A 56,827-nucleotide genomic window follows, 5' to 3' on the forward strand; every position below is an offset into this window, starting at 1 on the left:
CGTTGTCGAAATCCGTCGTCTCCAGCACCAGCGTGCCGCTGGTGCCGTCGGCAACCACGGTGCCCTCATTGATGACCGTGCCGCCACCCGTGATGATCGCGGTGGTGATGCTGTCCGCCGTCTCGACGAGCGCGCCGGAGCCGAGCGTCAGAACGCTGTCGACCTGCAGCGTGTCGAGATCGGCGGCATTGCCGATGGTGATGGTGGCGTTGTCGATGGTCTCGCTATCGGCCACTTCCAGGCCCGCATCGGCGCCGGTGAGCGCGATGGTGCCAGCGGCACCGTTCGCATCCGTCACCACGAAACCGCTCTGCACCACGATGGTGTCGCCGTCGCCGACCGTGAGCGTGCCAACGATCGTGTCGTCCTGGAACACGCTGTCCGCACTCAGGCCCAACGTGCCGCCACTGAGCACCAGCGTCGCGTTCTCGATCGTCCCGTCATTGTCGAGTTCCGAGAAGGCGCCGGTCGCCGTGATGGCGATGGTTCCGCCCTCGGCATTCAGCAGACCATCGATCTCGACCGTACCGCCAGCGCTCTGCACCTGCGTCAGGGCCGAGGCATAGGTGTCGAGATCGAGTTCGGAGCCGGAGCCGATCTGGATGGACCCGGTATTGGTGAAGGCGTTGAGATCCTGGATGGCGATGGTGCCGCCGTCGGTGATGGCGAGGCGCCCGTTGTTGGCGAAGGTGCCGGTCGGCTGAATGTCGAGATCGGCACCGCCGGCAACCGTGATGCTGCCGTCGTTGATGAAGCTCGTGCTCTCGAGGGAGAGGGTGCCGCTGGCCGCGTCGGCCAGGATGGAGCCATCGTTGATGATGGTTCCCTCGCCGCCCAGGCTGTCGGATGCGAAGGTGCCAGCCGTCTCAACCAGCACGCCTTCGCCGAGGGTGAGCGTACCGCCGGCCTCGAGTGCATCGAGCCCAGCCGCGCTGCCGATGACGATGGTCGCGTTGTCGAAGGTCTCGTCGTCGTTGAAGAGCAGCGTGCTGTCCGCGCCGTCGATGCTGATCGTGCCCGGCGTGCCGTCCGCATTCTCGACGGTGAGGCCCGACTGCACGACCGCCTCGGTGCCGCTGACATCGAGGGCGCCCACGATGGTATCCGCCTGCAAGAGGCCATAGCCGAAGTCGATCGAGCCGCCGTCGACCACGATGGTCGCACCCGCGATCGTGCCGTCATCGACGATCGTGCCAGCGCTCAGCGCGATGGTGCCGGCAGACAGCACTCCGTCGACCTCGACCGTTCCCGCTGCATCGTTGAGCACGAGACCGGAGACGACGGCCGTGTCGGATCCCTCGATCAACACGTCTACCGCACTGCCGCCAGAGACGACGGCCGTATCAAGGGCGCCCGGAACCTGTTGCGACGTCCAGTTGGCGGAATCGGTCCAAGTTCCGGAGCTGCCGCTCCATTCGATATCCGGCATTTCAGCGCTCTTCCCAATTTGATCACGAACACAAGACAACGCCTCGGCTAGACTGCCGAGGCGCGAAGAAGACCATGTTGTCGTTAAATCGCCTGAGGCGACCCCTCGGCCCGGATGCTAGCCGAGTCACCCGCCGCGCTTCGTTAACGTTCGAAGAAACCGGCAGTCTGCAGAACCGGTACGGGTGTGATCACTTGCCCGCGCAACTCCAATACGCAGCCATAATCGTCAAGCGGTTTCTCAGTAAAAAACGTAACAAAGCGTGTCATCGGGTGTCAGCACTTTCGGCGTCACCAATCCCTCGCAGCGCCGCTTCTCAGCAAGAAGCACAACAGCCACTCCCCTTGTGGATATCATGATTTTTTCTTGCCTCTACTTGGGATTTCTTGCTGCGTATTTCTTCGATGTAGACGCCTCATCCACCGTGTCATCAAACATTAACCGTTTTGGCAAAGATGGAGAGACATTAAGTCTGCGACAAGCCGGGTGCGAGGAAACTGGCGGGCCGTCCTGCCCTGCCTTCATGCAATCTGGAGAGCATACTATGCAGCCCAAGATGCTGTCGTGCGCCGCACGATCGCTCAGACTGTCCATGGTCGCCGCGACGGCGATCTCTTTGATCGGTAACCCCATTGCGTCTTTTGCCGCGAGCAGCGGCGTCGACAAGCTCGTGAACGACCCGACGGCCACCACGCCGATCCGGCATATCATCGTCATCGTCGGTGAAAACCGTACCTTCGACCACGTCTTCGCGACGTACAAGCCGAAGAGCGGCCAGAGCGTGTACAACCTGCTCTCGGAAGGCATCATTCGCGCCGACGGCACGCCGGGCCCCAACTTCGTCAAGGCCGGTCAGTTTTCCGCTCAACAGACCGGTGACTACAGCATCAGCCCCGGCGGCAAGGTGCTCTACAGCAACCTTCCGCCCTCGATGACCGGTGGCGCGCCGACGAAGGCGGCCGACAACAACCCGCCGCCGTTTGCGACGGTCGCCGCCGTCGCTGCCACGGAAGCGCTGATCAACGACGGCCTGCCGCAGGCGAACTACCGCCTGCTGACCACGGGTGCCACGGGTCTTTCGACGGATGCGATCGACACCCGCATCGCCAATGCCGCGGCTCCGGCCAACGGCCCCTATCAGCTGACCGGCCCGAAGCTTGGCTATGACAGCTATACCTCGAGCCCGGTGCATCGCTTCTACCAGATGTGGCAGCAGGAAGACTGCGCCGTCAGCCACATCACGGCGGCGAATCCCTCGGGCTGCTTGGCCGATCTCTTCCCCTGGACGGAAGTGACCATCGGCGCCGGCAACAACGGCAAGGCGCAGCCGGCCAACTTCACTGATCAGTCTACCGGTGAAGGCTCGACCTCCATGGGCTTCTTCAACATGGCCCAGGGCGACGCCTCGACCTTCAAGTCCCTCGCCGACCAGTACACGATCAGCGACAACTTCCACCAGTCGATCATGGGCGGCACGGGCGCCAACCACATCGCTCTCGGCACGGGCCTCGCACTCTACTACTCGGATGGACAGGGCAACGTCGCGACGCCGCCCGCCAACGAGATCGAGAACCCGAACTCCCAGGCCGGCACCAACAACTGGTGGGTGCAGGACGGCTATTCCGGCGGCTCCTACACGGAGTGCTCGGATGCGAGCCAGCCCGGCGTCGGTGCGGTCCGCTCCTATCTCGCTGCCCTGCCCACCCCCGTCGCGCCGAAATGCGCGCCTGGCGCCTACTATCTCGTGAACAACTACAACCCCGGCTACTACGGTGACGGCACCGTCAACACCTCCACCTTCACCGTGCCGCCCTCCACCGTGCCGACGATTGCCGACGTGCTCAACAAGCACAACATCTCCTGGTCGTACTACGGTGCGGGCTGGAACAACTATGTGAAGGCGCCCAACAGCGACGCCGGCAGCATCTACTGCAACATCTGCAACCCCTTCCAGTACGAAACCTCCATCATGACGAGCGCTGCGCAGCGCGCGGCTCATCTGAAGGACGTGACGGACCTCACCACCGACATCACCAACGGCACGCTGCCCGCGGTTTCCATCGTCAAGCCGGACGGTCTGCTCGACGGCCATCCCGCCTCTTCCAAGCTCGATCTCTTCGAAGCCTTCTCCAAGAACATCATCAGCGAAGTGCAGGCCAATCCGGCGCTCTGGGCTGACACCGCCATCCTCATCACCTTCGACGAAGGCGGCGGCTACTGGGACTCCGGCTATGTCCAGCCGCTCGACTTCTTCGGTGACGGCACCCGCATCCCGGCGATCATGGTCTCCCCCTACTCCGCCGGTGGCCATGTCTCCCACGTCTATGCCGACCACGTCTCCTTCCTGAAGTTCGTCGAGAAGAACTGGGGTCTGGAAACGGTCAGCAGCACCTCGCGTGACAACCTGCCCAACCCGGTGGCCACCTCCAGCAATCCCTATGCGCCGACCAACGGTCCGGCCATCGGCGATCTGATGGACATGTTCACCTTCCCGAACAAAGGCTCCTAACCACCAAGGCCGGGTGCCGCTTGCGGCACCCGGCTGCCTTGCAAAGCCTGATCCATGAATCAACCACCCACCGGCCTCGAGGCCCCGCGCCTGTCCCTCGTGCCGGCCTTCACCGACAGCCGGCGCATCGCCCGCATCCTTCGCGGCGTCTGCGCCCTCCACGGGTTCAGCCTTCTCGCCCTGTTCGGCGTGCTGATCTGGATGCGCCCGCACCGGGGCGCAATCGCCGTTTTGGCGCCCTTCACCGGCATCGGCCTTGCGGGCGCGCTGCTCGCGGCGCTCCTCGTCACGCTCACCGGCCTGACGGCCTGCCTGCTCATCCTGCTGGGTCGCGCACGCACGCTGGATGCAAATGCCGTGACGCGGCCCTCCCCCGTCTCCACCCTTGCCGGCTGGCCTCAGGGCCTCGTTCTGTTGATCGGCACGGCGGCGAGCCTTTTCGTGCTGCATCGGCTCGCTGCCGCACCGCTGCTTGGCGCCGTGCCGCCCAACTGGCCCGTGCTCGCAGGTGTGCTCGTCGGGTTCTCCTTCCTCTTCCTGGTGTGCGAACGGCTGGTCGCCACCATCGCCGGCCCGGCCCTGCCCGAGCGCGACGCGCTGACCGCCCTGCTGCGGCTGCCGGCCGCGGTGCTGCTCGCCTATGCGGTCTGGTTCGCGGCCCGCGGCATGGGTGTGCCGCTCGGCCTCTGGGTCCCGCGCCTCATCGCGGGCTTCGTCGGCCTCATCGCGATCGAACTCGCGCTCCGCACCCTCGCCATCTGGTTCCTGCCGCCACGTGCGCCGCTCGACGCCCGCGCGATGATCGGCAGCCTCACGGCGAGCCTTCTGCAGCCGGACAGCCTGCGGCCGAGCCAGATGGCCCGCCGGTTGAAGACGCAATTCGGCATCGACATCAGCCGCAGTTGGGCCTTGGGCTATGCCCGCGCCGCGGCCGCCCCGGTGCTGCTCGGCCTGCTGCTCTTCGCCTGGTGCCTCTCCGGCGTCGTGCGCATCGGCCTCAACGCCCGCGGCTCCTACGAACGCTTCGGGGCGCCCGTCGCAATGCTCGGCCCCGGCCTGCATCTGCTGCTGCCCTGGCCCTTCGGCCGTGTCCGCATGGTCGAATACGGCGTGGTGCATGCGGTGGCGCTGGATGACGCGGCCGCCGGCACGCCGGCGCCGGCGGACACCTCCACCGCCGATGGCCCGGCGCCGCAAAGCGCCAACCGGTTGTGGGACCAGCGCTTCCTCAACGACGCCTCCTACATCATCGCGAGCGACAGCGGCGGGCGGCAGAGCTTCGAGACGGCGAGCATCAAGATCAACGTGCTCTATCGCGTCGGCCTCACGGATGCCGATGCCCGGCACGCGCTCTACAGCCTGACCGATCCCGCCGTTCTGATCCGCGCCGTCGCGGGACAGGAGCTGGCCCATTTCTTCGTCAACCGCACGCTGGCCCAGGTGCTGGGCGAGCGGAACGAGGAGATTGCAACGGGCCTGCGGCTCGCGCTGCAGCGCGATCTGGATGCGCAGCACAGCGGCCTGGAAGTGCTGGCGCTGATCGTCGAATCCCTGCATCCCCCAGGCGGCGCCGCCGCCGCCTATCGCGGCGTGCAGACGGCACAGATCACCGCGTCCATGCAGTATTCGATGGAAGAAGGCCGCGCCCATACCACCGTGAGCTTCGCGCAATCGAACGCCAAGCGTCTGGAAGACGAAGCCCAGGCCGCAGCGGCCGAGCGTATCGCTTCCGCGCGGGTCGAACAGGCGCGCTCGGCCGCCGATGTGCTCGCCTATCGTGATGGCGGCCGCGCCTTCCTGCTCGAACGCTACTTCCACAACCTGCGCACCGCCTTCGCCCAAGGCAGCCTGGACATCGTCGACAGCCGCCTCGGCGCCAGTCAGAACGCGATCGTCGACCTCCGGCCTGCCGCCGCCCCCGAGAAGCCGAGAGCCCAGCCATGAACAGCCTGCCTTCCGCCGATCCGGCCGGTCATCCCAAGCCCTCCCGCACTCGGCTCGCGCTGCGACTGGCGCTCGCCGGCGTCATTCTGGCCGGCGCGGTCGTTGTCTCCTCGGAGGTCATGGTCACCGACGGTCAGGCGATCGTCATCACCCGCTTCGGCGATCCGGTGCGCGTGCTGACCGAGCCGGGCCTCGCCTGGAAGGTTCCGGCTCCGGTCGAAAGCACGATCAAGGTCGATCTGCGGCTGCACACCACCTCCAGCGGCGTGCAGGACGTTGGCACGCGTGACGGCTTGCGCGTGCTGGTGCAGGCCTTCCTCGCCTGGCGGGTGCCGGACGAACCCGTGCATATCCAGCAGTTCCTGCGCGCCACGGGCAACAATCCGGATGAGGCGGCGCGGCAGCTGCGCAGCTTCATCGGCTCCGCCCTGCAGATCACCGCGAGCGATTTCGATCTCGATGATCTCGTCAACACCGACCGCAACCACGTGCGGCTCGCCGCCTTCGAGCAGCAGTTGCAGACAACCATCGCGCAGCAGGTGCTGACGATCTATGGCATCCAGCTGGAACAGGTGGGGTTGGAGCGGTTGAGCCTGCCCGCCGAAACCCTGGCCGCGACCGTCGCACGCATGCGCTCAGAACGCGAGACGGTGGCCGCCGAACGCACGGCGGAAGGCCTGCGCGTCGCGGCGCAAATCCGCTCGGACGCGCAGCGGGATGCGCGCATCACCATCGCCAATGCACAGGCCGATGCCGCGCAGATCGAAGCGGCCTCGCGCCAGAAGGCCGCCGCCATCTATGGTGCGACCTATGCGCGCGACCCCGAGCTGTATCTGATGCTGCGCTCGCTCGATACGCTCAACGCCATCATCGGCCCGCGCACCCGCCTCATCCTGCGCACCGATGCGGCACCGTTCAACGTGCTGGTGCAAGGGCCACCGCAGGCCGGCAGCCTGCCTGCTCTCCCGACACTTCCAGCCCTTCCGACCCCCGCCCAGCCTGCGCCGAGCGCAAGCGCCGCACCCGCCGTCACCCCGCCGCCCGCCGTCGACACGGCCCCCCTCGGCCTCTTCGGCCGGTCCGGGAGCCTGAGCGAGCGATGACCCGTCCCCCGCGCGATCCCGCCCTGGAGGGGCCGGCGGCGAGCACGGTACGCCTCGGCTTTCTCATGCTCTACGCCCTGGTGCTGCTGCTGGGCGCCGCCTGGGCCAGCGGCAACATCCATCAGGTGCCACCCGACAGCCGCGCCGTCGTCTTCCGCTTCGGCCGCGTCAACCGCGTGCAAGAGGCGGGACTGCTGCTCGCCTGGCCCTCCCCTATCGAGCAGGTGCGCATGCTGCCGGCCGCCGACCGGCAGATCGCCTACAAGGTGCGCCCGCAGGAGACGGGGTTTCAGTCGGACGAGACAGACGTGCAGTTCGCCCCCAATGACGACATCATCCACATGCAGGGCGACCGTGACCTGTTCAACGCCGCCTATCTCATGACCGGCGACGGCAATGTCGTCTCGCTGGACGCAACGCTGTTCTACACCATCACCAACCCGGCCTCGTATCTTCTGGTGGAAGATCACGTGCTGCCCGCGCTGCAGCGCATCTTTCTGGCGAGCGCCGTCTCCCTCACCGCATCCCGCCGGCTGGACGACTTTCTGGTTGCCCAGTTGGATGAGGATGCAACGGGTAGCGGCAATGGCGCGGTGGCGGCACTCGCCGCCCGCCGCCAGGCGCTGCGCACCGATTTCGTCACCGCCATGAACCTGCGTCTCAACGCGCTGCGCGCAGCGGGCGAGGATCTCGGCATCTCCGTCAACCGCGTGGACCTCGTGGCACTGCTACCGCCCGTGGCCAAAGCCGCCTTCGACGGCGTGCTGACCGCGGCGCAGATTGCCGATCAGAACGCCGCCGCCGCCCATACGGATGCCGAGCACATCATGCAGGAGGCGAACCAGCAGCGGGATGCGATCGTCTCCGCCGCCTCTGCCGCGGCTGACGAGCGCATCAAGACCGCGATGAGCGAGGCAGCGCCCGTGGGCGCGCTGGAGGCGCAGGAAACGCCCGCCGACCGCGACACGCTGATGGCCCACGCCTACCAGGATGAGATCGGCCTCATCCTGCAGCATGCCGGTGAAGTGACGGCCATAGACCCGCACAGCGCCGCCCAAGTTCTTCTGCCGGGACCGATGCCATGAGTGTCTCCACCCTTCCCCCTGGCGCCTTCGCGGCGGAAAGCGATGCCGATACGGCGAAGCGCCCGCCGCTGCTCAGCTTCGCCGAGCGCTCCTCGCTCGCCATCCGCCTCACGCTCTCGATGATCGCGGGCGGGCTGCTCTGCATCGCGCTGATCTGGCGCGTGGTCTTTCCCGCCGATCAGAGCGTCTCCGAGCTGGTCGCGGGCCTTGCCGCCCTCCTCGTCACGGTTCCGGTCTTCACCGCCGCCTGGGACAGCCTGCGCCACCCCAGCCTGCATGGGATGAGCGATCAGCTCGTAGCGCTCGCGCTCCTCGCCTGCTGGGCGACCGGCGATCTCATCACTGCCGCCATCCTGCCCATCGTCATGATCATCGGTCACGTGCTGGAAGAGCGCAGCCTGCTCGGCTCGCGGGAGGCGATCGGCGCCCTCGGCCGCTTGGTGCAGAGCAATGCCCGCCGGCTTGCCGCCGACGGCAGCGTGGAGGAGGTGCCGACGAAGCGGCTCGTCGTCGGCGACCGCATCCTGCTGCATGCGGGAGACCGCGTGCCGGTGGACGGGGTGATCCGCGAGGGCGCCGCCAGCATCGACACCGCCTCGCTCACCGGTGAGTCGGTGCCGGTGGAAGCCCATGCAGGTGAGGCCATCATGGCCGGCTCCATCAATCTCGACGGCAATCTGGTGGTCGAAGTCACCCGCGTCGGCGGGGAGACAACGCTCGGCAAGATCGTCGCGCTGATGCATGAGGCCGAACAGGCCAAGCCCCCTGTCACGCGGCTTCTGGAAGCCTATTCCGGCCATTACATGGCGCTGATCCTACTGGTGGCCGCCGGCGTATGGTTCGCGACCGGCAGCACCGCGGCGATGCTCGCCGTGCTCGTCGCCTCCTGCCCCTGCGCGCTGGTGCTGGCGGCCCCGGCCACCGCCATCGCCGCCATCGCCGTCGCCGCGCGCCACGGCATCCTCATCAAGGGCTCGGCCTTCCTCGAACAACTCGCCGAAGTCTCCTCGGTGATTTTTGACAAGACGGGGACGGTGACCACCGGCACGCTGCATCTCGTCGGCATCCGCGCCATGCCCGGCGTCGTCGAAGGGGAAATGCTCGCCATCGCGGCCAGCCTCGGTGCCGCCAGCAGCCATCCCGTGAGCCGGGCGCTCGCGGGTGTGGTGTCGCAGGACCTGCACCTACCGCTGATCGATGCGCGCGAGGAGCGCGGGCTCGGCATGCATGCCTATCTCGGCCAGGACCGCATCGCCATGGGCCGGCCGGCGCTTATCGCCTCCTTCGGCATCGTCGCCCACGACATGCCCGAGCATGACGGGCCGATGGTGGCGCTGAGCCGCGGAGAGCGTTTCCTTGGCTGGCTGCTACTGGCCGATGAGCCGCGCGCGGAATCCGCAGAGGCGCTCGCCGGGCTGCGCGCACTCGGCTTGCAGCGCCAGATCCTGCTGACCGGCGACCGCGCTCAGGTCGCCGAACGCGTCGGCCGGCAGCTCGGCATCGAGGAGATCTGCGCCGAGGCCTTGCCCGAACAGAAGATGCACCGCGTGCTGCAGGAAGTGCGGGATGGCTTCAAGCCGATGGTGATCGGCGATGGCATCAATGACAGCCTGGCGCTGAAGGCCGGTGCCGTCGGGGTCGCCATGGGCGCGCAGGGCACGGATGTGGCTCTCGCTTCGGCCGATATCGTGCTGATGACGAGCGATCTGCGCCGGCTCGGCACCTGCATCCGCCTCAGCCGCCGGTGCCGCCGCACCATCCACCTCAACGTCGCCTTCGGTCTCGGCTGGACGGTAATCCTGATCGTGCTCGCGGCCTTTGGCCTGCTGGGGGCGGAGGGCGCCATCATCGCCGCCGTCGTGCATAATTTCAGCACCCTCGTCGGCATGGCGAATTCGGGCCGGCTGCTGCTCTTTGATGAAATCACCCCCGCCTATGCGCAAGGCCCCGCGCGGGACATGGCCGCATGAACGCGATGCGCGCAGCCCGCGGTACCTTCGGTCGCCATCGGGAAAGCCTGCTGCTGGGCGGGCTCATCCTCTCGCTCTCCGCCGCCGTCGCCGTGGCGGCGATAACGCCGGCGCCGGCCGTGTCCTCTCTCGCCGCGAGCCGCCGGAGCGTGGCGGAGACGCCCCTTGCGGCGGAGGGCGCGGCCGGCGGTGATGCGGCCACGGCCGATCTTTGGATGCAGACCACGCTCAGCCGCCCGCTCTTTGCGCTGGATCGGCGGCCGGCCGAGACGACCGCGCGCGCCGATGCCTCTCTGCCGCGCCTGTCCGGCACCATCCGCTTCGCCCATACGGCGCTCGCGATCTTCGAAGTGCCGGCGAGCGGCGACAACGGCCACCACTCCGGCCCACCGACTGCACTCGGCGCGGGCGCCCAGGTCGGTGGCTGGACCATCGAAGATGTCTCGGACGAGAGCGTGCGGCTCATCAAGGGAGACGAGACGCGCACACTAGACCTTGCTTTCTCCCAGGCGCCGCCACCGCCGCCCCCTGCCGCGCCGAAGGGGGTCGCGGCGCTACGCCTACTGCATGGCAAGAAGAGCAACGTCTTCTGGCAACCCTGATTACTCTTTTCCGAAGCCGCCATCGTGTTTGTCATCAAACCGCGATGGTAAGCGGCCGCACGCGCTCTAGAGTAGATCGATGAGCTAGAGATGCCTGTCATGCTGCGTGTGTTCTTCGAGTGGTGGACGAGACAATGGCTGGCTCTTCTCCCCGCCTTTCTGAAGCATGATCCGAGCGCCCGTGATCTGACGCTCTCCATTCCAAGCCTGTCGCATTTCGTCGATGGTCCCATCACCGTCTCTGCGTCCGGGCAGGCACCACAAACGTTCCTCTTCGACAGTGAGGGCTTGGCACAGGTGCGCGCGCTGAAGGAGGGACGCCGCCTCTGCCTGCATCTGCCGGCAGGCATCCTTCTCGAACGACGCGTGCAACTGCCGGCCGCGGCGGAGGACGATCTCGCCCATGTGCTGGCCTATGAGATGGACCGGCTGACGCCTTTCCCGGCCACTGAGGTGCTGTGGGACTGGACGCTGATCCATCACGACCGGCAGAAGGGAAAACTCGACATCCGCCTCACTTTGGCCCGTCGAGACGGTCTCGGTTCGCTGCTGGCGGCGCTGGAGGCGGCAGGGCTCGCCCCCGACCGCCTGCAATGCGCCGCCGCTCGGCCCGATGCCCCCGCGCGGACGCTCTGGCTGCATCGGCGCGCCGGCCGCGCCGCGCCGCGCCCTCCGCTGCGCCTTGCAGCCTATGGGCTGTGCGGCTTCCTCCTGCTCGTGCTCTGCGGCATGCCCTTTCTGCGCCAACAGCTGAGGCTGGCCGAAACGGCACGCCAGATTGCGCAGTTGCAGCCGCAAGTGCAGCTCGCCGCAGCTCTCCGCCATCGCATCGTGGCCGATGCCGAAAGCACGCGCGTGCTCGCCGCGGAACGGCGCATGACCGGCAATCCGCTGGCGGTGCTGGCCGCGGTGACGCAGGCGCTGCCCGACGACACCTGGCTGACGCAGCTTTCGCTGCGGCAGCGCGCCCTGCACATGGAGGGAGCTTCCCACGCCGCCGTGCAGCTGATCGGCCGACTCTCCCTCGTCAGTCTCATCGGCAATCCGGCCTTTGCCGCGCCGGTGACGACAGACAGCGACCATCACGTCGATCTCTTCGCGATCAGCGCAGAGGTGCAGCCGTGAGCGGCGCGCTGCTCCGCCGCTTACCCGAAGGCCGCGCCGGCCAGGCTCTGTGCCTCGCCATCACCGCCCTTGGTCTTGCCATCGCCTGGTTCGGCCTGATCGCGCCCGTCCTGCAGCTCTATGCCGAAGGGCAAGCGCAGCAGGCCGCGCAAAGCGCGATGCTGGCCCATATGCAATCCGTCGCCGCCGAATTGCCCAGGCTGCGCAAACTCGCCGAACGCGTCCAAGGGAACCGCAGCAGCGATACGGCAACCACCCTCCTCTCCGGCGACACAGATGCCATCGCCGCCGCCAACCTCCAGAAGGTCATACAGGATCTGGCCGCCAATGCCGGGCTTGTGCCGACAAGCATCGAGGTTCTGAGCGCGACCCAGCGTGGCGCCTTCCGCCGCATCGGCCTGCAGATCGAAACCACGGCGAGCTGGCCAACCCTGATGGCGCTGCTGCGCGCGATGAACGACAGCGCGCTCGGGCTGATCGTGGATGACCTGACGCTGCATGCGATCGCGACCAGCGACACCGGCCGGGATACGACGCATCCGATGCTCGATGCGAGCTTCATGGTGTTCGCCCTGCGGCCGGACTCACCCCACACCCCCTCGGGCCTCACGCGCGCAGCCCTCACCACCGACCAGACGGATTGACTACGGGGCCGGCCGGATGATGCGGATGCACCGCCCGAGCCACGCCGGTCGCGAACGCGGTTTCGCCCTCCTGCTCGTGCTCTGGGCGCTCATCGCGCTCTCCCTAATCCTCACCCGCTTGCTCTCCGCGGGACAGCAGGAAGCCCAGCTCGCCACCAATCTGCACCAGGCCGCCATCGCCGAGACAATCGCCGACAGCGCCGTGCAGGCGACGATCTTCTCGCTTCTGACGAAACCGGAGGCAAGCCCAGAGGGCAAGGCGCAGCTCTTGACCTTGCCGGGCGGCGTCGCCCTCGTCCAGCTGCGCGAGGGTGCGGGGATGATCAACCCCAATGTCGCGCCGGCGCCGCTTCTCACCGCTCTTCTGCAAAGCTGCGGCGTGGGGCGCGACGAGACCACGCAGCTGACGCAGGCGATCATGGATTGGCGGTCGCCGGCCAATGACAAGCACCCGTTGATCGACGCCTATCGGGCTGCCGGCCTTCCCTATGCGCCGCAGGGTCAGGCCTTCCAGAGCCCGGATGAAATCCGCCTCGTCCTCGGCATGAGCCGCGGTATCGCGGACTGCATGGTTCCAGCCCTTTCCGTCTATGCCGATCAGGAAATGCCCGTCCTTTCCGTGGCACCGCCGATCGTGCGCGCCGCGCTGCTCCGCATGATGCGGGATGCGGGCCAGGCCGTGTCGACGGCGCCGCCCGACCTGCATGGGGACCGTGTGGTCGAGATCACGGCGGAGGGACGCAGCCGAGGCGGCCGTTTCATCCGCATCGCCGTCGTTCGGCTAGGCAGCAACGATCCCGCAACACCCTACCGGATTTTGACGTGGCAGGAGGGCGGATGAACCGCATGGCGCGTTGCCCCGTCATGGTTCTGTCACTTGCCGATCCGGGGCGCTTGCCCGCACCACATCCTGCGCGCGTCGCGCGCAGGCATCAGGGGAGAGGCAGAGCAGACGGATGGCGGTAGCGGCGATCCAGGAGCCCGGCATCGAGAGTGACCTCGCGGCGCAGTTGGAGCGGCTCGTTCTTCTGCTCATGGAAGACGGCCATTGCGACGCCCGTACGGTGGACCGTGCCCGGCGTGTCGCCGAGGAGAATGGCGACCGTCTGGACAGTGTGATGAGCCAACTCGGCATCATCAGCGAACGGAACCTCGCCCTGGGATACGCCCGCCTGCTCGGCCTTCCGATCGCGGAGCCCGCGCGCTTCCCGGCCGAGCCCTTGTGGCCCGAGCGCCTGTCCCTCGCCTTTCTCCGCTCCGTGCGCGCCATTCCCGTGGCGGACGACGCAGGCTTCGCCGTCGTCGTGGTCGCAGATCCGCTCGACGGCTTCGTCACCGAGGCCCTGGCCTCCGCCCTCGGCCGGCCGCTGCGGCTCGAGATCGGCATTCCCATCGACATCGAAGCGGCCTTCAACCGGCTGTATGCCACGGGAGAGGAAGAGGCGGCGGCCGAGGCGGATACCAGCGGCGCGCTGGAAGACGACGCCGAGAAGCTGCGCGACCTCGCGAGCGATGCGCCGGTCATTCGTCTCGTCAACCAGATCATGTGGCGGGCCGTCGAGACGCAGGCGAGCGACATTCACGTGGAGCCGCAGGAGGACCGCCTGCGCATCCGCTATCGCTATGACGGCGTGTTGCACGAGGTGGAAAGCCCGCCGCCGCAGCTGCGGGCGGCCATCACCTCCCGCATCAAGATCATGGCGCATCTCGACATCGCCGAGCGGCGGCTGCCGCAGGACGGGCGCATTCGTCTGGCGGTGCGCGGCCAGGAGGTGGATTTCCGTGTCTCCACCATTCCGGCGTTGCACGGGGAAAGCATCGTGCTGCGCGTGCTGGACCGTGGCGCCGTTACTTTCGATTTCGCGACCCTCGGCCTGCCGCCCGCGATTGCAGCCTCTTTCCGGACGGCGCTCGACCTGCCGAATGGCATCGTCCTCGTCACCGGGCCCACCGGCAGCGGCAAGACGACGACGCTCTACACGGGGCTGCTCGGCATCAATGCCGTCAGCCGCAAGATCGTCGCCGTCGAAGACCCGATCGAGTTCCAGCTACGCGGCATCAATCAGATTCAGGTGCGGCCGCAAATCGGGCTGACCTTCGCGACCCTCTTGCGCTCCATTCTGCGGCAGGACCCCGACGTCATCATGGTGGGCGAAATCCGTGACCTGGAGACGGCGCAGATCGCCGTGCAAGCAGCCTTGACCGGTCATCTCGTGCTTTCCACCCTGCATACGAACTCGGCCGCGGCCTCCATCACCCGTCTGCGGGACATGGGTCTGGAGGATTATCTTATGACGGCCGTGTTGCGCGGCGTCCTCGCGCAGCGCTTGGTCCGGCGCCTCTGCCCGCATTGCCGGCGGACGAGCGCGGCGCCGCCCGAACTCGTCGCCCGCTTCAACCTGTCGGCACTGACCGCGGGTCCAGTGTCGCTGTGGCATGCCGTCGGCTGTGACCAATGCCGCGGCACCGGCTATCGCGGCCGCTTCGCCATCGCCGAATTTCTGGTCCCGAATGACGCGATCGAACGTCTCATCTTCAGCCGCGCCGACCACAGCGAGATCGAGCGGGCGGCGGCGACCGCCGGCATGGTGACCATGTTCCAGTCGGGTCTCGCCGCGGCGCTCGAAGGCATGACGACGCTCGAGGAAGTCATGCGCAGCATCCGGGCTGAGGGCTGAGGCCGGCCGTGCCGCGCTTCTACTACCGGGCCATCGCGACGGGCGGCAAGATCGTCGAAGGCGTGATGGATGCTGCCGACGAACCGTCTCTGGTGGCGCAGTTGCGCCGGCAAGGCAGCATCGTCATGCGCGCCTCGCCCGAGCGCTTGCAGAAGAGCACGGGCCTCGGACTCAATCTCGGCACGCTGACGCGGCGCGGGCTGAGCCGGCAGGAGATCACGCATTTCACCAGCGAACTCGCGGCGATGCTCGGCGCGGGACAGGATTTGGACCGCGCCCTGCTCCTCGCGGTCGAAATTGCCCCGAACCCGCGCGTCGCCGATATCCTGCGCAGGCTGCGCGACACCGTGCGCGATGGCAGCAGCTTCGCCGATGCGCTGGCGCAGATGCCGGGTAGCTTCTCGCGGCTCTATATCGGTCTCGTCCGCGCCGGCGAGGCTGGAGGCACTTTGGCCGAGACCCTGGCGCGCCTCGCCGAGCTTCTGGAACGGGAACGGGCGCTCGCCGCCACCGTCACCTCGGCCATGATCTACCCAGCCATCCTGCTGCTGGCGGCGGGCGGCTCCATCATCCTCCTGCTCACCCATGTCCTGCCACAATTCGTGCCGATGTTCGAACAATCGGGCGCCGCCCTGCCGTGGTCCACGCGCATGATGATCGGTCTCGGTGACCTCATCGGCCAATGGGGCCTGGCGGCCCTGATGGTGCTCGCAGCGCTCGTGCTGCTTCTGCGCCGCAGTCTGCAGCGCTCGGCCCCACGCCTGATCTTCGATCGCGCGCGGCTGCATCTGCCCATCCTCGGCGCGCTCGCCCGCGAAATCATGGCCGCACGCCTCACGCGCACGCTGGGGACGCTGCTCATCAACGGCACGCCCTTGATCACGGCACTCGAAATCACGCGCGAGGTGCTGGGCAACACCGCGGGCATCGCAGCATTGAATACGGCGACCGAAGGCGTGCGCCAGGGCCGCGGTTTCGCACACCCCTTGGCACAATCAGGGCTTTTTCCGAAGCAGACCATCCATCTCCTGCAGCTTGGCGAGGAGACGGCGCAGCTCGGCGCCATGTGCCTGCGCGCTGCCGGTCTGCATGAGGATCGCACGCGACTGGCGGTGCAGCGCCTCGTCTCCCTGATGACACCCCTCATCACCATCGGCATGGGGGGGGTCGTGGCCCTCATCGTCGGCGCGGTGATGCAGGCCATGCTGGGGCTCAACGGCCTTGCCCAATAGAGGCGCAGGCTCGGCCGGTTTTACGCTCATCGAGATGGTGGTCGTCATCGCCATCCTCGGCCTGACCGCGGTACTCGTTCTCTCCCATGGCCCGCCGCACAGCCTCGGCGCCGCGCAAACCGCCGCGGAGACGGACCTCGTGCAGCAGCTGCGGCTGGCCCGCAGCCGCGCCATCGCGGCAGGCGCCACCTCTACGCTTCTGATCGACGCCTCGCGGCGTCTTCTGCTGCTGGATGGTGTGGCGCAGACGCCTCTGCCGCCCACGATCCCGCTCAGCCTCGATGACGGAGACGGACACCCGGCCCGGCTCATCGCCTTTCGTTTTGCGCCGGATGGCAGTGCGCAGGGACAGGGCGGCATCCTGCTCGGCCAGAAGCCCGCGCAGCGCCGCATCGGCGTCAACTGGCTGACCGGCGCGGTGGAGATCGCGCATGTACGGTAAGCCGGTGCGCAGAAGCGAGGCCGGCTTCACCTTGCTCGAAGTTCTGGTGGCCTTCGTTATCGCGAGCCTCTTTCTCGCGGTCCTGGTCGAGGCCGGGCTGACCGGGATTGGCTCCGCCCAGCTTTCGGACCGGTATCAGGAGGCGCTGGCCCGTGCCCAATCCTATCTGGCTGCGCTCAGCGCACAGCCGCAGCCGCAAGACCGCCAGGGCGAGGCACCGGACGGGTTCCATTGGCGCCTGCACGTCGTTGAACGCGCGGCAGCCCCAATCGCGAGCAGCGATCTCGCCCATCCGCGGGGCCAGGCGGTGCTCTATCAGGTCATCGTCACGGTGTCCTGGGGGCAGATGCCGCGTCGACAGGTAACCCTGGCCGCACTGCAGGTCGGGGTGCAACCGCCAGGGCGCGGGCCATGACACCGCATCGCGAGCGCGGCTTTACGCTGGTCGAGATGCTGGTGGCGCTCGTCGTGCTCGGCTTCGTCATCGCCGGTCTCGCCCAGGGCCTGCGCTTCGGCATGTCCGCCTGGGCGCTGCAGAGCAAGACGATCGCGGCGGATGCGGCGCTGGATACGACGGACCGCGTATTGCGCAGTCTCCTGGCGCGGATGGAGCCGGGCTACGATCCGCATCAACCCGCCATTCGGGGCCTGGCCTATGCCATCGCCTTCACCGCAGACCTGCCGCGGAATGCACCGATCGGCCCATCGCATCTCGCGGATATCGCGATCGGCGTGCAGCCGGGGATGGGGCTAGTGCTGCGCTGGGTGCCCGAGTTTCATGCGCAATGGATCACCCCGCCCCGCCCGCAGGTCACGTCTCTGCTGCCCGGCGTCACGGCCATCCGCTTCGCCTATTACGGGGGCCAAGGCACGGACCCGCCGGCCTGGCACGATGCCTGGACCGGGAATGTCCCGCCCTTGCTCATCCGCATGCACCTGTCGCTCACCCAAGGCGCACCCTGGCCGGACATCATCGTGGCCCCCATGCGCCTGCCGGACAGCGGCTAGACCGATCAAACTGAGGAAGACACCCCATGCCCTGCTCTCGCCGATCCATCCTGCATCTCGGCCTGTGTGGCGCCCTGGCCAGCGGCCCGGCCCAGGCCATGGATTTCGGTGCGACCGATTGGCCCGAGCCGGGGGACCGGCTGGTCCGCGCGGGCCATCCCGGCGCCCCTCTGCGCGAGACGGACATTCTCGCCGGCGCCCGGCCGATCTTGGCCTGGCCTTTCGATGCGGCCAAGCGCGCGCCCCGCACCGCCTTGTTCAGTCAAATTCTGCTATTACGCTTCGATGCTCCCGCGGCGTCGCCGGTGCTCGCCTATTCCGCCGTCTGTAAACATGCCGGCTGCATCGTCTCGGATTGGGTCGCCGCGAGCCACCTTCTGCTCTGCCCCTGCCACGGCTCGGAATACGATCCGGCGCATCAGGGGGCCGTCGTCACCGGGCCGGCCGCCGACCCGCTGCCGACCATCCCGCTCACCCTCGTGCAGGGAGAGTTGGTCATCGCCGGGACCTTCTCCAGCCGCCCCGGCGGCGTGACGGCCCGCACGGATTAGGGCGCATGTCCCGCGCCGAAGACCCGCTCGCAATAGGCCCGCAGACCGTCCGGCCGATCGGCAGGACCGCGATAGGCGATATGCCCATCCGGACGGACGAGGATCAGCGCCGCCTCGTCGAGGCCATAAGCGGCATGCGCCTCATGGTCCAGATCGGAGAGCGCGGGCACTCCGTCCTCATCGGGCACGGCAGCGGCCAGCACCAGCCGCGGCCGCACGAAGGTCCAGTTCTGCACAGCCGCACAGGCGCGGTGCAGCCACGGCAGGGTAGCGCGGTCGCGGCCGTCGAAGGCGAGGAGCGCCCAGCCCGAGCTGCGCCCATCCGGGTTGTAGAGATAGTCAAACAACCGGGCCGATGCGCCGCCCGGCACGATAACCTTGGCGTCCGGCGCGCGTTCGCCGGCTTTCGGCGCATGGCGACGAACGACGTCGCCCAATCCACCCAGATGATCTTCGTTGAGCGAGCTTTTCGGATAGCAGACGGACAGCTGCTGAAGATCAGCGCTTCCCTGGATCAGCGTTCCAATATTGGGAAGGAAGCGCGCGGCCATGTCCATCGCCGCATCCTTGAGCGGTCCACGATAGACGCTGTTCTGAAAGCCGCGTACCTGCTGCCCGTCCAGGCGCCGATGCTCGCCGCCACGCTCCTCGTCATAGGAGTTGAGCAGCGCGGGCGGCGCCTGACCGTTGACCACCATGGCGAGCCGCCAGGCCGCACCAATCGCATCATGCAGCCCTGCATTCATACCCTGCCCCCCTGCCGGCAGCGTCAGATGCCCGGCATCGCCGACCAGCAGGACTCGGCCCTTGGCGTAACGGGGCGAGACGCCGTGCTGGAAGCGGCTATGCGTCAGCCAGATCGGGTCGCTGAGCGTCAGGGTCTCATCCTCGGTCACCACACGGGCAATCGCCTGCATCTCCTCGAGCGTCGGGTCGCGATCGGGGATGCCAGTGTCGTCCGCGAGGAAGAAGAGCCGGTGATAGCCGCCCCATACCGGAAGCACCCCGCAAAAGCCGCGCGGATAATAGAAGAACCAGAGGTGATCGTGATCGGTCGATCGGCGCCAGCTGAGCTTTGCGTCCACCTGGCGGTTCATGCAATTCGGCAACTTCTCAGGCGTGAAGTCGAGCCCCAGCGCCTTGCGGACGAACCCTGAGGCGCCATCGGCCCCAACGAGATAACGGCAGCGGACCTGTTCGGCCTCTCCCACGATCTCATCCGGATCCTCCTCGCTCACCGCCGCGATCGTTGCAGTGACACCTTCGTCATCCTGCGTGAAATCGACAACCTTGCGCCCCCGTTCAATACGGCCTCCCTTCGCTTCCACCTGTTCGGAGAGCACGCGTTCGATCACGTCCTGCCCGCTATACAGCACAGCGCCATAGGGGCTGGGCACGTCGGCGATCGCCACGGGATCGACCGGCCGGCCGTTGAGCATGGTGTTGACTTGGGTGATCGCGTAGCTCTGCTGGGCGATCGCATCGCGAATGCCGATGCTGGCAAGCAGTTCCTGCGGCCGCGCCCATAGATTATTCGCCCGTGAATACGGCTTCGGCGCCCGCCGCGGTTCGAACAGCCGGAAGGCGACGCCGTGATGGGCGAGCGCGCAGGCGGTGGTGAGGCCGATCGGCCCGCCGCCGACGACGATGACGTCCGTGTCGAAACGGCTGTTGAATACAGTGCCGTTCATGGCTGGCTCTCCGGGTTCGAGGCGAGATACGCATCAAGGGCGCGGGTCAACTCGCGCAGTACGGTCGCCGCGGCGATGAGACGCGCGGCACCGATGTTGTTCAGAATGACTTGGTCCAGCGGCTCAACCGCCGCTTCCGCCTGGGCCAGCGCCGCACGCCCGGCTTCGGTCAGCACCACGAGTTTGGCGCGCTGATGGTGCGGATTGGGTGCGAGACGCACGAGGCCACGTTCGACCAAAAGATCGACGACGCGCTGCACCGCTTGCCGGCTCAACCCCATGTTCCGTGCAATATGCGCCACCGGTAGCGGGTGCGGCGCATAGCCCAGCGCCCCGAGCACCTGCCACCAAGCGGTCGTCAGCCCGGCGGGCCGCACCAGCACATTGCCCGTCTCCGCCAAGCGGCCATTGGTCTCGAAGATGGCTAGCACCAGGCTTCGGACGAGATGTTCATCCTGCATATACGACATCCTATTGTCTGAATGACAACGTGTTGTCGTCCTAAGGCGAATCAAGGCAACCCTCGGGATGGTGCGGTGGGATCCGCTTCACAAAGCCGAGTTCGACGGACGGCGCGCCGTCATTCAGGCGGCAGCCGTCCACGCGCAGTCTCTGGTCGGCTGCGAGCGCGGGGCCGGCTCAGCCTGAAGCAGCGCAGCCCCTGCTGAGGTCAATCAGGCGCGCGGCGCGCCCCGTCAGACGCGGGATCATTCCCACTCGATTGTAAACGGACAACAAATCCCATTGTAAAGATTGATATTTCAGTCAATCATCAGCCCCATACCATCTTTAATACCATGCTGGGGCTGATCGAGGACGCAGTGATGCCAGATAATAGGAGCAGCCTCTCTCGTGTGGGGGCGCGTCACTTAAGTCAACTGTTAGTCGTCTTCGGGCTTCACGACTTTCCCATAGCCCTCTGGCAGAGCCATCGGCGTCGGATCGGCTTGAGCCTTCCTCTCCGCGTTCTCGATCCTGTTTCGTCGGGTGATCGCTTTCAAGGTCATGTCGCTGTTTACATCGAGCAGGCTGAGAACGCCCCGCACGAAGGGGATCGTGCGAAAAATTGCCAAGCTTCCCGAAAAATAGAGAATCGCCGGAAGGAGCCAGCCAAGGTCGAACGGCTTGAAGTTCGCCGGCATTGGCAGAACGAGACTCCAGTTCAAGGCTTTGCCAGCGATAAGCGCCACAACCGCCACAAAATCCAAGCTGAGCAACGCCACCCAAAATAGCATCTGGGCCTTTAACGCCTTGTGATAACGTGTCGCGTCCTCAAGCTCCAAGCCATCAGGCTTCAGGATGCCAGCGGTAAAAATCATGGCGGGCAGAATCACCGCTGACTGAATGCTGAAAAAAGCGATCAACTCCGTGGTGATGTCTTTCATCGCGTTGTGGGGCAGGAAATATGCCCCCGCAGCCGCCAGCAAGGCCGCCGAGAAGAAATCCCACTTTTGCAAAAATCTACGCATCTGGCCGCCGCCCTTATGCTTCGATTTTGCCGTTCGCCACGAAGTAGTCGTAGGCGTCTCTCAGCTTGGCTCGAACGTCCGTAGGGTCGAGCAGGCTCCCGGCGGATAGGACACGCACGGGGTAGCTGAGCCGAATGTCTTTCCCCGTCAGCTTGCCATGCTTGCCGACGGCCATAATTTCCCCGTCGGGCAAATTTCGGAGCGCCTGTTGCATTGGGGCGCGGGTAACGCGGCGTTTCTTTGTCTTGTAGCCAATATGTACGGACACGTCCAAATCCGCGTCGTCCGGGATGCTCTCCAGAAGGTTCTGCACATCGGCCTCGTTGTTCATGACCGCTTGCAGCACCTTGATGGCGCGCTCGCCCCACGAACGGCGCGCGCCAACATCGATGTGCTGATCCACTTCACGCTCGGTTACGGGCGCGTCCGGCAGCCTTGCCGGAGCAGCTTCGACGGCCCCGGTACCTCCTACAATAATCTCCCGAATATCATCGAGGTCGCCGCCAACCTCGTCGCTATCGAATTTGGCCGTGAGCAGAACATGGCCGTTCTGCGCCATTTGGGCCGTGCGCTCCTTGAGCAACCAGGTCAGATATTGCTCCAACTGCTTGGTCGTGAGAGAACGGCTTTGGATCGTCAGGACGTGATTGCCGATGACCATCCAATACATCATTGAATGGATGTATTCCCGCCCTGCGGGAGGGGGTTGCTGCTCAACTGGCAGCATCGCGGCATCTGGTTCATTATGAAGCAAAGCCTGCATGTAGCCTCGAGAATAGACCGTCAGGTCCCCGAAAAAACTGATGCCGTCATCGTGGTACAGGTTCATCAGCAGGGTGTCGGAATTGTCAGGTGGGACAAGCCATGCCCGCCTGTTCCAGTGCTGCGACAAAGCGCCGCCGCCAAATTGATGGGCCAACGCTCCCCGAACCCGCGCTTCCAACGTGGCCCCATTTAGCGCGCCTACCGGGTCATCCATCCGACGGTAGTGAACCGTAAGGGATTTTCTCTCCGTCATCACCCCCAAGCCTTCCCCGATAACCGCAATTGCGAACTCGCACGGGTATCTCCGCCAGCGTCACTGGGCTCGCAGGAAACACTCTCCCCCATCAACAGAGCAAACGGACACGGCATAGCGTTCATAGACTCTACAGCTCCCCCTTGAACGCCTTGTCGAGAATCGCGGGAAGCATGGCGTCGAGTTCGGTAGCGGTTTCGGTTTGGCGCGCCTCCACCTCGTCGAGCTTGGATTGAAATGCGTCGAGTTCGCCGACAATTTTGGCCTGAACGTCTATTGGCGGACAAGGCAGTGATAATCTTCTGACTTGATCGAGATTCAGCCCTGGCTTGCCTTGGCCATACTTACTGCCGAGGAGTTGTTTCTGACCGTTGGGGCCTCTCAGCCCCCACAGCGCAAACCTTGGGAGAAAGCTTGCCGGCGGAATACGGCATACCGCGACATGCTGGCTTACCAGTCCAGGCGAATAAGTGTCGTCATACACGGCAACGCGCCCAACTGTTGCCCCGGTAATGACGATCAGCAGGTCGCCATTTGAAACAATGGCAGATTGCCCCTGACTTCCGGGCGGGCGTTCAACGTAAACGATGCCCTCATTGCTGATCTGAAAATCCCTGCTGATGTCCTGTGCGCGATAGAAGCGCAACCCGCTCGGAGCGTAGTTCTTGCCCCAGTTACGCGGGCCGCTGGAAACGTGTGCGTCACACGATCCAAATGTCCGATCAGGATAAATGGCCTCAAGCTCTGCGAAGCGTTGACCGATGAAGGATTCGATGAAGCCTTCACGCTGCTTGGTAGCTTGAGCACGGTACGCCCGCGCCTTCGCCACCTTCGCGGCCAGTTCCTCGATGTGCGCGACAATGCGGCGTTGCTCGTCGAGTGGCGGGAGGGGGATTTCATAACTGAGCACGTCGTTAGGCCGGATCGCAGCGTAGTTCGTTGACCCCTGTGCCTCGACCTGTTGACGAAAAGCGCGCGTCTTGACGAACCACCCAAGGTATCTGTTGTCGAGGCGAACAGGGTTATGTTCGTAAAGGAAATAGTGGCTGCTGACGATTGATCCGTCGAGTTCGTCTGGAACGATGCCAAAGCCGCCGACCTTCGCATCAATCTCCGCGACAAGAAATTCGCCTGCACGGGCGACTTGCTGCTTTTTGGTTCTGATCTCTGCGCCGGGCACGGCATCGCGCAACACAATACCCTGTGCGTGAAGCTGGACACGCGGGCGGCGGTAGGTTTCGAGGTCATCAATGATGATGAACTCTTTTCGATGGTCGATCACCTCACCAAGCGCGACGGTTGGCCATACTGCACTCATGCGTTAGCCCCCAACGCCGCCTTGATCTCCCGCATCAACTCTGCGATCCGCAGTTCCTTCTTGAGAATGTCGTCGGCAAGCTGATCCGGTGGCAGGTGCTCGAAATCCACCTTGGCGCGGGGGTTCTTCCGGTCGAGGTTGCAGCCCGCGTCCAGTAGCTCCTTGGCCGGCACCTTCCATGCCTGATCGGTCTCCTTGCGCTTTGCCCACCATGTGATGCAGCCCTTGAACTCCTCGAACTGCATGGGCTGGGTCTTGGTATAATTCTTGCGGCCCTCGGGCAGGGGCTGCTCGTAATACCAGACCTCTTTCGTCGGGCCGGAACGGTCGAAAAACAGAATGTTGGTCGGGATGCTGGTGTAGGGCGCGAACACGCCATTGGGCAGCCGCACAATGGTATGAAGGTTGAACTCCTTGAGAAGCTCTTCCTTGATGCGCGCGCAAACACCATCGCCAAACAGCGTTCCATTCGGCACGACGACGGCCGCGCGCGCCGGGCGCCCGACGGGGGTCGGCTGGCGTTTGAGCTTGCGCATGATGAGTTGCAGGAACAATAGCGCCGTTTCCGCGGTCTGACGGTCTTCGGGGAAGTTACCCTGGATGCCTTTCTCTTCCTCGCCTCCAAAGGGCGGGTTGGTGATGATCACGTCGACGCGCTCTTTCTCGCCGATCTCGGAGAGCTTGAAACGCAGGGCGTTGTCAGGGTCGATCTGCGGCGCGTCCAGCCCGTGCAACAACAGATTCATCTGGCACAGCAGGTAAGGCAAGGATTTGGGTTCGCAGCCGGCGATCGTGTTGCCTTGCAGACGCTTGCGGTCTGCGACGGTCTTCACCTGCTGTTCAAGGTGGTTATAGGCCTCGACCAAAAACCCGCCAGTGCCGCTGGCTGGGTCGAGGACGGTCTCACCAAGACGCGGATCGGTGACGTCCACCATGAAGCGGACGACGGCGCGCGGCGTGTAGAACTCGCCGGAATCGCCCGCCGCGTCGCGCATTTCGCGGAGCATGGATTCGTAAAGAGCTCCGAGCGTGTGAAGCTCATCCGAGGACGTGAAATGAATCCCGCCCAGCTTGTTGACGATGTCGCGGAGCAGATAACCGCTCTTCATGCGGTTATCGACGCCCTTAAACACGGTGGCGATCACATCGCGGCGGTTGTCTCCGTTTGAACTCGAGAGCGAACGCAGATAGGCGAACAGGCCGGGGCCTTTCCTCCCATCGGCGCGCACGGCTTCATCAGAATTGATGAAGGACAGCAGTTCATCGCCTGTGATCCCCTGCGGGTCGGCGGCCCAGTCTCGCCAGCGATACGGGGCCTCGATGGCGGGTTTGAACTTCTTGCCCGAGAGCTTAGCTTCCTCCTCACGCTGCTGCTCAAGATCATCGAGGAATTTGAGGAACATCATCCAGGTGAGCAACGGCAAACGGTCGAGGTCGCCGTTCAGCCCCTTGTCCTTGCGCATAATGTCTCGGGCGGATTTGAGAAGGCTCCCGAGCATCTGTGAGGTCGTCATCGGCACACCGGCAGTGCCGTTCTTCGTCTTAAGTCGTGGCATAGAGTAGTCCTTGTAGATCATTCACGGCCCGGCGAAGCTCGTCGGGGCCGCCGAATAGCTTGATGATTTCGGCGGGCTGGCCGTGGGTCGAGATAGGCGGAACCCTGAGCACATCCGGCAGGACAAACTGTGCGTCACCGTGTTCCGCATATTTTTCCAGAAGCTCGTCCAGCACCTGACGCGCCTCGGGAGAAAACTTCTCGAAATAGTCCATGCGCCCGGCCTTGAGTCGCTGCGCCCGCTCGCGTCGGGTGCGGAGCGGCGCATTGAAGGCCAGATGGCAAAGCAGGTCGAAGGGGTCGGCATCGCTCTGGCCGGTCTGATCGGCCAGCACGTCGAAGTCGATCCCGCGTTCGGCCAGCGCGGCGATGATCTCGCTGCGCTGGTCAGCATCCGCCCACCGCTTCCGCAGTTCAGCCGAGGTCAGCGCAAGCGAACGAACGCTTTCGGCGGCATAGTCGGTGTATTTGACGACGCGAAGCTGCTTGCCGTTCGGATCAAGCTCGTGGACCAGATGGGCCACGACTTCGACCTGGCCTCCATCGAAGTAGAATTTGCGGGGCTCGTCGGTCGGCGGTTCGATGACGCCGGGTTCGCCTTCCTCCGGCGGGATAGGCTCCGGTTCCTGGCCTTCGGGGACGATCTCCGTCGTCGCGGTGGTTTCCCCGTCGTCGTTCACGTCTTCTTCCGTAATCCGGGTCGGATCACCGTCGAAGTCCGGGTCGGCGAACATGCGGGTGGCCGAGCCGGTATAGTCGAGGATGTTGAACCACAGCTTGCCGTAGTCGTCGCGCAGGCGTGTGCCCCGCCCGATGATCTGCTTGAACTCGCTCATGGAGCCGACGACCCGCGCCAGAACGACATTCTTGCAGGTCGGCGCATCGACGCCGGTCGTCAGAAGCTGCGACGATGTGAGGATAACCGGCGTTTTGGTTTCGAGGTCTTGGAACTTCGACAGGTGGCCGCGCCCGATGGCGCCCTCGTCGGCAGTGACGCGGGCCACATAGTCGGGATACTGCGCCACAAGATCGGCATTGAGGTTGACCAGTGCCTGCCGCATTTCTGAGGCGTGTTCCTGATCGACGCAGAATACGATGGTCTTGGCGAAACGGTCAGTCTTTTTGAGGAAGTCGGTCAGGTGGCGCGCGATGGCCTCCGTGCGGGCGCGCAAGGCGATAATCCGCTCGAAGTCCTTGGTCTGATACTCGTCATCGGGGATCGCCCGGCCAAAGCGGTCAACCTCATCCCTACTCGGCCGCCATCCGGCGGCATCCCATTGGGTGACGATACGATGCACCCGATACGGCGCGAGGAAGCCGTCGTCGATGCCTTGGCGCAGGCTATATTCGTAAATCGGGTTGCCGAAATAGAGGTAGGTGTCGCGGTTGTCCTCGCGCAGCGGCGTGGCCGTCATGCCAAGCTGGTAGGCGGGCTTGAAGTGCTCAAGGATGACACGCCATGAACTGTCGTCCCGCGCGCTTCCCCGGTGACATTCATCGACGATGATGAGGTCGAAGAAATCCGGCGGATAGTCCCGGAAAAGCCCCGCGCGTCGCTCGTCCTCGGCGAGCGCCTGATAGATGGCGAAATACATTTCGCGGCTTTTGACGATCTCGCCAGATTCGATCTTATGGCGTGCATCTCCAAAAGGGGTGAAAGTTTTGTCCTTCGGATCGTCGATGAGGATGTTTCGATCTGCAAGGAATAGGATGCGCGGTTTGCGATACTCCCCTGTCCGGTTCCAACGGCTCGACCAAAGCTTCCAGCAGATCTGGAAGGCCACAATGGTCTTGCCCGTTCCCGTCGCCATAGTCAGAAGCAGGCGCTTCTTTTCGGCCAGAATGGATTCGATCGTCCGGTTGATCGCGACCTGCTGGTAATATCGGGGGGATTTGCCGCCGATGATGTTGTAGGGGGCGATCAGGTGATTCACGCTCTCGGGCGTGTCGATCCCGCTGCCCGCCTGATAGCGGAGCCAAAGATCATCCGGTGTAGGGAAGTCGGCGACGCGCGTTTCCGTCCCCTTGAAATAGTCGATCTCGATGATCTCGGCGCCGTTGGTGGCGTAGGCGTATTTGAGGTCGAGGATTTCCGCATAGTCACGGGCCTGCTGCACGGCGTGGGCCGCAGACTTGTAGCTGGCCTTGGCCTCGACCACGGCAAGCGGAAAATCTCGGGTGTAGCGGAGCAGGTAGTCCACCCGCTTGGGCGGTTTGCGAACGAAGCCCTTACCCACAGGGATCACGCGGCCATCCGTGATGGTGCGCTGCTCCGCGATCGAATGAGGGTCATTATCCCACCCGGCGGACTGCAGCTTGGGCACGACGAATTTCCGGCAGGTGTCGGCTTCGTTCGTCATGCGCCTCGACTGCCGCCTCCCTGTTGTTCCTCGACCTTCCGCTTGATCCAGTTTGCGATCTCTTGCCGCTGAAAGCGCCACGATCCCCCGACCTTGAAGCCCGGGATTTTGCCTGCCGAGGCAAGCTTGTAGGCAGTCTTCTCATTGATCTTGAGAAGGTCCGCCATCTCTCGCATCGTCAGGATTTCGTCGGTCATACGCCCGCCGCCATCATCGTGAGCGAATGTTATAGAAGATCAGAGAAAATCGGGGAAGATGTCCAGTGCTGCTCATCCCGCTGGCACTCGGTCGCAGCAAACCGGAAGGCGTTGCGCCCTGGCGAGGCAACGGTAGACCATGGCTCATGGGCGCTCTTTTTTGCAGTCCGGGAACCGGTTTACCGATTGCACCAAACCCAAAGTTTAGCTTAGCAAATTCAAATGATTTCAAACTCGACAACGGTTTGATAATCCCATAAAATGCTAAGCATGAGTATGCATTCTGGCAGGAAATTAAACCAACTGCAACAGGAACTCCCCGAGGGACTTCTGGCCGATGCTGCCTGGATGGAGGCTCATGGCTATTCGTCGGCGCTGCGCAGCCAATATGTTCGGGGTGGGTGGCTCGAGAGCCCCGCCCGGCGCGTCTACCGCCGGTCGCGTATGCCGCTCACCTGGCAGCAGGTCGCCGTTTCCCTCCAGACGGTGCTGGACCTCCCACTGACCGTTGGCGGACGCACCGCGCTCGAACAACAGGGTTACGCCCACTATCTTTCGACGGCGACGCGTGAGGTCCATCTTTACGGGCCCCAGCACCCGCCAACCTGGCTGGCGAACCTGCCGCTCGACGTGATCTTTCATTGGCACAACAGCCTGCGGCTGTTTCCTGGTGATGCCGACGCGCCGCCCGAGCCAATCCCGGTCGTGGTCAGCGCCGGCGGCCTGACCTTGCCCATCCGCTATTCCAGCAAGGAGCGCGCCGTTCTCGAATTGCTCGACGAGCTGCCCGAGCATGAGAGCTTCCATCAGGCCGATGCCTTGATGGAAGGGATGAGCGATTTAAGCCCACGCCGCTTGCAAACCCTGCTGGAGGCTTGCGCTAACGTGAAGGTGAAGCGGCTCTTTCTTTTCTTCGCCGACCGCCACCGCCATGCGTGGCGATCCCGGCTCGATATATCCCGCGTTGACTTGGGTTCGGGTAAGCGCGCACTGGTCAAAGGCGGCAAACTCGACCGGCGCTACAACATCACCGTGCCGTCCGACCTGGGAGGCCCGTGAATTTCATGGCCTTCCTGGACACATACCAGCAGCAGGTCGCCCTGCTTATCCGCGTCCTTCCTTTCGTCGCGGAGGAGCGGGCTTTCGCGCTCAAAGGCGGCACCGCGATCAACCTGTTCGTGCGCGATATGCCGCGCCTCTCCGTGGACATCGACCTGACCTATCTGCCGGTCGAAAATCGGGCCACATCGCTCGCGGCAATCAACGTCGCCATGCTGCGGATCAAGGAACGGATCGAGCGGGGCCTCCCCGCCGCGAGAGTCAATGCTTCGCGTTCCGCCGATGAAAATATCGTCACCAAGCTGATCGTTCGGGCGAGCGGCGTGCAGATCAAGATCGAGGTGACGCCCGTGCTCCGGGGTACGGTCTATGATCCCGCTGTGATGACCGTGGTTCCCGCTGTCGAAGACACCTTCGGCTTCGCCGAAACGCAGATCGTATCCTTCCCCGACCTCTATGCGGGCAAGATCGTGGCGGCCCTCGACCGCCAGCACCCGCGTGACTTATTCGACGTGCGCGCGCTGTTGGAAAACGAGGGTATCAGCGACGCGTTGCGTCGCGCCTTCCTGGTTTACGTCATCAGCCACAACCGCCCGATGGCCGAAGTTCTCGCCCCAACCCGTAAGCCTCTGCGCGAGGAATTCGTGCGAGGCTTCGCCGGCATGACGGAAGAGACCGTTGCCCTTGAAGACCTTGAAGCCGCGCGGGAGGCGATCATCGCCACGATGGTCACCTCCATGCCGGAGGATCATCGGCGCTTCCTTATCGGCTTCAAGCGCGGCGAACCAGATTGGGGGTTTCTCGGGATACCGGAAGCCCGGCATTTGCCTGCCGTCATGTGGAAACAGCACAACCTAGCCAAGCTGCCCAATGCGAAACGGGGCGAGCTGATCGATGCGTTGGAGCGTGTTCTTTTTCCCTGACCAAAACCACCGAAAGGGACGGTCATCAACGACTTCGGTCCGTTGTCGGCTCGGTCGCTGGTGGGATATCCTGAATGCCTTTGCTGTCTGGAAGAAAATCACAAACAGCCCGTCTCGTGTGCCTTCCACAAGGAGAGTGCCTAGCGCCGCTGCGGCCGCCGCTGGATCGGCGCGAAACATCGTCGCTACAGTGTTCTCTTGACATCGCCTATCGAACTCAATCGTCCCCTCTGGCGACGCGATCAGATACTATTAGCTTATTAGCTTATTAGCTTATTAGCTTATTAGCTTGTTGTTGCTCTCCCGCCGCTGACGTTCGTACCGTCCGGCAACGCATTTGTCCCAACAAACGGCCGCGAGTAAGACTGAACCGAAACCACCTCCAGTCGTAAGCAAACCATAGAGCAACGCGCCCATCGCTATCTCCTTACTTCAATTTTCTTCACCTTGTCCGCAACCGTGTCTCGGAGCTCACGCATCGAGCAAAGGAGAGCCCGAACGTCCTCGGTGGATCCACCTTCACCTGGTTGCTCCGCAAGCCAAAGCTTCAACACCCCGCCCAATTGGGCAAGATCACCGCACGCCTTCAGCAGATCACCGACGCGCTCCGCATCGAGAACAGATCTCGGCTCGTAGCTGAGGCCTAAAGTCCGCAGATAAGCCGACATTGACAGTCCCGCGGCCGAAGCGAGCCGCTCGATGCCTTCCCTCTCCTCCGGCGTCACCCAGACTGCACAGGGACGCTTGCCTCTCGGCTTGGTATCCCTCCGCGTGCTCCCGATCCCCTTTGCCATGACAATCTCCTCCTTAAACGCGACAGCAGCAGACTGTGTCACCGAGCATGGCGTCGAGCCCCTACAGGGGGCGAGTAAGCCAAACTCGCGCGCGTAGGTATACGGCGCACATCTTGCCAGCAAAAGCGATGTCCGGACACGTCCCGATCCGTCCAGAATCGTCCGCTTACTGAAAGCGGTCGCGTTCGGCCTTGTTGGGACGTGTTAGGACATGTCTGGCCCTGTTGAGCCCTATCTGGACGTCATGACCAGGGTACGCCACCGCTACCGCTGCACCATGCTGGACACCGGCAACTTGTCCACCAACAACCTCTCATCGGACGAAAATGGCCAGCCAGAGGGCTTGCCTCAGATCGCTATGTTAGACACCGCAAGGAAGGCAGCCGAGGCTGGTTACAAGCCTGTAGCCACCGCCAGAGCTTCAGTCTCACGGGAATGGCTAAATCGAAGGTTGCAGCGAACGACACAGCCATCGCGATGAGCGGCACCGCCCCCCATGCGATCATACCGATGGTGCGATCCAGGTAATCTAAGGCGCCAAACGTCTTTTGGTGTTCTTCAGATATCTAGCCTTGGCCGGCCGGTAAAACTCAGACCTGTTATCCACAGAGCAACCATTTTTAAGAGATTTAAAAGTTTTAAAAGATTTAGACCGAAAAACTGCCGAATTTCCATTTCAAATCAATATTTTATGAAATGGGTCGGTGGGTGATAGACGGTGTTTGGTGTGTGATAGACGGTGATCGGTGGGTGATAGACGGTAAGTGGTGGGTGATAGACGGCGTATCCACAGGACAGGACGAACGCCTAGCGCCTGGCTGTAGCTGGACATCAAAAATGGTTTGCGGCGGCCTTCAGCGCCGCCTTTGGCCTAGCGCTATTCGGCTACCGCATTCCGATGCTGCATGAGCAGCAATGGGCCGTTTTGCCCCGCCTCCTCCCGTAACTGATATTCTGGCAGATCATCCGCTGCGATGATCCGGCGGAGGATGCGGCAGAACTCTTTGAAGGCGGCGTTGCTGCCGCTGCGTTCAAAGATTGTCCGGAATGCCCATACGGCCCTGCTTTGACCGGCAGCTCGGCGTGCAAGGCGGTAGACGAAGCGACCAACGCCAGGCTCGATCAGGAAATAGTCGGGGTGGATCGCCAATACATCGGGCCGTTTGCCCTCGGTGACCTCCCGATAAATCCAGGATGGAGCCTCTATCTCAACAACAGCTACTCTGCCCGTATCTGTGCGTGATACCACACGATAGTGGCCAATAAGTCCTTCAGACTCCACTTCGCGCCGAAAGCGCTGTCCCAAACACGAGATGTTCCGTACGCTTTTGATGATCGTTCCTTGGAGACGCGCCAAAGCCGCCTCGACCTGCTCAAATTGGCGAGTGCCATCTCCCTTTCGGGAGAATTTGAGGATTTCACTGATATGCGGCCGGAATACCCGGCTGGGCTTCTCACCCTTCCCTTCGCGGTAGCGGTTCATCGCATCGGTCAGATGAGAAACTAGCATCAGGACAATGTCGTAATCCCACACCGATGCCATACCGTCTGCACCAGCTTTGACCTCGACATAGCCATCCGCCAGTTCGTAACGAATAATGCCGCCCGGCTGTTTCTTATCTTTTGAGAGACGAAACACAGCCACGTCCATGATGCTGCGACTGTCACGAGTTCCAACATCGTAAAGCTTCGGGACAAAGAAATCGGCTTGTGCATCCGTTCGGGGAGGCCGTCGCACCGAATTGTAAGCTTGCTGCACCCGCGGGCAATCATTCGCGCCGACACTATCGGCAAGGCGGTCCAAGGCTGCGCCTAGGTATTTCCGGTCGGCCTCGTCCCGCACCTCCAGCAGATCCTACCTGAATATATCGATGCGCTGACCTCCCACTCAAAGCGAGCCAGGCCGCGTAGCCTGGAGGCCCGATGATTTACGCGCCTCGATCCATCCTTCGATTTCCGCCAGATCCCAAGCAACCTTCCGGCTACTCAGCGCGATGCGGCGAGGAAATTCTCCTCGGCGCTCCATATTGAAAATGGTCCGCTCGGCCAGCGGGATCATCGCATGGAGCTGCCTTCGGCCGATCAGGGTTTTACTTGCTTTCTCCATTCCGGCTCTCCGTCGAAGTCATTCAGATGCGTGACGATACCGGTCTGTGCCAGCCAAAAGCCGAAAAATAGTTAGAACAAAGTTGTCATTCGGGCTACGCTATCTGCCATGGCATCACCACAGAAATCCTGGCCTGCATTTGACCCTCACCTTGAGCGGTTTGTTCTAGTGTCGGAGACTTCGTCGCATCGAATCCGAGCCAAGCTACGCGACGCCCAAGCCTGGTGCTTCTGCGACCTTTGCTGGCGCCCAACCGAATATTCGACGACCTTAGACAGGCTTGCGGTTGTAAAAAGGCTGTCCGACGGGAACGCAAAAATTGTTCCCATTACCGGCGCAATTCGTGAAGCCGCTCGTAATCGAACGGATGCTCTGGTGATGAGATACGAGCAGGCTCTCAACGGCGAGCTTGGCCCATATCAGGCTGCACGCATGTGGCGCAACTACTGCGACGTCGTAGAGATGCGCGGCGACCGGTCAGTAGAAGGATTTCACGAGCACGTTGAAAGGCGAATGCTTTTGTCGGAATGGGCGCGGTATGGCGAAGTCGTCAGACTTACGAAGCTGCCCAGCCAGGCAGTTGGGTCTGCGAAGGCCAGCAAACTTTATTGCGAAGTACATAACCCTAGGCGGAGCAAAGAGGCACGCCAGGCATATCAGCGCGATAGAAGGTTCACTACAGAATATGAAAAATTGATCGAGCAAACATGGCAACAAGTATTTCGGCGTTCCTCGCATCCAGACTGGGACATTGAAACCCTCGCCTATGTTCGACGAGAAGCATTCCGTAAGCTGAAAGCTCTCAAAATGTCGCCCACCAGCATGATCGAAAGTTTGTTGACCGAAGGAAAAATGAGCCAAGCCAAGATAGCGCGACAGCTCGGGATATCTCGCCAAGCCGTTTCAGCTGCCATTAGGCGGCGTGGAAAGAAACAGACGGAGCGCCCATCGCGATCGTCTCCTTGATCATCAGCACACACGCCCTGCGATACATTGCCGGTGGCACGAGCCAAGCTGGACACAGCTGTGGGACACCACGCGTCGGAGATACGTGATAATTCTCCTCTGCGTCACGGATTTCCCCGCAAAAGTGCAGAGCTGATCAGATGCAATGGCTGAATGGGGCCGGGAGCCGACCGTCGGGTTTCAGATGGACGCCACGGACGAGCGAACAATACTGTCGGAGGTGGAATCTCAGCTATCGACCCACCCCAGCCAGTCGGAAGCTGATCGCCAGATCCCGAAAGCCGAAATTCAGCCGGCTGGCGGAAGCGACCGCTCTCCGCCCCGTTTCAGACAGTTGAGATTGCCGATATAATATAGGACTGTAGACCTCCGTTCATATAGGTAGGTTTCATAGTCGTATGAGCACAAACTCCATTCACACTTTAAATGCCCGCGATCACGTGATGCTTGAGGTCATGCGAGACTATTTCAAGCTTTCCCCCGAGCGCATGTTTTACGAAATTCAAAGCTTAAGATACGCCGTTGAAGAGGCATTGACGCTTAAGGAAATCAGCTACGATGCGCTCAAAAGTGCACTCGTACCCGATCGCCAGCGCAGGGAGATAGCGTTCGTTTTTGATAGCTTGGCTATCCAATCCAGTTGGTATAGCAAAGATATTTTCCAGCGCGTGATTCCTCTCTTCGACAGAAATAGCAATCATAGCATCCTTGTCGGAGATTACCTGGATCGGCCCGGCGAGATGGATCAGCTCTTCGACGCCTTTGAAGAGGCTGTTGAATTGAGACGTAATGTCGAATTTAAACATCCGACGCAGTTTTTCATCGTCTATATCAATAATCTTACTGACGCGATGGTTGAGCGTTTTGATAGAAGTCTGCAGAACTATGAGGCCTATGTTGGCCTAGCTGAGATGACCTATATTTCTCGCTTCAAGATTTATCTATCGACAATGCTCGTGAATAGTTTTGTCAAACACGGGAAGATCATTCTTCAAGGCCACGAGCCAGACCGTGACAACACCGAAGATATCAACATGATCGGTTATCCGTTTGAAGAAAATGGTTTCAAGTGCCGTAGCCTTTCAGACGATCTCATGGGCGTGCTGCTCTCCTACAAGATTGAGCGGCCAGTATTCTCCGGTTTCGAATCTGACACGCACTTCGCCTTGAATGCCGTTAGCATGGCCCCTCTACCGCTCGATGACTTCGAAATTCAGGTTGACGATGCGAAGCTCGAGTATCTCAAGACTATGAAGGCAGGCTCAATGTCTCGCGCAGGCCTTACCGCCGTCGGCAGCGATGACCTGGCTGCGATCATCCGTGCTAAGGTCAATGATAGCTATATCTACAACCTTTCGTTCAATAGTGAGCACAATGTGGTCAAATTTAACGTGATTGTGGAAATTCAAGCGGCCCAAGGGAGAGGGCCAACTCGCGTCCTTGCCGCTCTTGAATATCGACCCGCCGAGAGGGTGCTACGGCTGATTACGCTGTATTAGATTGGACCTGCCAAAGATTACCTCTATCGCGTATTGTGGGCGCTAGTTAACGACGCCGCTTTCTACCTATTCCTAGCGGTGATTGGCAATTCAGAGGACTAATTCGCCGGCGGTCCGTTTTCGCCCGTTGCTTTCCAAAGCGGTCAGGCCGTTATCGACCTCAAACCGGCCGTAGGCGCAACTCCTGCTAAGCGCGCTGCTGATCCAAAACCAGACCGTCGCCCCCCAAACCGGTCGGCCCGTCGCGCGACCACGAGTATCGACTTTGGAGAACGTCCTAAGGAAGGTCGGCCAACCGGGGTGGGCGCAAAGCGGATTTTCAGACTGCTTAAGTCAGTGAAGTTCCTCCATCCCACAAATAGTTCCTATTACGTTTTGAGTTTTTGCCCATTTTTATGCGTCCATTCGTCAACCATATCCGCCCAATCTTGCAACATAGCCGCCCGTTGCTCCCGATATTCGGCCTTGTTGTAGACCGCTCGCACACCCTGCTGCTCATGAGCAAGACACTTCTCGATCCAATCGGTGTTGTAGCCAGCCTCGTGCAGCAATGTGCTAGCCGTGCGGCGTAGGTCGTGCGGACCGAATTTAGCGAGAGGCTTTCCCTCCTTCTGAGCTAACCGGTACGTCAGCGTCAGCACCTGGTTGAGCGTCGCGCTGCTCATCGGTGAATCGGTATCGTACCGGGATGGCAGCACATAATCCGAGCCCCCCGCGAACGTCTTTAGGGCGATGAAGATGTCCAAGGCCTGCCGCGAGAGGAACACCAGGTGTGGGTTGCGCCGCTTCATCCGCTGCTTCGGGATGGTCCATAGCGCCTGGCTGAAATTGACCTCACTCCAGGTTGCATTTGTCAGTTCGCTCTTGCGGACCATCGTCAGGAGAAGCAGTTTCGCCGCGGCGCGAATAGACGGCGTGGTGCCGATGCGTTCCATGTATTGGTACATCAGCCCGATTTCGTCGGGTGTCAGAGCCCTATCGCGTGGCTCGAACTTGGCGATCGTCGTCGGTCGCACCAGCTCGGCCGGGTTCTCCACCTTCTGGCCCCGCTCAATGGCCCATCGATAGACCTGAAACATCACTTCACGGGCATGGACCGCCGTTGCGGGCGCGCCGCGCTCGACAATGGCATCCGTCAGTGCCCGCAGGTCTTCATGGGTGATCTCCACGAGCTTCTGATTGCTGAACCTCGGCTTTAATTCGCGCTCATACACCGAGCGCCGCATATCGCGGGTGGATTCCGCCATCTGATAGCCACGCAGCCACCGCTCAGCCCAGGCGCCGAAGGTCTCCGCGTCCTTGATTCGTGCCTTGTCTCGCGCTTTCTCCTTGGCGGGTGATTTGCCTGCGGCAATCAGCTTCTTGGCCTCGCCTAATCGCTCCCGCGCCTCTGACAGCGTGATACCGCCCACCCCATAACGCCCGAAGGTCAACGTCTCCTGTCGGCCGTGGATGGCGTAATTGTAGCGGAAGGAAATTGAGCCCGCGGGCGTGACGGCCACGTACAGCCCATCACGATCGTTAACCTTAAAAAGCTTCTCGCCGGGCTTGAGGTTCCGCAGCTTGGTGTCGGTCAGCATGGTGTCGCAGAACTCCCGCCTGGAATACCATGCGCGGCGCGGACCATAAAGAAGCGATAATTCGCTTTTTAATCAGCACTTTAGCTGGCCTTCATACCATGAACCTAAATCAAAGGGCGCATGGTATGGAGTCCTACTCATGGCATTCAAGTCACTCAATGCCATTCACTATGCCACAAAAAATCCGTGCTTGGCGATACCGGAAGGTGCCGGACGATGCCACCTCAAACAGCAAAAATCCCGCTTTTTTGCGGGATTTTCCGTGCTTTAGTGCTCGTCAGTGCTGGTTGATGCCAGACGCGGGATCATTCCCACTCGATCGTGCCGGGCGGCTTGCTGGTGATGTCGTAAGTCACGCGGTTGATGCCGCGCACCTCGTTGACGATGCGGCTGGCGACGCGAGTGAGGAAGGAGACCTCGAAGGGATAGACATCCGCCGTCATGCCATCGGTGCTCGTCACCGCGCGCAGCGCGCAGGCGAGGTCATAGGTGCGGCCGTCGCCCATCACGCCGACGCTGCGTACCGGCAGCAGTACGGCGAAAGCCTGCCAGATCGCGTCGTAGAGATTGTTGAGCCGCAGTTCTTCGAGGAAAATCGCATCCGCGCGGCGCAGCAGATCGAGCTTCTCGCGGCTGATGGCACCCGGAATGCGGATGGCGAGGCCCGGCCCCGGGAAGGGATGGCGGCCCACCATGCTGTGCGGCAGGCCCAGTTCGAGGCCCAGCAGCCGCACCTCGTCCTTGAAGAGTTCGCGCAAAGGCTCCACCAGCTTCATGCGCATCCGCGCCGGCAGGCCGCCGACATTGTGGTGCGACTTGATGGTGACGGACGGCCCGCCCGTGAAGCTCACGCTCTCGATCACGTCTGGATAGAGCGTGCCTTGCGCCAGAAAGTCGGCGCCGCCCAGCTTCGCGGCCTCTTCCTCGAAGACGTCGATGAAGAGTCCCCCGATGATCTTGCGCTTGCGCTCCGGGTCGTCCACGCCTTCGAGCGCGCCCAGGAACATCTCGGAAGCGTCGCGGTGAATGAGGTTGATGTTGAAACGGCCGCGGAACAGTTCCACGACCTGCTCGGCCTCCTTCTCGCGCAGCAAGCCGTGGTCCACGAAGATGCAGGTGAGCTGGTCACCGATCGCCTCATGAATCAGAGCCGCGGCCACCGCGGAATCCACACCGCCGGAGAGGCCGCAGATGACGCGCCCCGTGCCGACCTGGCGGCGGATGGTCTCGATCTGCGTCTGGCGGAAGCTCGCCATCGTCCAGTCCCCCGCGCAACCGGCCACCGCATGGGTGAAGTTGCGGATGATGGCGGCGCCATGCGGGGTATGCGCGACTTCGGCATGGAACTGGATGCCATAATAGCGCCGCTCGTCATCGGCGATGGCAGCGAAGGGCGCACCGTCACTGGTGCCGACCACGCGGAAGCCGGGCGGAATGCGCGTCACCCGGTCGCCATGGCTCATCCACACCTGCTCGCGGGCGCCCACCTGCCAGTCACCCTCGCCGATGCCGTCGAAGAGCGCGCAAGGCTCGGTCACCGTCACATAGGCGCGGCCGAATTCCCGGTGATCATGGCCTTCCACCTGCCCGCCCAGCTGCGCACACATCGCCTGCTGGCCGTAGCAGATGCCCAAGACCGGCACGCCCATCTCGAAGACGATGTCCGGCACGCGGGGCGAGACCTCTTCCGTCACCGAGGCCGGCCCACCCGAGAGGATGATGCCGCGTGGCGCGTAATCGGCGATCTTCTGCGGATCGGTGTTGAAGGGCCAGATTTCGGAATAGACGCCGCTCTCGCGCACGCGGCGGGCGATCAGCTGCGTGAACTGGCTGCCGAAATCGAGGATGAGGATACGGTCTGCGGTGATCTGTGCCATGTCGCGATATGAACGCGTAAGCGGCGCGGAGCAAGCGATTCGCGCGCAAGGCTCCTAGCTTGCGGGCGCGATCAGCCGGTCGATCGGGTTCCACAGGAAGGCGGTCTGCTCCAGCACCTCGCCACCCACGCGCACGCGGCCTTCGGCCGCCCGCACGCCGCCCAGATGCTCGTAGAACCACCGGCTGGGGTTCTGGCTCAGCACCCAGACGACGAGGCTGCGGCAGCCTGCCGCCGCCAGATCGCGCGCTGCCGCGGTGATCAGCGCGCGGCCCACGCCCTGCTCGCGGTAATCATCCAGCACGTAGAGGGTCTCGATCTCGCCATCGGCCAGCGGCGCACTGGCCACGATGCCGGCGGTGACGAAGCCGATGATGGGCGGCGCCCCCGCTTCCCCCGCCGGCGGCTCGGCCACCTGCACCACATGGCCGCTGCGGATGAGGCGGGCGTAATAGCCTTCCTGACGCGGCGCGGAGAGGCCGGTGAGCGTGCGATCCGGTACCAGCCCGGCATAGGCGCTGCGCCAGGCGGCGACGTGGACGGCCGCGATGCCGGCTCCGTCCGCAGCACGGGCGGGCCGGACGAGACTCATCGGCGTTCAAAGACCGCGGCGAAAAAGCCGTCGGTGCCGTGCACTGCCGGGGTCAGCCGCACCTGGCCAGCTCGGGCCAGCGCCAGCGCCTCCGCCCCCTCGGGCTCCGTCAGCGCAAAATCCGGATTCGTCTCCAGGAAGCGGCGCACCTGCTCCTCGTTTTCCGCCGGCAGGATGGAACAGGTGGCATAGACCAGCCGCCCGCCTTTCTTCAGAAAGCGTGCGGCATCCTGCAGGATCGTCGCTTGCTTTTCCACTAAATCGGCGAGGTCGCCTTCCGTGAGCCGCCCCCGCGCATCGGGGTTGCGGCGCCAGGTGCCGGTGCCGGTGCAGGGCGCATCCACCAGCACGCGGTCATAGGTCTCGCGGCGGCGCTTGGCCCATTTGCCGTCCCCCTCGCCCAGCAAATGCTGCTCGACGTTGTGAACTCCGGCGCGGCGCAACCGCCGCACGGCACCTTCAAGGCGCGGCGCCGAGGTGTCGCAGGCGAGGATGTGGCCCTTGTTCTCCATCATCATCGCCATGGCGAGCGTCTTGCCACCGGCGCCCGCGCAATAGTCCAGCACCCGCTGCCCGGGCCGGGGCTCGGCCAGCAGCGCCACGATCTGGCTGCCCTCGTCCTGAATTTCGACGAGGCCGCTCTGGAAGGCCTCGCCCGTCACCACCGGGCGGCGGCCTTCGATGCGAAGACTCCAGGGGCTGAGAGGACCGGGTTTCGCGGTGATGCCTTCCCGCGCCAACGCGCGCATCGCCTGCTCACGCGTGCCGCGCAGCAGGTTCACCCGCAGGTCGAGCGGCGCCGGGGTCAGCATGGCGTCCAGCTCGCGCGCCGTCTCGGCCCCGAACCGCTCCTCCAACAGGGGAAAGATCCAGTCCGGCACCTCGAAGCGCACGGCCGGCGGCATGGCGGAGTGCTCGAAGGTATGGCCTTTGAGGCGGCGCAACGTCTCCGCCTCCTCTGCCTCCATCGGTTCGGGCGCATAGCGGCCGCCGGAGAACATGGCGACGACATCGCCATAGATCTGGCCGGAGAGCACGGCCGCGGCCGCCGCCAGAAGCCGCGGGCTCGGCTGGCCTTGGGCCCGCTCGATCCACCAGGTGATGCGCCGCTGGTGGCGCAGGACGGTCCACACTTGGTCGGAGACGGCGCGCCGGTCACCGCCGCCGATGTAGCGGCGACTGCGAAAGAAATCATTCGCCACCGCATCGGCCGGCTTGCGGGGCGCGGCCGCGATCGCTTCAAGCAAGGCGATGGCGGCCGCGAAACGGGCATTGGGTGTCATTTCGGGCCGCCTTTACGCGCGCGAGGGAAGGTAAGGATCAGTCGCGGCGGTAGTTCGGCGCTTCGCGGGTGATCGTCACGTCATGCACATGGCTTTCGCGCAGGCCCGCATTGGTGACGCGGCGGAAGCGCGCGCTGCGCTGCAGCTCGGCGATGTCCGGGCTGCCCGCATAGCCCATGCCGGCACGAAGCCCGCCGACCAGCTGATGCACCACGGCCGAGACCGGGCCCTTGTAGGCGACCTGGCCTTCGATCCCTTCCGGCACCAGCTTGAGCTGGTCCTTGATGTCCTGCTGGAAGTAGCGGTCGGCAGAGCCCCGCGCCATGGCGCCGATCGAGCCCATGCCGCGATAGGCCTTGTAGCTGCGGCCCTGATACAGAAAGACCTCGCCCGGCGCTTCGTCGGTGCCAGCCAGCAGGCTGCCGATCATGACGGCGCTGGCCCCGGCCGCGATCGCCTTCACGACGTCGCCCGAGGTGCGGATGCCGCCATCGGCGATGGCCGGCACGCCCAGCGCGCGGCAGGCGGCAGCGGTTTCCAGCACGGCCGAGAACTGCGGCACGCCGACGCCGGCGACGACGCGGGTGGTGCAGATGCTGCCCGGCCCGATGCCGACCTTCACCGCATCCGCGCCCGAATCGATCAACGCTTCCGCGCCGTCCGGCGTCGCGACGTTGCCGGCGACGACTTCGACGGAATTGGAGAAGCGCTTGATGGTCTCGACGGAGGTGAGAACCCCACGGGAATGGCCATGCGCGGTGTCGACGACGATGACGTCCACACCCGCTGCAATCAGCGCCTTCGCCCGCGCCTCGCCATCCGGCCCGACGCCGGTTGCGGCGGCCACGCGCAGGCGGCCCATCTCGTCTTTGTTGGCGAGCGGATAGGCTTCGGCCTTGTCCATGTCCTTGACGGTTACGAGACCGACGCAGCGATAGGCCTCATCGACGATGATGAGTTTTTCGATGCGGTTCTTGTGCAGCAGCGTGCGCGCTTCTTCGGGCTTGGTGCCTTCGAGCGCGGTGATCAGCCGATCATGCGTCATCAACTCGGAGACGCGCTGTGCCGGATCGGTCGCGAAGCGCACGTCGCGATTGGTGAGGATGCCGACGAGCTTGCCGGTGCCGCGCTCCACCACCGGAATGCCGCTGATGCGGTTGGCGGCCATCAGGGCGCGGGCATCGGCCAGCGTCGCATCCGGATGAATGGTCACGGGATCGACGACCATGCCGGATTCGAAGCGCTTCACGCGGCGCACCTGATCCGCCTGCTCCTCGATCGAGAGGTTCTTGTGGATGACGCCGATGCCACCGAGCTGGGCCATGGCAATCGCCATCGCGTTCTCGGTCACCGTGTCCATGGCGGCCGCCGCGATCGGGATGTTGAGGGTGATGTTCTTGGTGAAGCGGCTGGCGGTGCTGACGGTCGCGGGCAGCACCTGGGAGTAGTTCGGCACGAGCAGCACGTCGTCGAAGGCGAGCGCTTCCTCGACCGGCGGGCGGCTCACCACCTGGCGGCGGATATCGAGCGATTGTTCGATTGCACTGTCGGGAGTCAACTCACCGGATGCCATGGCCTGCCTCACTTCCTTGCGAAACCTTGGCGGTGCCGGATACTCCGCCCCCTGCTGCAGCGCAAGGAAAGGGTGCGCGGAGCAGCCCTGCTCCGCCGTAGCCCGGGCGTCCAACGCGCCCACTTGCCGAATACAAAGACTTACCGAATTGTCATCCGGCATGATGAGGAGGGCTGCTGCCATGCGACGCGCATTCATTCAGGGAGCGGCCGCGCTGGCGCTTCTCGCCGGCACCGTGTCGAGCTTCGCGGGGCCGGCCCAGGCTCAGGCGACGAACAGCGGTGTCGGTCTCGGCGCCAGCAAGACCCTGAACCAGACGCCGCCCAGTTCCACCCCCTCCGACAGCTTTCCCAATCCCGAGCATCTTTTCGGCGATTGGGGCGGGGTGCGCACCGATCTCGGCCGCCTCGGCATCAATCTCCTGTTCGACTACACCTCGGAGACCGCGGGCAACGTCTCGGGCGGCACGCGCCGCGCGCTCGACTATGCCGACCAGCGCGCGCTGGAGCTGGACGTCGACTGGCAGAAGCTCGCCGGCATCACCGGCTTCTCGACCCACATGGTTGTCGTCAACCGCGCCGGCAACAACACGAGCGCCGCCTTTGGCGACAACCTGATGCCGGTGCAGGAAATCTACGGCGCAGGCGGCGATGTCGCCTTCCACCTCGTCTATATCTACGGGGAGGAAGCGCTGATGAACGGCAAGCTGGACATGGCCGCCGGCTACTTCCCGGTCGGCAACGACTTTGCGGCTTCCCCACTGAACTGCAACTTCATGAATAATGGGCTCTGCGGCAATCCGAAGGAGCTTTCGGGCGGCAATAACGGCTTCTCCGCCTGGCCGGATGCGACGCTGGGCGGCCGGGTGCGGGTGAAGCCGACGGCCGAGACCTATATCCAGGCCGGCGTCTTCGGGGTCGATCCCTACCTCTACACCGTGCCGCAAGACCGCACCGGCTGGCAGATCGATGCGAGCCAGTACAACGGCATCGAAGTGCCCGTGGAAGCGGCCTGGGAGCCGAGCTTCGGGCCGGATCATCTGGTCGGCCATTACAAGCTCGGCTTCGGCTACAACAGCGCGCCCTATGCCTCCTTCGAGAGCGACATCCCCGGAGCAGCGGGGCCCGAGAAGCGGGACCGCTGGCAGTTCTGGGCCCTCTTCGACCAGATGCTGCTGCGCCAGGGCGATGGCGATGATGCCGGGCTCATCGGCATGCTGGGCTACATGCACAGCAACCCCTCCACCATCGTCTATCAGGACGAGGCCTATGTCGGGCTGCTCGACAAGGGCTTCTGGAAGGCGAGGCCGCAGGACACGGTCGGCCTGCTCTTCATCTACCAGAAGATCAGCGGCGACCTGACCAGCGCCGAGCAGCTGGAACAGGCCTATGGCGTGCCCTACAGCAACGACGCGACGGGCGTGCAGACGAACGAGGAAATCCTCGAAGCCAATTACGACATCCACGTCTATCGCGGCATCAACCTGATGCCGGACTTCCAGTATGTGATGCACCCGAACGCCCAGACCAGCATCGCCAATGCCGTGGTGCTCGGCCTCAAAGCGCATGTCGAGTTCTGAGTGACCGCGCCCCTCAGGCGGCGGAGGGGTGCCGCCCCTTAAGACGGGTGAAGAGCCGGCCGTCGATGACGATCAGGCCCAGGGTGATGGCCGCCATGCCGGCAAGCTCCGTGGCGCCCAGCCGCTCGCCGAGGAAAAGCGCATTGAGCAGCACGCCGCTCACCGGCACCAGCAAGGTGACCAGCGAGCTGTTGACGGCACCCCCGGCGCTGAGGATGCGGAAGAACAGAATATAGCCGAGGGCGGTGGAGACGAGGGCGACGTTCGCCACCGCGAGCCAGGTGAGCGGACCCGGCATCGCCAGGTGCCAGGGCTGGTCTACTGCGAGCGCGATCGGCAGCATCATGCAGGTTGCTGCGGCAGTCTGCCCGAAGGCGCCGACCGTGGGCGGCACGCCCATACGGCGGAAGCGCCGCCCGAAGACGCCCGCCAACCCATAGGAGAAGGCAGCGCCGAGGCAGGCCAGCATGCCGGTGAAGGCGCCGCCGGCATGGGCGAGCACGCCCCCGCCCATCAGCACGACGACACCGCAGAAGCCGAGCAGGATGCCGCCGAATTTCCGCGGCGTGATCTTCTCGTCCGCCGTCAGGCCATGGGCGAGCAGGATGGAGAAGATCGGCGTCGTGGCGTTGAGGATGGGAGCGAGGCCGCCGCCGATGCGCGTCTCGCCCCAGAAGATCAGGGTGAAGGGGATGAGGTTGTTGAGCAGCCCCATGCCGAAGAAGGCGCGCCAGATGCGGCCCTCCCGCGGGAAGGGGATGCGGCGCGCCGCAAGATAGAGGGCCAGAGCCAGGCTGCCGAAGAAGACCCGCCCGAGGACGAAGGTGAGCGGCGGCAATTCGCGCAAGCCGAGCTTGATGAAGAGGAAGGAGGCGCCCCAGAGCACGGAGAGGATGAGCAGCATGACCCACTCGGCCGGGCCCATGCCGGATATCTTGTTCATCGTCCGTCTCCCGCCTGTCACGCCGCAGAATGGCCGATCCGAGCGCGCCGCGCTCGCCGTTTGCGGACAGGATGGGCGTGTTCCGCACGCTCTGGCCGCCTCGCCCGGTTGCCGCTATGTCTCGGCGGTCAGGCCGCCTGCGCAGGAAGACAAGGAAGCCCGAGATGGCGAAACCACCCCCCTCGGGCCGCGGCGGCGCCGGTGCCCGCTTCGTCAGCGGCTCCATCATGCGCCATGTCGTGGTCATGGCGCTCACCGGCGCTATCGGCCTCGTCTCCGTCTTCGCCGTTGATCTGCTGAATTTCTTCTACATCTCCCGCCTCGGCGACAAGGCGGTGGCTGCCGCGGTCGGCTTCGCGGGTGCCATCGGCTTCTTCCAGATTTCCATCGCGATCGGCCTCACCATCGGCATCGGCGCGACGGTCTCGGCCGCGATCGGGCGCGACCGGCCGGGCGAAGCACCACGCATCGCAACGATCAGCCTGCTCGCCATGGCGGTCGTGACCCTCGTCCTCGGTCTCGGCAGCGCGGCGGTACGCCAGCCGCTGCTGGGGCTTCTGCATGCTGAGGGTGAGACGCGATCGCTCGCCGCCATGTATCTGCTCATCACCTCGCCGTCCTTCCCGCTCATGGCGCTCGGCATGGCGAGTGCCGCGCTGCTGCGCTCGTCCGGGGCCGCCCGGGCGGCCATGAACGTGACCCTCTTCGGGGCCATCGCCGTCGCCATCATGGACCCGATCTTCATCTTTGCGCTCCATCTCAGGCTGGAGGGCGCCGCGATCAGCACCGTGCTCTCGCGCCTGCTGATGATCGGCATCGGTCTGCGGCTCGTGCGGCGCACGGGCTTGCTGACCCGCCCGGATTTCGACCAGGCCAAGGCCGATCTCCACGGCGTCCTGCGGGTGGCGGGGCCCGCCATCCTCACCAATCTGGCGACCCCCGTCGGCTCCTCCTACGTCACCCACACCATGGCGACCTTCGGTGTCGCCGCCGTCGCGGGCCAGGCGGCGATCGACCGCATCGTGCCCGTCGCCTTCGGCGTGATCTTCGCGCTCACCGGGGCCGTCGGGCCGATCATGGCGCAGAACCTCGGCGCCGGGCGGACGGACCGGGTGCGGGAGGCGCTGCGCGCGTCCCTGCTCTTCATGCTGGCAACGGTCGCCATCGCCTGGGCGATCCTCGCCGTGGCGCAAGATGGCCTCGCCATCGCTTTCTCGGCCCGTGGCGTGTCGGCCGAACTACTGCACCTCTTCTGCAGCTATCTGGCGGGCGGCATGGTTTTCTTTGGGGCGCTCTTCGTCGCCAATACCGCTTTCAACAATCTCGGCTGCCCAGGCTATGCGACCGTGCTCAACTGGGGCCGGGCGACGCTCGGCACCATCCCCTTCGTCGCCATCGGCAGCCATTACGGGCCGGCGGGCGTGCTAATCGGTCAGGCGGCAGGGTCCGTCGTCTTTGGCGTGCTGGCTGTCTTCCTCGCCTTCCGGGTGACGGAGCATCTGCATCGCACGCGGGCCGGGCGCAGCCAGGTGCCGATCGTCGCCGTGCCCGGGGGCCGCAATACCGCAAGCCCCTGGGAGGCGGAGGAGTAGCGGCCGCTCAGGTCTTCTGGCGCAACCACTCCTTCAGCGCCTGATTGATCTGGCTCTGCCAGCCCGGACCCAGTGCGCGAAGCCCTGACACGAGGTCCGCATCGAGACGAATGGAAATGGGGACTTTCGGTGCGGCGGCGCGGGGGCGTCCCCGCTTCACCAATTGCCCCTGGCGGTAGAGATCGGCCTCCGCAAAGAAGGCCTCATCCAATTCAGGCGCATCATCCGGATCGGCCCATCCGCTCGCGCCAGCGGTGTTCTTCTCTTGCATGGGCATGTCTCATGGAAATCACGTGCACCGCATCGCCGCGCGGGGTTCAGACCATCACGACCATCCGACCCCGAAGATACCCGGCTGAGATGAAGCGGCTTTCGCCGTAATCAAAACGGTCATCCCGGCGGGTCAGTACCTCGCCAGCCAAAAGCTGTTCGGCCTCCGCGAAGTCGAGCCCGCGCTCTGCCAGCGTCCGATCGCGCTTCAGCGGATCAAAGGTGACCGTCACAAATTAAGTATATACGAAAAAAGGGAAGGCAATTTTCGCCAGACGAAAATAACCTCTCTCCTACCCCTTGAAGCCCATGGCGACCACGTAAAGCTCGCTGCTCTCCTTCCGGCTGGCCGGGGGCTTTGCGTGCTTCACCACCTCGAAACGCTGCTTCATCGGCTCCAGCAGATGCTTCTCGGCACCGCCCTGGAACAGCTTGGCGACGAAATGTCCGCCGGGGTTGAGCATGGTGAAGGCTAGATCCAAGGCCATCTCGGCCAGCAGCACGATGCGCATGTGGTCTGTCGAGGCATGGCCCGAAGTATTGGGGGCCATATCCGAGAGAAACAGGTCCGGGCGACCGCCCAGGAGTTCGACGATCTTCTCCTGGTTCTCGGGGTCGGTCGCATCCCCCTTGATCAGGTGCGCGCCGGGAATGGGCGGAATGTCCAGAAGGTCGATGCCGACGACGGAGGCTGCGCCGCGCTTCAGGGCAACCTGCGTCCAGCCGCCCGGGGCGGCGCCCAGGTCCAGCACCCGCATGCCCTTCTTGATGAGGCGGAAGCGGTCATCCAGCTCGATCAGCTTGTAGGCGGCGCGGGAACGCCAGCCGTCCCGCTGGGCGGCCGCCACATACGGGTCGTTCAGCTGGCGCTGCAGCCAGCGCTGCTGCGCGACGCTACGCCCCGCCTTCTTCTTGAGCTTGACCGAGAGGCCGCGCCCCGCGCCGCGGCCGGGATCGGAGCCGCCCTTCTGCCCGCCTTGGGCCATGTCTCTATCCGCCTTGCTTCAACCGGCGGGCGCCGCCGCGATGGCCGGGCGCAACGGCGTGCCGCAGCCCCGGCGGCCCTCGCGGCGGCGCCCGATGCGCATCTGCCGCAGAAGGATGCCCTCGCGCAAGCCACGGTCGGCCACGCCCACCTCCGGCGTCGGCCAGACGGAGCGGATGGCGGCGAAGATGGCGCAGCCCGGCAGCACGAGGTCGGCGCGGTCCTCTCCGATGCAGGGATGGGCGGCCAAGCCCTTGCGGCCCATCGCGCGCAGTGTCTCGACCGCAGCATCCGCCTCTTCCCCCGGCAGGAGAATGCCGTCGACCAGGGGACGGCGATAGCGCGGCAGCTTAAGCGCGACGCTCGCGACGGTGGTGATGGTCCCTGAGGTGCCGAGCAACCGGACGCCGGCGCGATTGATCTCCCGGCCAATGCGATGGATGTCCTCGAACTCCCACAGCTTCTCTTCCACGGTCTCGACCATCGCGTCGAAACCCTGCTGGGTGAAGCAGGTCTCTCCCCCACAGGCCTTGAGCGTCATCACGCCAAAGGGCAGGGAGACGAAGCTGACCAGGCTGGGCGTGCCGCCATCCAGGCGCACCCAGGCGATTTCCGTGGACCCGCCGCCGATGTCGAAGACCAGCGCCCGGCTGCCGGCGCCGCGCAGCAGAGGCGAGCAGCTCTCCAGCGTCAGCTCCGCCTCCTCCCGGCCAGAGATGATGCGGATGTCGAGGCCGGTCTGCTGACGCACCCGGTCGAGAAAGGCAGCGCCATTCTCCGCCCTGCGGCAGGCCTCGGTCGCGACGGCCGTGAGCCCGCTCAGCTTGTAGCGTGAGATGCGCGTGGCGCAGGAGCGCAGCGCGTCCATCGCGCGGTCCATCGCGGCATCGCAGAGTTGACCCGTCTCGGCCAATCCTTCACCCAGGCCCACCGAGCGGCTGAAGCTTTCGATGACCCGGAAGCCATTGCTGCTCGGGACGCCCAGCATGAGGCGGCAATTGTTCGTACCGAGATCGAGGGCGCCGAAGATGGGCGCACCTCCTCTTCTTTCGAAGGTCGGTGCGGCATCACCGGTCGCGCGGGGCGTGGAGATGCAGGGGTCCATGGGTCATAGTCGCCGGGTGATAAGAGGTTCCACAAGTGTCAAATGTTTAAGTTAGGCTTGCAAGGGTCCGAAAGGGAGGGGCGCAGCCCAGCCCCGCGAATCCTCTTCATCACGGCAACCCGCATCGGTGACGCGGTGATCAGCACGGGCATCCTGAGCGACCTTCTGCGGCGCTATCCGACCGGCCGGTTCACGGTCGCCTGTGGCCCGGTGGCAGCGGGCCTTTTCGCGGCCATGCCCCGGCTGGAACGTCTCATCCTCATGCCCAAGATGCGGTGGGACGGCCACTGGTTCAAACTTTGGGCACAGGTGCTGGGGCATCGCTGGGATCTGGTGGTCGATCTGCGCGGCTCGGGGACCGCGCTGTTCCTCTGGGCCCGCCAGCGCCGCATCCTGAAGGGGGGCCGGCGCCCCGGCTCACGCCTCGGGCAGCTCGCCGAGGGCATGGGGCTGGACCCCGCCCCCCTGCCCGTCACCTGGACCTCCGCCGCCGATCGCGCGCGCGCTGCGCATCTCTTGCCGGACGGCGTGCCCCTCATCGGCCTTGGCCCCACCGCCAACTGGGCCGGCAAGGTCTGGCCGCCGGAGCGCTTCATCGCCCTCTTCAAGCACCTCGCCGAAACCGCCCTGCCGGGCGCACGCCCGGTCATCTTCGCCGGGCCCGGTGACGCCGAAGCGGCGCTCGCCCGCCCCGTGATCGAGGCCCTGCCGGAGGCGATCGACCTCGGTGGCCAGCTCACGCTCGGGGAGGCCGCCGCCTGTCTCGCCCGGCTCGACCTCTTCGTCGGCAATGATTCGGGCCTGATGCATCTGGCCGCTGCCGCCGGCACGCCGACGCTGGGGCTGTTCGGCCCGTCGCCGGTGGACGAATATGCGCCAGCGGGCCGCCGCACGGCGGTCGCCGTCGCCCCTGGCCCGCGCGCGAAGGCGCCGATGGAGGCACTGACCGTCGAGGCTGCGGCGACGGCCGCACGCTCGCTTCTTGCAGGCAAGGAACAGGATGCCGCATGACCCAGCACTACGATCTCATCATCCGCGGCGGCACGCTGGTGCTGCCGGGCGGCCTCGTGGAGGCGGACGTCGCGGTGCGCGACGGCCGTATCGTCACCATCGCGCCTGCGCGCGCGGCGACCGCAGAGGAAGTGATCGACGCGCAGGGCCTGCACGTCCTGCCCGGACTGATCGATGCGCATACCCATCTGCGGGACAATCCCGAGGTTGAGAACATCCCGTCCGGCACCCGCGCCGCCGTGCTCGGCGGCCTTGCCGCCGTCTTCGACATGCCGAACGGCAACCCCTCCATCACCAGCCAGGGCCATCTCGACGCGAAGAAGGAATTTGCCGCCGGCCGCAGCTGGTGCGACCTCGGCCTCTATGTCGGCGCCGCGCGCACCAACATCCCCGATCTCGCAGCGCTCGAGCAGGAGCCCGGCGTCTGCGCCATCAAGGTCTTCGCCGGCTCCAGCACCGGCGACCTGCTGGTCGAATCGGATGAGCTGCTGGAAGCCGTCATGCGCTCCGGCCGGCGCCGCATCGCCTATCACTCGGAAGACGAATACCGCCTGAGGGAGCGCAAATCCCTGTTCCATGAAGGCATGCCCTATGCGGCCCATATGGAGTGGCGAGACGTCGAAGCCGCCTTCCTCGGCACGCGCCGGCTCATGGCGCTGGCGCGCAAGACCGGGCGTCCGGCGCATATCCTCCACGTCTCGACCGCCGAGGAGCTGGACTATCTCGCCGACTACAGAGACATCGCGACGGTCGAGGTTCTGCTCAACCATCTCACCCAATGGGCGCCGGATGCCTATGACCGGCTCGGCCCCTATGCCGTCATGAACCCGCCGATCCGTGACAAGCGGCATTGGGAAGCGGCCTGGGCCGCCGTGCGGGATGGGATGGTGGACGTCGTGGGCTCCGATCATGCGCCGCATCCCCGCGCGGCCAAGGAAAAGCCCTGGCCTGCCACGGCCGCCGGCCTCACCGGCGTGCAGACCATCGTGCCGCTGATGCTGGACCATGTCTCGGCCGGCCGCCTGTCGCTGCTCCGGCTTGCCGATCTGATGTGCGCGGGGCCGGCGCGGGTCTACGGCGTGCTCGGCAAGGGCCGCATCGCCCGCGGCTATGACGCGGACTTCACGCTCGTCGACATGAACAAGCGGCGAACCATCGAGGAAAGCTGGATCGCGAGCCCCTGCGGCTGGAGCCCCTTCGTCGGCCAGACCGTCCAGGGCTGGCCGGTCGCCACCATCGTCCGCGGCCGCACGGTCATGCGCGAGGACGAGGTGCTGGGCGAGCCGCAGGGCCGGCTCGTCGCGTTCCGGAGCTGATCCCTCGGGCTCACACCACTGCGGCGATCGCCCGGGCCACCTTGTCGGAGCCCGGGCGTGTCGTGCTGACGAACCAGCTCTTTAGGCGCCCGTCCCGCCCGATCAGGTATTTGTAGAAATTCCAACGGGGGCGTGACAGGAAGCCGCCTTCCGTGGCGAGCCAGCGGAACAGTGGCAGAGCATCCGGCCCCTTCACATGAGCCTTCTGCATCATCGGAAAGGTCACGCCGTAGTTGCGTGTGCAGAAGGCGCCGATGGAAGCCGCCTCGCCCGGCTCCTGATTGCCGAAGTCGTTGCTCGGCACGCCGATGATGACGAGCCCGTTCGGCGCCTGCCCCCAGCGCTGCTGCAGTGCCTCCAGCTCGGCATATTGCGGAGTGAAGCCGCATTTGGAGGCGGTATTGACGACGAGCAGTGGTCGCCCACGCAGCGCGTCCAGCGGGTACGCCTCTCCGCTCAGCGTCGTCAGCTTGAAATCATAGGCCGTGCCGGACATGCCTTCCGGTTCTCCCTGCAGGTTTGCGCGCGCCTCACGCCGCCGCTATGGTCCGCCGCCGTTCGCGCCTGGCCCCGGCTGAAGCTGCAGGGAATCGGGGGCGAACCTCAAGAGGATGCCGGAGGTCACAGCGTGGTCGATATTTTCGACGAGGTCGAGGACGATCTCCGGGCGGAGCGCATGGCGCGTTTCGCCCGGCGATACGGCATGGCGCTCGCCGCCCTCGTCGGCCTTGTCATCATCGGCGTCGCCGCTTGGCAGACCTGGCTCTGGTATCAGGGCCGGCAGGATGCCCGGGCTGCCGTAGGCTTCATCCACGTGCTCGACGAGGCCGCCCAGCGGGGCTCGGCCGCCAACCGCGCCGCCCTGGCCGACCAGTTCGCCGCCATCGCAAAGACCGCACCGGGGGGTTACGCGACCCTCGCGAAGCTCAACCAGGCCAGCCTTCTCGCCGATTCCGGTAAGACCAAGGATGCGGAGGCGATCTGGGGCGGTCTGATGAACGACGGCAACATCAGCCCCGTGCTGCGCCAGGTTGCGACGCTGAGCTGGGCCTCTCACGAGTTGGAAACCGCCGAACCCTCCCTGATCCAGGCCCGGCTCGGGCCGCTGTCGGCGGAAGGCAACGCCTGGCGGCCGATCGCGCTGCAATACCTGGCCCTGCTCAGCATCCGCACCGGGGACGTTCCGGGCGCGATCAAGACCTTCCAGTCCGTCGCGGATGACGTCTCGACCCCGGCCGACATGCGCAACATGGCCAATGCCATGGCCCAGGCCCTCGGCGCGCCGCCTCCGCAATAGCGGGTCCTGCCCATCCGAAGACCCTTGAGACCACGACTCTACTCGAAGAGATTGGCGCCCAGCATGAGCCGCACGACCGACCGCACTGACCGCACCGCCTTCGATGCAGCCGCCGAACCCGCCGGCCTGACCCGGCGCGCCGCCCTCCGCCGCGCCGCGGCCTTCGGCTTGCCGCTGGCGCTCGCCGGCTGCGGCTTCATCGGCGGCGACGAGACACCGCCGCTGCCTGGCAAGCGCATCGATGTCATGGGCGGCTCCACCGCCCTCAACGTCGACACGAGCCTCACCCAGCCGGTTACGCTGCCTGCGCCCGTCGCGGGGCTCGACTGGGCGCAGCAGGGTGGCAACGCCGCGCATGATCCCGGCATCGTCGCGGCGCCCTCCATGCTGAACCGGCTCTGGTCTGCCGACATCGGCGAGGGCACTGCCTACCGCCAGCGCATCCCCTGCCCGCCCGTCATCGTGGCTGGCACCGTCTTCACCATGAGTGCTCGGGGCGAGGTCTGCGCCTTCGCCATCAAGGACGGCAGCCAGCTCTGGAGCACGCCGGTGCGGCCGAAGGGTTCCCGCAGCTTCGACGTCGGCGGCGGCGTGAGCGCCGACAATGGCGCGCTCTTCGCCGCGACCGGGTTCGGCGAAGTGCTGCGTTTCGATCCGCGGACCGGCAAGATCCTGTGGCGCAAGCCCGTCGGCTCGCCCGCCCGCTCGGCACCGAGCATTGCCGAAGGCAAGCTCTTCGTCAGCCTGATCGACAGCTCCATCGTGGGCCTCGACGCCGAGAAGGGCGACATCATCTGGACGCGCCAGGCCCGCCAGGTCCAGACCTCCATTCTCGGCCTGCCCGCGCCGGCCGTCTCCGGCTCCGTCGTCCTCGCGGGCTTCGCCTCCGGTGATCTCCTCGCCCTCAACGTGGTGAGCGGCGAGGTGCTGTGGTCGGACAATCTGGGCGCGACCGGGACGGGCCTGTCGCAGCTCTCTGCGATCGTCGGCATGCCCGTCATCCATCGCGATCGCGCCTATGCCGGCAGCCTCGGCGGCCTCGTGCTCTCCATCGACCTGCCGACCGGCCGCCGCCTGTGGGAACGGGATTTCGCGACGGACCAGACGCCCTTCCTGGCCGGCGACTGGATCTACCAGCTCTCGACCGATCAGCAAGTCGCCTGCCTCTCCTCGACCACCGGCCAGGTGAAGTGGGTGCACCAGATGCCGCCCTTCAAGAACATGAAGAAGCTGCGCAACCCGATCTACTGGTGGGGGCCGATCGTCGCCGGCCCCAACCTCGTGCTGGTCAGCAATCATGGCGAGATGGCGACCCTCGACGCGATCACCGGCACGCCGCGCGACACGGTGAAGCTGCCCGCCCCGGCGACCGCAGCCCCGGTCGCTGCCGAAGGCCGGGTCTTCGTCACCATCAAGACTGGCGATCTCATCGCCTACGGCTGATCCGCCGTGATCGTCTCGAAGGGCATCCATATCGGGCGTCTGCTGCGCTACAACGCAACGACCCTCGCCGTGCTGCTCGCCTATGACGTGGCGATCACTGCCGCCTATCTGGGCCTCGACTGGCACTGGGTTTCCATCCCGGCGCTGCCTCTACCCCTGCTCGGCAGCGCCATCGCGCTCATCGTCACCATTCGCAACAACGCCGCCTACGCGCGGTGGTGGGAGGCGCGGACGCTCTGGGGCTCCATCCTGAACAACTCCCGAAGCCTCGCCCGCGGCGTGGTCGCGCTGGTGGACGACGCCGCGACGGTGCGAGACCTAGTGCGGGCCCAGATCGCCTATGCCCTGGCGCTCCGTTGCCATCTGTTGCGTCTGCCGACGGAAGAGGTGCTGGCGCGCTACCTGCCGGCCGAGATGCTGGAGGAGTGCCGGGGCGCGGCCAACGTGCCGACGGCGGTCCAGATGGCGATCTCCCGCCGCCTCGCCGGGCTGCGCCGGTCCGGCGCGCTGGATAGCGTCGGCGTCGCCAATCTCGACCGCACGCTCGCCGCCCTCGTCGATGCGCAGGGTGGGCTGGAGCGTATCAAGAACACGCCTCTGCCCCGGCAGTATAGCGCCCTGCCGCTGATCTTCAGCCGCGCCTATTGCTTCGTGCTGCCGCTCGGCATGGTCGACAATCTCGGTCTCGCGACGCCCTTCGGCTCCGCGCTGATCGGTTTCATGTTCCTGATCCTGAACGAGATCGGCAGTGACCTGGAGGACCCCTTCTCCAACGACGTGCACGACGTGCCGATGGGGGCGATCACCCGCACCATCGAAATCGACCTGCTGCAGACCATCGGGGCGACGGATGTGCCGCCGCCGATCACGCCCGTCGACGGCATCCTGATCTGACGCGGTTCAGATTTTGCTCGAGTCGCTTTTCAAATCGTCATGCCCGGCCTTGAGCCGGGCATCCATCCGTCTGGGTGCCCGAACGGCGTTGGGGCGCCGCGACGGATAGGCCCGCGGCATGAAGCCGCGGGCGACGATGAGTGAGGGGATTGAGCCGATGATGGACTGAATGGCACGGCAGATCGGCGCGATGCGTCAGGCCGCCGCCGCTCCACGCTCGGCCCCCGTCCGCAGCGCCGCGATGTTCGCCGCATACTGGGCTGCGCCGCCCCTGAAGGCGGAGGAGCCGGCCACGAAGACATTCGCGCCGGCAGCGGCGGCGAGTTCCGCCGTTTCATGCGTGATGCCGCCGTCGACCTCGATCTCCACCGGCCGCTCACCGATCAGGCCACGCAGGCGGCGGATCTTCTCGAGCGTCAGCGGCAGAAAGGCTTGGCCGCCGAAACCGGGGTTGACCGTCATCACCAGAACCAGATCGGCCGCATCCAGGCTGTAGCGCACAGCCTCTTCCGACGTGGCCGGATTGATGGCGACGCCTGCCTTGCAGCCGAGGCCGCGGATCGCCTGCAGCGTGCGGTTGAGGTGCGCGCAGGCTTCGGCATGCACTGTGATGCGATCGGACCCGGCCTTGGCATAATCCTCGAGGTAGCGGTCCGGTCCCTCGATCATGAGATGAGTATCGATCGGACGCTGGCTCTGCTGCCGCACCGCGGCGATCACGCCCGGGCCGAAGCTGATATTGGGCACGAAGGCGCCATCCATGACGTCGAGATGCAGCCAGTCGGCGCCGGCGGCGTCGATGGCGCGGGTCTCTTCGGCGAATCGGCCGAAATCAGCGGAGAGAATCGAAGGGGCGATGATCAGAGGACGGGTCATGGGGCCGAGTTTAGCCGCGTCCCTCGCGTAGCGACAGGGGAAGAGGCGCGCGGATGCCGGGTTCACGGGGCTGTGCAAGCCCGCGGCACGAAAGCTGCTTCATCGGGCTTGCCAGCCGGCGCTGCAGGCGTCACCCTCGGCGCCCGTTCACACCCACGTGAATGGGCGTCAGGCGGCACGGCCGGCACCCGAACCTCGACGAAAGAATAAAATTTGCCGACTGAACCCAGCGTCAAACTGTCGATCCGCAAGCTTGACCACAATTTCGGGTCCTTCCGTGCGCTGCACGAGGTCTCGCTCGACATGCGGGACGGGGAATTCGTCTGCATCCTGGGTGCCTCCGGATGCGGCAAGAGCACGCTCTTCAACGCGGTCTCCGGCTTGCTGAAGCCGAGCGCCGGTCAAATCCTGCTCGACGGCCAGGACATTGCGGGCAAGCCCGGCCAAGTCGGCTACATGCTGCAGAAGGACCTTCTGCTGCCCTGGCGCACCGTGCTTGGCAACATCACCCTCGGCGCCTCCCTCACCCGCGGCGCCACGAAGGCCGACCGCGCCCGCGCCGCCGAACTCGCGCGCCATTACGGCCTCGGCGACTTCCTGCGCCATTACCCCCGCGCCCTTTCGGGCGGCATGCGCCAGCGCGTGGCGCTGATGCGGACCATCGCCGCCGGCCGCGAGGTGATGCTGCTGGACGAGCCCTTCGGCGCGCTCGACAGCCAGACGCGCATCGGCATGCAGCAATGGCTGCTCGACATCTGGAAGGAATTGCACCGCACGGTGATGTTCGTGACCCATGACGTGGACGAGGCAATTTTTCTCGCCGACCGCGTCGTCGTCATGCTGCCCAAGCCGGGACGCATTGGCTGGGTGGTGGACGTGCCGATTCCCCGCCCCCGCGCGATGGACTGCCTGACCTCTCCGGATTTCGTGGAGACCAAGCGGCAATTGATGGAAATGCTCTACAGCCAGGCCACGCTGCACGGCGTGCCCGGCGGAGTGAAGGTGCCGGCATGACGAACGAGACCAATACGCTGCGCGAATACGGCCGCCATGTCGGCCTCTGGATCATCGCGATCGCGCTGATCTTCGTCGCCTGGAAGCTGCTGCTCATCGTCACCGGCCTGCCGCCCTACGTCATCCCGACTCCCGGCGCCGCCTTCGCCGTGCTGCGCGACAACGTGCCGATGATGAAGCAGCTCACGATGCAGACGCTGAGCGAGACCTTCTACGGCTATGTCGTCGGCGCCGTGCTCGGCGTCGTTCTGGCGGTGATCATGGCACAGGTACCGCTCATCCACCGCCTGCTGTATCCGGCGCTCATCACCTCGCAGGCG

The 56,827-nt window shown here is 64.6% G+C and carries 52 protein-coding genes (1 of these 52 cut by a window edge); 28 read left to right on the forward strand and 24 right to left on the reverse strand.

Annotated elements, in window-relative coordinates; genetic code table 11:
* Positions 1–1,429, reverse strand: a 1,429-nt coding sequence (locus ACYQ6W_RS15710) for a beta strand repeat-containing protein (protein ID WP_459676629.1), incomplete at its 3' end; no start/stop codon positions are given.
* Positions 1,430–2,021: 592 nt separating this feature from the next.
* Here ACYQ6W_RS15710 and ACYQ6W_RS15715 point away from each other — a divergent pair.
* From ACYQ6W_RS15715 to ACYQ6W_RS15785, 15 genes are all read left to right on the forward strand, one after another.
* Positions 2,022–3,938: an alkaline phosphatase family protein gene (locus tag ACYQ6W_RS15715; protein ID WP_459676630.1), complete on the forward strand. Its 1,917-nt coding sequence runs from the start codon at positions 2,022–2,024 to the stop codon at positions 3,936–3,938.
* A 54-nt stretch (positions 3,939–3,992) separates the two neighbouring features.
* Positions 3,993–5,882: an SPFH domain-containing protein gene (locus tag ACYQ6W_RS15720; protein WP_459676631.1), complete on the forward strand. Its 1,890-nt coding sequence runs from the start codon at positions 3,993–3,995 to the stop codon at positions 5,880–5,882.
* The gene (gene hflC / locus ACYQ6W_RS15725) at positions 5,879–6,985 is read left to right on the forward strand and encodes a protease modulator HflC (protein WP_459676632.1); all 1,107 of its coding nucleotides are present in this window, start codon (positions 5,879–5,881) and stop codon (positions 6,983–6,985) included. Before ACYQ6W_RS15720 ends, hflC begins: the two co-directional genes overlap by 4 nt.
* Entirely contained in the window at positions 6,982–8,070 is a 1,089-nt protein-coding gene (locus ACYQ6W_RS15730) for an SPFH domain-containing protein (RefSeq protein WP_459676633.1), read from the forward strand. The genes hflC and ACYQ6W_RS15730 overlap by 4 nt, the downstream gene beginning before the upstream one ends.
* A complete protein-coding gene (locus ACYQ6W_RS15735) occupies positions 8,067–10,040 on the forward strand; it encodes a heavy metal translocating P-type ATPase (protein WP_459676634.1) in 1,974 nt (657 codons plus the stop codon). The genes ACYQ6W_RS15730 and ACYQ6W_RS15735 overlap by 4 nt, the downstream gene beginning before the upstream one ends.
* A complete protein-coding gene (locus ACYQ6W_RS15740; protein ID WP_459676635.1) occupies positions 10,037–10,642 on the forward strand; it encodes a hypothetical protein in 606 nt (201 codons plus the stop codon). The genes ACYQ6W_RS15735 and ACYQ6W_RS15740 overlap by 4 nt, the downstream gene beginning before the upstream one ends.
* Positions 10,643–10,741: 99 nt before the next feature.
* Positions 10,742–11,767, forward strand: coding sequence for a PilN domain-containing protein (locus tag ACYQ6W_RS15745; protein WP_459676636.1), 1,026 nt, complete (start codon positions 10,742–10,744; stop codon positions 11,765–11,767).
* The gene (gene gspM, locus ACYQ6W_RS15750; protein ID WP_459676638.1) at positions 11,764–12,411 is read left to right on the forward strand and encodes a type II secretion system protein GspM; all 648 of its coding nucleotides are present in this window, start codon (positions 11,764–11,766) and stop codon (positions 12,409–12,411) included. The genes ACYQ6W_RS15745 and gspM overlap by 4 nt, the downstream gene beginning before the upstream one ends.
* Positions 12,412–12,436: 25 nt before the next feature.
* A complete protein-coding gene (locus ACYQ6W_RS15755; protein WP_459676639.1) occupies positions 12,437–13,252 on the forward strand; it encodes a type II secretion system minor pseudopilin in 816 nt (271 codons plus the stop codon).
* Between the two features lie 115 nt (positions 13,253–13,367).
* The gene (locus ACYQ6W_RS15760) at positions 13,368–15,089 is read left to right on the forward strand and encodes a GspE/PulE family protein (protein WP_459676640.1); all 1,722 of its coding nucleotides are present in this window, start codon (positions 13,368–13,370) and stop codon (positions 15,087–15,089) included.
* Positions 15,090–15,097: 8 nt separating this feature from the next.
* Positions 15,098–16,321, forward strand: coding sequence for a type II secretion system F family protein (locus tag ACYQ6W_RS15765; protein WP_459676642.1), 1,224 nt, complete (start codon positions 15,098–15,100; stop codon positions 16,319–16,321).
* Complete coding sequence (locus ACYQ6W_RS15770; protein ID WP_459676643.1) at positions 16,311–16,763, forward strand: prepilin-type N-terminal cleavage/methylation domain-containing protein; 453 nt, start codon at positions 16,311–16,313, stop codon at positions 16,761–16,763. The genes ACYQ6W_RS15765 and ACYQ6W_RS15770 overlap by 11 nt, the downstream gene beginning before the upstream one ends.
* Complete coding sequence (locus tag ACYQ6W_RS15775) at positions 16,753–17,178, forward strand: type IV pilus modification PilV family protein (RefSeq protein WP_459676644.1); 426 nt, start codon at positions 16,753–16,755, stop codon at positions 17,176–17,178. The genes ACYQ6W_RS15770 and ACYQ6W_RS15775 overlap by 11 nt, the downstream gene beginning before the upstream one ends.
* Complete coding sequence (locus ACYQ6W_RS15780; protein ID WP_459676645.1) at positions 17,175–17,771, forward strand: PulJ/GspJ family protein; 597 nt, start codon at positions 17,175–17,177, stop codon at positions 17,769–17,771. The genes ACYQ6W_RS15775 and ACYQ6W_RS15780 overlap by 4 nt, the downstream gene beginning before the upstream one ends.
* 26 nt (positions 17,772–17,797) lie before the next feature.
* On the forward strand, positions 17,798–18,322 hold the full coding sequence (locus tag ACYQ6W_RS15785) for a QcrA and Rieske domain-containing protein (protein ID WP_459676647.1): 525 nt from the start codon (positions 17,798–17,800) through the stop codon (positions 18,320–18,322).
* On the opposite strand, the gene ACYQ6W_RS15790 is transcribed toward ACYQ6W_RS15785, so the two are convergent.
* From ACYQ6W_RS15790 to ACYQ6W_RS15825, 8 genes are all read right to left on the reverse strand, one after another.
* Entirely contained in the window at positions 18,319–20,013 is a 1,695-nt protein-coding gene (locus ACYQ6W_RS15790; RefSeq protein WP_459676649.1) for an FAD-dependent monooxygenase, read from the reverse strand. The genes ACYQ6W_RS15785 and ACYQ6W_RS15790 overlap by 4 nt on opposite strands.
* Positions 20,010–20,474: a MarR family winged helix-turn-helix transcriptional regulator gene (locus ACYQ6W_RS15795; RefSeq protein ID WP_459676650.1), complete on the reverse strand. Its 465-nt coding sequence runs from the start codon at positions 20,472–20,474 to the stop codon at positions 20,010–20,012. The genes ACYQ6W_RS15790 and ACYQ6W_RS15795 overlap by 4 nt, the downstream gene beginning before the upstream one ends.
* 420 nt (positions 20,475–20,894) lie before the next feature.
* The gene (locus ACYQ6W_RS15800; protein WP_459676651.1) at positions 20,895–21,482 is read right to left on the reverse strand and encodes a hypothetical protein; all 588 of its coding nucleotides are present in this window, start codon (positions 21,480–21,482) and stop codon (positions 20,895–20,897) included.
* 13 nt (positions 21,483–21,495) lie between these two features.
* Positions 21,496–22,500: a hypothetical protein gene (locus ACYQ6W_RS15805; RefSeq protein ID WP_459676652.1), complete on the reverse strand. Its 1,005-nt coding sequence runs from the start codon at positions 22,498–22,500 to the stop codon at positions 21,496–21,498.
* Positions 22,501–22,630: 130 nt separating this feature from the next.
* A complete protein-coding gene (locus tag ACYQ6W_RS15810) occupies positions 22,631–23,818 on the reverse strand; it encodes a restriction endonuclease subunit S (RefSeq protein WP_459676653.1) in 1,188 nt (395 codons plus the stop codon).
* Positions 23,815–25,374: a type I restriction-modification system subunit M gene (locus ACYQ6W_RS15815; protein WP_459676654.1), complete on the reverse strand. Its 1,560-nt coding sequence runs from the start codon at positions 25,372–25,374 to the stop codon at positions 23,815–23,817. Before ACYQ6W_RS15815 ends, ACYQ6W_RS15810 begins: the two co-directional genes overlap by 4 nt.
* Positions 25,361–27,733: an EcoAI/FtnUII family type I restriction enzme subunit R gene (gene hsdR, locus ACYQ6W_RS15820; protein ID WP_459676655.1), complete on the reverse strand. Its 2,373-nt coding sequence runs from the start codon at positions 27,731–27,733 to the stop codon at positions 25,361–25,363. The genes ACYQ6W_RS15815 and hsdR overlap by 14 nt, the downstream gene beginning before the upstream one ends.
* Positions 27,730–27,930, reverse strand: a complete 201-nt coding sequence (locus ACYQ6W_RS15825) for a helix-turn-helix domain-containing protein (protein ID WP_459676657.1) — start codon at positions 27,928–27,930, stop codon at positions 27,730–27,732. The genes hsdR and ACYQ6W_RS15825 overlap by 4 nt, the downstream gene beginning before the upstream one ends.
* A 270-nt stretch (positions 27,931–28,200) precedes the next feature.
* Between ACYQ6W_RS15825 and ACYQ6W_RS15830 the strand changes: the two genes are divergently transcribed.
* Together ACYQ6W_RS15830 and ACYQ6W_RS15835 are read left to right on the forward strand one after the other, a co-directional pair.
* Positions 28,201–28,989, forward strand: a complete 789-nt coding sequence (locus tag ACYQ6W_RS15830; protein WP_459676659.1) for a type IV toxin-antitoxin system AbiEi family antitoxin domain-containing protein — start codon at positions 28,201–28,203, stop codon at positions 28,987–28,989.
* 5 nt (positions 28,990–28,994) lie between these two features.
* Positions 28,995–29,912 (forward strand): nucleotidyl transferase AbiEii/AbiGii toxin family protein, encoded by a 918-nt coding sequence (locus ACYQ6W_RS15835; protein ID WP_459676660.1) that lies wholly within the window; start codon positions 28,995–28,997, stop codon positions 29,910–29,912.
* Positions 29,913–30,331: 419 nt separating this feature from the next.
* Here the strand turns inward: ACYQ6W_RS15835 and ACYQ6W_RS15840 are convergent, their stop codons facing one another.
* From ACYQ6W_RS15840 to ACYQ6W_RS15850, 3 genes are all read right to left on the reverse strand, one after another.
* On the reverse strand, positions 30,332–30,706 hold the full coding sequence (locus ACYQ6W_RS15840) for a plasmid mobilization protein (protein ID WP_459676661.1): 375 nt from the start codon (positions 30,704–30,706) through the stop codon (positions 30,332–30,334).
* A gap of 877 nt (positions 30,707–31,583) precedes the next feature.
* Complete coding sequence (locus ACYQ6W_RS15845; protein WP_459676663.1) at positions 31,584–32,549, reverse strand: replication initiator protein A; 966 nt, start codon at positions 32,547–32,549, stop codon at positions 31,584–31,586.
* Between the two features lie 45 nt (positions 32,550–32,594).
* The gene (locus ACYQ6W_RS15850) at positions 32,595–32,813 is read right to left on the reverse strand and encodes a helix-turn-helix transcriptional regulator (protein WP_459676664.1); all 219 of its coding nucleotides are present in this window, start codon (positions 32,811–32,813) and stop codon (positions 32,595–32,597) included.
* A gap of 108 nt (positions 32,814–32,921) precedes the next feature.
* Between ACYQ6W_RS15850 and ACYQ6W_RS15855 the strand changes: the two genes are divergently transcribed.
* A complete protein-coding gene (locus ACYQ6W_RS15855) occupies positions 32,922–33,779 on the forward strand; it encodes a MarR family transcriptional regulator (protein WP_459676667.1) in 858 nt (285 codons plus the stop codon).
* 398 nt (positions 33,780–34,177) lie between these two features.
* Positions 34,178–35,278: a hypothetical protein gene (locus ACYQ6W_RS15860; RefSeq protein WP_459676668.1), complete on the forward strand. Its 1,101-nt coding sequence runs from the start codon at positions 34,178–34,180 to the stop codon at positions 35,276–35,278.
* 368 nt (positions 35,279–35,646) lie between these two features.
* Here ACYQ6W_RS15860 and ACYQ6W_RS15865 read toward each other — a convergent pair whose 3' ends face one another.
* The 5 genes from ACYQ6W_RS15865 to guaB form a co-directional block, all read right to left on the reverse strand.
* Positions 35,647–36,858 carry a tyrosine-type recombinase/integrase gene (locus ACYQ6W_RS15865; protein WP_459676670.1) on the reverse strand — a complete coding sequence of 404 codons (1,212 nt, stop codon included), beginning with the start codon at positions 36,856–36,858 and terminating at the stop codon, positions 35,647–35,649.
* A 305-nt stretch (positions 36,859–37,163) separates the two neighbouring features.
* Positions 37,164–38,735: a glutamine-hydrolyzing GMP synthase gene (gene guaA / locus ACYQ6W_RS15870; RefSeq protein ID WP_459676672.1), complete on the reverse strand. Its 1,572-nt coding sequence runs from the start codon at positions 38,733–38,735 to the stop codon at positions 37,164–37,166.
* Between the two features lie 54 nt (positions 38,736–38,789).
* Positions 38,790–39,326 carry an N-acetyltransferase family protein gene (locus ACYQ6W_RS15875; protein ID WP_459676675.1) on the reverse strand — a complete coding sequence of 179 codons (537 nt, stop codon included), beginning with the start codon at positions 39,324–39,326 and terminating at the stop codon, positions 38,790–38,792.
* Positions 39,323–40,609: an RsmB/NOP family class I SAM-dependent RNA methyltransferase gene (locus ACYQ6W_RS15880; RefSeq protein WP_459676677.1), complete on the reverse strand. Its 1,287-nt coding sequence runs from the start codon at positions 40,607–40,609 to the stop codon at positions 39,323–39,325. Before ACYQ6W_RS15880 ends, ACYQ6W_RS15875 begins: the two co-directional genes overlap by 4 nt.
* Before the next feature lie 37 nt (positions 40,610–40,646).
* Entirely contained in the window at positions 40,647–42,182 is a 1,536-nt protein-coding gene (guaB, locus tag ACYQ6W_RS15885; protein ID WP_459676679.1) for an IMP dehydrogenase, read from the reverse strand.
* A 181-nt stretch (positions 42,183–42,363) separates the two neighbouring features.
* Between guaB and ACYQ6W_RS15890 the strand changes: the two genes are divergently transcribed.
* Positions 42,364–43,761 (forward strand): carbohydrate porin, encoded by a 1,398-nt coding sequence (locus tag ACYQ6W_RS15890; protein ID WP_459676681.1) that lies wholly within the window; start codon positions 42,364–42,366, stop codon positions 43,759–43,761.
* A gap of 13 nt (positions 43,762–43,774) precedes the next feature.
* Here ACYQ6W_RS15890 and ACYQ6W_RS15895 read toward each other — a convergent pair whose 3' ends face one another.
* Positions 43,775–44,704 (reverse strand): DMT family transporter, encoded by a 930-nt coding sequence (locus ACYQ6W_RS15895; RefSeq protein WP_459676682.1) that lies wholly within the window; start codon positions 44,702–44,704, stop codon positions 43,775–43,777.
* Between the two features lie 164 nt (positions 44,705–44,868).
* Between ACYQ6W_RS15895 and ACYQ6W_RS15900 the strand changes: the two genes are divergently transcribed.
* Positions 44,869–46,296 carry an MATE family efflux transporter gene (locus tag ACYQ6W_RS15900; protein ID WP_459676683.1) on the forward strand — a complete coding sequence of 476 codons (1,428 nt, stop codon included), beginning with the start codon at positions 44,869–44,871 and terminating at the stop codon, positions 46,294–46,296.
* 7 nt (positions 46,297–46,303) lie between these two features.
* On the opposite strand, the gene ACYQ6W_RS15905 is transcribed toward ACYQ6W_RS15900, so the two are convergent.
* Genes ACYQ6W_RS15905 through ACYQ6W_RS15920 form a run of 4 tightly spaced genes read right to left on the reverse strand, consistent with a single transcriptional unit; the run spans position 46,304 to position 48,656 of the window.
* A complete protein-coding gene (locus tag ACYQ6W_RS15905) occupies positions 46,304–46,567 on the reverse strand; it encodes a BrnA antitoxin family protein (protein ID WP_459676684.1) in 264 nt (87 codons plus the stop codon).
* 46 nt (positions 46,568–46,613) lie between these two features.
* Positions 46,614–46,799 carry a BrnT family toxin gene (locus tag ACYQ6W_RS15910; protein WP_459676685.1) on the reverse strand — a complete coding sequence of 62 codons (186 nt, stop codon included), beginning with the start codon at positions 46,797–46,799 and terminating at the stop codon, positions 46,614–46,616.
* Positions 46,800–46,859: 60 nt separating this feature from the next.
* Positions 46,860–47,552: an RlmE family RNA methyltransferase gene (locus tag ACYQ6W_RS15915; protein WP_459676686.1), complete on the reverse strand. Its 693-nt coding sequence runs from the start codon at positions 47,550–47,552 to the stop codon at positions 46,860–46,862.
* 18 nt (positions 47,553–47,570) lie between these two features.
* Positions 47,571–48,656 carry a Ppx/GppA phosphatase family protein gene (locus ACYQ6W_RS15920; protein WP_459676687.1) on the reverse strand — a complete coding sequence of 362 codons (1,086 nt, stop codon included), beginning with the start codon at positions 48,654–48,656 and terminating at the stop codon, positions 47,571–47,573.
* 42 nt (positions 48,657–48,698) lie between these two features.
* Here ACYQ6W_RS15920 and ACYQ6W_RS15925 point away from each other — a divergent pair, with 42 nt between their 5' ends.
* Positions 48,699–49,667 (forward strand): glycosyltransferase family 9 protein, encoded by a 969-nt coding sequence (locus ACYQ6W_RS15925; RefSeq protein ID WP_459676689.1) that lies wholly within the window; start codon positions 48,699–48,701, stop codon positions 49,665–49,667.
* A complete protein-coding gene (locus tag ACYQ6W_RS15930) occupies positions 49,664–50,983 on the forward strand; it encodes a dihydroorotase (RefSeq protein ID WP_459676690.1) in 1,320 nt (439 codons plus the stop codon). Before ACYQ6W_RS15925 ends, ACYQ6W_RS15930 begins: the two co-directional genes overlap by 4 nt.
* Positions 50,984–50,993: 10 nt before the next feature.
* On the opposite strand, the gene ACYQ6W_RS15935 is transcribed toward ACYQ6W_RS15930, so the two are convergent.
* Positions 50,994–51,479 (reverse strand): glutathione peroxidase, encoded by a 486-nt coding sequence (locus ACYQ6W_RS15935; RefSeq protein ID WP_459676691.1) that lies wholly within the window; start codon positions 51,477–51,479, stop codon positions 50,994–50,996.
* A 132-nt stretch (positions 51,480–51,611) separates the two neighbouring features.
* Between ACYQ6W_RS15935 and ACYQ6W_RS15940 the strand changes: the two genes are divergently transcribed.
* From ACYQ6W_RS15940 to ACYQ6W_RS15950, 3 genes are all read left to right on the forward strand, one after another.
* The gene (locus ACYQ6W_RS15940) at positions 51,612–52,280 is read left to right on the forward strand and encodes a tetratricopeptide repeat protein (protein ID WP_459676692.1); all 669 of its coding nucleotides are present in this window, start codon (positions 51,612–51,614) and stop codon (positions 52,278–52,280) included.
* 63 nt (positions 52,281–52,343) lie between these two features.
* On the forward strand, positions 52,344–53,723 hold the full coding sequence (locus tag ACYQ6W_RS15945; RefSeq protein ID WP_459676693.1) for a PQQ-binding-like beta-propeller repeat protein: 1,380 nt from the start codon (positions 52,344–52,346) through the stop codon (positions 53,721–53,723).
* Positions 53,724–53,729: 6 nt separating this feature from the next.
* A complete protein-coding gene (locus tag ACYQ6W_RS15950) occupies positions 53,730–54,617 on the forward strand; it encodes a bestrophin family protein (RefSeq protein ID WP_459676695.1) in 888 nt (295 codons plus the stop codon).
* Positions 54,618–54,812: 195 nt separating this feature from the next.
* Here the strand turns inward: ACYQ6W_RS15950 and rpe are convergent, their stop codons facing one another.
* Entirely contained in the window at positions 54,813–55,493 is a 681-nt protein-coding gene (rpe, locus tag ACYQ6W_RS15955) for a ribulose-phosphate 3-epimerase (RefSeq protein WP_459676696.1), read from the reverse strand.
* A gap of 213 nt (positions 55,494–55,706) precedes the next feature.
* On the opposite strand from rpe, the gene ACYQ6W_RS15960 reads away from it, so the two are divergent.
* Positions 55,707–56,507, forward strand: coding sequence for an ABC transporter ATP-binding protein (locus tag ACYQ6W_RS15960; protein ID WP_459676698.1), 801 nt, complete (start codon positions 55,707–55,709; stop codon positions 56,505–56,507).
* Positions 56,504–56,827: the 5' end (the start) of an ABC transporter permease gene (locus ACYQ6W_RS15965; protein ID WP_459676699.1), read on the forward strand. Its footprint extends 516 nt past the window's final position; 324 of the gene's 840 nt are visible here — the first part of the coding sequence; it begins with the start codon at positions 56,504–56,506; the stop codon falls past the right edge of the window. Before ACYQ6W_RS15960 ends, ACYQ6W_RS15965 begins: the two co-directional genes overlap by 4 nt.

Source organism: Acidisoma sp. 7E03, from assembly GCF_054665075.1.

Bases quoted from the DNA above. Each gene is read 5' to 3' on its own strand.
- ACYQ6W_RS15875 (WP_459676675.1), bottom strand. From the start codon at position 39,326: ATGAGTCTCGTCCGGCCCGCCCGTGCTGCGGACGGAGCCGGCATCGCG.
- ACYQ6W_RS15915 (WP_459676686.1), bottom strand. From the start codon at position 47,552: ATGGCCCAAGGCGGGCAGAAGGGCGGCTCCGATCCCGGCCGCGGCGCG.
- rpe (WP_459676696.1), bottom strand. From the start codon at position 55,493: ATGACCCGTCCTCTGATCATCGCCCCTTCGATTCTCTCCGCTGATTTC.
- ACYQ6W_RS15840 (WP_459676661.1), bottom strand. From the start codon at position 30,706: ATGGCAAAGGGGATCGGGAGCACGCGGAGGGATACCAAGCCGAGAGGC.
- ACYQ6W_RS15850 (WP_459676664.1), bottom strand. From the start codon at position 32,813: ATGGAGAAAGCAAGTAAAACCCTGATCGGCCGAAGGCAGCTCCATGCG.
- ACYQ6W_RS15730 (WP_459676633.1), top strand. From the start codon at position 6,982: ATGACCCGTCCCCCGCGCGATCCCGCCCTGGAGGGGCCGGCGGCGAGC.
- ACYQ6W_RS15815 (WP_459676654.1), bottom strand. From the start codon at position 25,374: ATGCCACGACTTAAGACGAAGAACGGCACTGCCGGTGTGCCGATGACG.
- ACYQ6W_RS15900 (WP_459676683.1), top strand. From the start codon at position 44,869: ATGGCGAAACCACCCCCCTCGGGCCGCGGCGGCGCCGGTGCCCGCTTC.
- ACYQ6W_RS15860 (WP_459676668.1), top strand. From the start codon at position 34,178: ATGAGCACAAACTCCATTCACACTTTAAATGCCCGCGATCACGTGATG.
- ACYQ6W_RS15805 (WP_459676652.1), bottom strand. From the start codon at position 22,500: ATGACGGAGAGAAAATCCCTTACGGTTCACTACCGTCGGATGGATGAC.
- ACYQ6W_RS15795 (WP_459676650.1), bottom strand. From the start codon at position 20,474: ATGCAGGATGAACATCTCGTCCGAAGCCTGGTGCTAGCCATCTTCGAG.
- ACYQ6W_RS15925 (WP_459676689.1), top strand. From the start codon at position 48,699: ATGTTTAAGTTAGGCTTGCAAGGGTCCGAAAGGGAGGGGCGCAGCCCA.
- ACYQ6W_RS15810 (WP_459676653.1), bottom strand. From the start codon at position 23,818: ATGAGTGCAGTATGGCCAACCGTCGCGCTTGGTGAGGTGATCGACCAT.
- ACYQ6W_RS15895 (WP_459676682.1), bottom strand. From the start codon at position 44,704: ATGAACAAGATATCCGGCATGGGCCCGGCCGAGTGGGTCATGCTGCTC.
- ACYQ6W_RS15790 (WP_459676649.1), bottom strand. From the start codon at position 20,013: ATGAACGGCACTGTATTCAACAGCCGTTTCGACACGGACGTCATCGTC.
- guaB (WP_459676679.1), bottom strand. From the start codon at position 42,182: ATGGCATCCGGTGAGTTGACTCCCGACAGTGCAATCGAACAATCGCTC.
- ACYQ6W_RS15920 (WP_459676687.1), bottom strand. From the start codon at position 48,656: ATGGACCCCTGCATCTCCACGCCCCGCGCGACCGGTGATGCCGCACCG.
- ACYQ6W_RS15905 (WP_459676684.1), bottom strand. From the start codon at position 46,567: ATGCAAGAGAAGAACACCGCTGGCGCGAGCGGATGGGCCGATCCGGAT.
- ACYQ6W_RS15935 (WP_459676691.1), bottom strand. From the start codon at position 51,479: ATGTCCGGCACGGCCTATGATTTCAAGCTGACGACGCTGAGCGGAGAG.
- ACYQ6W_RS15715 (WP_459676630.1), top strand. From the start codon at position 2,022: ATGGTCGCCGCGACGGCGATCTCTTTGATCGGTAACCCCATTGCGTCT.
- ACYQ6W_RS15930 (WP_459676690.1), top strand. From the start codon at position 49,664: ATGACCCAGCACTACGATCTCATCATCCGCGGCGGCACGCTGGTGCTG.
- ACYQ6W_RS15890 (WP_459676681.1), top strand. From the start codon at position 42,364: ATGCGACGCGCATTCATTCAGGGAGCGGCCGCGCTGGCGCTTCTCGCC.
- ACYQ6W_RS15865 (WP_459676670.1), bottom strand. From the start codon at position 36,858: ATGCTGACCGACACCAAGCTGCGGAACCTCAAGCCCGGCGAGAAGCTT.
- hsdR (WP_459676655.1), bottom strand. From the start codon at position 27,733: ATGACGAACGAAGCCGACACCTGCCGGAAATTCGTCGTGCCCAAGCTG.
- ACYQ6W_RS15760 (WP_459676640.1), top strand. From the start codon at position 13,368: ATGGCGGTAGCGGCGATCCAGGAGCCCGGCATCGAGAGTGACCTCGCG.
- ACYQ6W_RS15825 (WP_459676657.1), bottom strand. From the start codon at position 27,930: ATGACCGACGAAATCCTGACGATGCGAGAGATGGCGGACCTTCTCAAG.
- ACYQ6W_RS15785 (WP_459676647.1), top strand. From the start codon at position 17,798: ATGCCCTGCTCTCGCCGATCCATCCTGCATCTCGGCCTGTGTGGCGCC.
- ACYQ6W_RS15780 (WP_459676645.1), top strand. From the start codon at position 17,175: ATGACACCGCATCGCGAGCGCGGCTTTACGCTGGTCGAGATGCTGGTG.
- ACYQ6W_RS15830 (WP_459676659.1), top strand. From the start codon at position 28,201: ATGAGTATGCATTCTGGCAGGAAATTAAACCAACTGCAACAGGAACTC.
- ACYQ6W_RS15880 (WP_459676677.1), bottom strand. From the start codon at position 40,609: ATGACACCCAATGCCCGTTTCGCGGCCGCCATCGCCTTGCTTGAAGCG.
- ACYQ6W_RS15945 (WP_459676693.1), top strand. From the start codon at position 52,344: ATGAGCCGCACGACCGACCGCACTGACCGCACCGCCTTCGATGCAGCC.
- guaA (WP_459676672.1), bottom strand. From the start codon at position 38,735: ATGGCACAGATCACCGCAGACCGTATCCTCATCCTCGATTTCGGCAGC.
- ACYQ6W_RS15745 (WP_459676636.1), top strand. From the start codon at position 10,742: ATGCTGCGTGTGTTCTTCGAGTGGTGGACGAGACAATGGCTGGCTCTT.
- ACYQ6W_RS15720 (WP_459676631.1), top strand. From the start codon at position 3,993: ATGAATCAACCACCCACCGGCCTCGAGGCCCCGCGCCTGTCCCTCGTG.
- ACYQ6W_RS15755 (WP_459676639.1), top strand. From the start codon at position 12,437: ATGCACCGCCCGAGCCACGCCGGTCGCGAACGCGGTTTCGCCCTCCTG.
- ACYQ6W_RS15775 (WP_459676644.1), top strand. From the start codon at position 16,753: ATGTACGGTAAGCCGGTGCGCAGAAGCGAGGCCGGCTTCACCTTGCTC.
- ACYQ6W_RS15855 (WP_459676667.1), top strand. From the start codon at position 32,922: ATGGCATCACCACAGAAATCCTGGCCTGCATTTGACCCTCACCTTGAG.
- ACYQ6W_RS15800 (WP_459676651.1), bottom strand. From the start codon at position 21,482: ATGCGTAGATTTTTGCAAAAGTGGGATTTCTTCTCGGCGGCCTTGCTG.
- ACYQ6W_RS15735 (WP_459676634.1), top strand. From the start codon at position 8,067: ATGAGTGTCTCCACCCTTCCCCCTGGCGCCTTCGCGGCGGAAAGCGAT.
- ACYQ6W_RS15740 (WP_459676635.1), top strand. From the start codon at position 10,037: ATGAACGCGATGCGCGCAGCCCGCGGTACCTTCGGTCGCCATCGGGAA.
- ACYQ6W_RS15835 (WP_459676660.1), top strand. From the start codon at position 28,995: ATGGCCTTCCTGGACACATACCAGCAGCAGGTCGCCCTGCTTATCCGC.
- hflC (WP_459676632.1), top strand. From the start codon at position 5,879: ATGAACAGCCTGCCTTCCGCCGATCCGGCCGGTCATCCCAAGCCCTCC.